Here is a 57,098-nt window from a genome sequence, read left to right on the forward strand (position 1 = left end):
TTGATGGAGACCGGATCATAGGACCAGTTGGAGATTTTGGTGGGCGCCTTCTGCCAGTCCAGACGCTCGGCCTGGCCAGACCAGAAACCGTCCGGATCGGTAATGCTTTGCTGATACATCCGGTCATAATCCGCTGCAGTGCAATGGGTGGGTTCATCGCTGCGCGGAGATGCGATTAACGCGACCAAATCCTTTTGCCCTGCATTATCAGTCATCTTCAGTATCTCCTTTGTTGGCGGCTGTCCGGAATATATTTCCCATCACATATATTCATTATATCACTTCTCGCCGCCCGATTCATTGCAAAAGCGTCCGGTCCAGATCATCAAGATGTTTTTTGACCCACTGGTCGCTGGGGAAGCCTTCGGCAATCCATACTGCCTCTATTTTCGCCAGAGTTTGTGCAACAATCGGGCCCGGTTTCAAGCCCCGTTCGATCAAGTCGCCGCCAGTGATCGGAAAAACCGGCGGTTGCCAGTCCGCAAGCTGTGCGAGACAGCCAGACAGGTCTGCGTCCTCCGCGAACAGCAGCGCGACATCGCGGGCGGTGTCGACGCTGGTGCGATAGGCGAATGCGCGGATAGCGCCGCCTGTCGGTAAAAGCCGCTCGCCAATCGCCTTTTGCATTTTTTTGGAGAGTTTTAGATTCTTGGCGATCTGGTTCGCTTTTTCTGCATCCTTGGGCAGTAGGGCCACCAATCGCCGGACAGCAACAGGCGTTACGTGCAGTTGCTGCTCACGCCCAATGAGCCTGTGGAACAATTCTCCGGAATCCTTGTCAATCTCGTCGACGACATGTTCAAATACACCAGCGTTCAACATCTGCTTCACGGCAAATCCCGGATCGTCAGTTCCGAGCAGTTTCAGCAGTTCATCGGCCACCCGCTCGCGGGATAGTGTTTCCAGTTTTGCCGCGGCTGCGGTGCAGGCATCATAGGCCTCGTCCTCAACCTGCTGCTGCCCGAAGCGCGCGAGAAAACGGAAATAGCGCATGATTCTCAGATGGTCCTCGGCAATCCGTTCCGCCGCCGAGCCAATGAAGCGGATGCGCAGCTTCTTCAGATCATCGAGCCCTCCGAAATAATCAAAAATCTCCAGCGTTTGCGGATCGGCGAACAGCGCATTGATCGTGAAATCCCTGCGTGCGGCATCCTCCTGCCAGTCATCGCTGAACGCGACCGTTGCACGGCGCCCATCGGTGGAAACATCGCGGCGAAGCGTCGTGATCTCGATTGGCCCATCGGGCAGTATGGCGGTAACCGTGCCATGCGCGATGCCAGTGGGGATGACCTTGATCGACGCTGCCGTGAGCCGTTCCATCACATCCTCGGGCAACAATGGCGTGGCGATGTCGACGTCCTTGACTTCGCGCCCCAGCAAAGTGTCGCGTACGGCCCCGCCGACATAGCGCGCCTCGCCACCAAGAGCGGTGATCAGAGCCGCCAGGCCGCGTCTTTCTGTCCAGTCTGCCGGCGGCATTTTCATGGTGTCCAGCCCAGCCTCTTTCCAAGATTGTTCAATATCCCCGCGGTAATCCCCCAGATGCGATAATCCTGCCAGTACATCTCGTAATAATGCCGTTTGCGACCGTTCCATATCCCTTCGTGGATGGTGCGGTTTTTCGGATCGAGCAGAAAATCGAGCGGTGCCTCAAACCAGCTTTCCACTTCCGAAGGGTCGGGCACAAAGGGCAGGTCGGGCGGAATAACGCTGAGCACCGGCTGAATATTATAGCCGCTGCCCGACTGGAAACTGTCGGTCAGACCGATGATGTCGACATGACCGCGTTCCAGCGCGACTTCCTCATGCGCTTCGCGCAGCGCCGCATCAATGGGGTCCTTGTCGCCTGGATCAATCTTGCCGCCGGGGAAGGCAACCTGCCCGGGATGGTTGCGCATATGCTGTGGCCGCTGGACGAAAATTACGCCCGGGTCGGAGCGATCGGTCACAGCGATCAGCACCGCGGCGTCGCGCAGCGCCTTGAGATCGTCGATATGGTCGCGCTCGTTATAGAGCAGATGGTCGAGGTCATTTTCATGGCCTTGCACCAGTGCCTTTTCGAGTCGGTCGCGCAGGGTCATGACGTGGCCTCCATCGGGAAAAAAGTCCCCTGGGACCATATCCCGACGGGATTACCTTCTTCTTCCAGCGCCATTTCCACAAGCTGATAATAGACCGGCCGGGCGAGAACCGCTTCCAGACCACGGCGTACATGCAGATAGGGTTGCGGCTTGTCGGCACCAAAGCGTAGTTGATGGTCGGCATCGGCGACCACCAGATGATCGGTATTCAGTCGAAAAGCGAGCGTGCGTTTCTTGCCGGTGCCTTCGCTTTCCACTTCCACCGCGACAAAAGGCGCGTCGTCCACGATAATGCTCAGCTTCTGGTAAGGGGTGACCAGCGCAAAGCTGCCGTCTTCTTCCCGGCGCAAAATGGTCGAAAAAGCGCGCACCATTGCCGGACGGTTGATCGGATCACCCTGATGATACCAGCTGCCATCCGCCGCGATCCGCATCTCGCTGTCGCCAGTTTCCTGCGGTTCCCATTGGTCGACGGGGGGCAGCTTCTGCGCAGCAGCCAGCTCGGCAATTTCCGCAAGGGAAAGGGAGGCAAATTCGGGTGGCGGCGTATAGGGCATGGAAATGGCCTATTGCCCGGCGTCATTTCTGTAAAGCCCTGGCCGCGCTATCTTGTCCAGGGACCGAGACGGCCAGTCGCGGGTAACGGATTGTCGGTGCCGGTTCGCACAAGTAAACGTGAGGGCTCCCATGGTCCTGGCAATGTCCATCCTCCGGTTCCTTCGGCTGTGAACCCGAAGAACCGTCCATAATATTCAGGGTCCCCGATCATCACCAGTGGCAATGGGTCATCAGGCTGGATTTCGGCCAGCAGGGCGGTCATCATCGCACGGCCGATGCCCTCGCGCTGAAAATCGGGATAGACGGCAACCGGTCCGACCATGATCATCGGGTGCATCTGGCCTTTTTCGTCGGTCAGCGCGATGGGCCAGCATTGGATCGATCCAAGCAGTTCGTGTTTTTCCTGATCCACGGCGGCGAGTGACAGGCCTTCGAGCATGTCCATGCCTTCGCGCAATTTATAGGCGGTGCGGTCGTGCCGGTCCTTGCCAAAGGCGGCGTCGAGCAAAGCCTCAACAAGTTGCGGATCGATTTCGGCTAGAGGAATGATGCTGGTCAAGTCGGTGGTCTCATATAACGGGAAAAGCGCGCGCTACTCCGGTTCGTGCTAAAAGTCGAGCCGTATAGGTTGCATTTGCATGATGACGCAGTGAGAGCTAAAAGATTGATCTGTTAAGGGAGTTTGCGCGTGACGGACCAGAATCAGGCAACCGAGCCACCCATTGCCGAAAGGCCGCCGACACCCGCGAAAGCGAAGGCGCAAAAGCTCACGTCGCTGCGCCGCGATCCCAATGGCTGGCTGATCCTGCTGCTGGGGCTGGGCGCGCCAATCGCCTATATTATTGCCGCAGGGGGTAGCGGACTCGGACTTTGGGGCTGGCAGGCGGGTCTGGCCGCTTTGCCATGGATTATATTAACCGCCCTTGCTGCGCTCGTTCTGGCGGTCGGTGTAATCATTCTTCATCGGCGCAAAGGGCGCAAGACACGTTGGCCTCTCCTTGGTCTGGGCGTGCTCGCAACGCTTGGCTTTCTGGGTTATCTGCTGCCTTATGGGGTGGCATATATAACCCTTCCAGCGATCCATGATATTACCACCGACCTTGCCGATCCGCCGCAATTTACCGCACTGACCCTGCGCCCCGACAATTGGGACAATATACCTGGCGTGGATGATGGCGATATGCGGGGCATGAATCCGCGGCAGCGCTGGGCGACCGAGCATCAGGACGCCTATCCCGACATCCGTTCGGTCCGGATTGATCAGCCGGTGGCTGTCGTGATCGAAAAAGCCAAACGTCTGGCAGAAGATCGGGGCTGGGATATCGCCAGCGTTGATCCCGCCGCCGGCAATCTCGAAGCGACCGATACAGTGTCATTATTCCGGCTTAAAAATGATGTTGTCATTCGTGCCCGGGCGGCAGAAAATGGCGCAGCCAGCATCATCGATATGCGTTCGGTCAGCCGGGTCGGGGTTCATGATCTTGGCGTTAACGCCAAGCGGGTCCGCCAGTTTCTGAGCGACTTGTCCGGAACGACAACCGCCGCTTCGCAATAATTATATCGGAACAGGTCCTAATTGGCAGGCGTCAGTTTAAGCATCCGGCCGCCTTCGCCATCTTCCAGAACATAGATGGCGCCATCCGGGCCCTGTTCTACTTCACGGATGCGATTTTCCATCAGGAAACGGTCGGCCTCCTTGGCGCTATCTCCGTCGAAGGTGACACGGATCAGTGACTGGCTGGCCAGACCGCCGATAAACGCGCTGCCCTGCCACGCGGGAAACAGACCGCCGGAATAGAAAATCAAGCCGCTGGGGGCGATTGTCGGGACCCAGGCCACTTTTGGCGCTTCGAATTCCGAATGCGTGTTATGATTGGGGATTTTCTTGCCGTCATAATGGTCGCCTTCCGACACGATCGGATAGCCATAATTGGCACCCCGCTGGACCAGATTCAGTTCATCGCCGTCGCGGGGCCCCATTTCCTGGTTCCACATGCGTCCTTTGCCATCAAAGGCGAGGCCCAATATGTTTCGATGGCCGAGTGACCAGATTTCGGGAAGCGCGCCCTCCTGATCCACAAACGGATTGTCCTTCGGAATGGTCCCGTCCGGATAAAGCCTCACAATCTTGCCGAGATTGGCCGCCATATCCTGTGCAGGGTCGAATTTCTGCCGTTCGCCCGAACCAATGAAGAGATATTGACCATCGGGGGAAAAGGCGATGCGGTGTGAAAAATGACCTCTGCCGATCACTTTCGGATTTTGTGTCCAGATGGTTTTGAGGTTTTTCAGCGATGGCTTTTGGCCAGCCAGATCAAGCTTGGCCCGGCCCACCACGGCACCGCGGGTATCTTTCTCCCCGGCTTCGACCCAACTCAGATAAACGATATTGCTGCTTGCGAAATCGGGCGCGAGCACGACGTCGCCCAAACCACCCTGACCACCATAATCCACCTCGGGCACGCCGCTGATTTCGATTTTCTGCCCCTTGGCATCAACCAGCTGCAACTTGCCGCCTTTCTCGCTGACCAGCATCCGGCCATCCGGAAGGAACGTCATTGCCCAAGGTTCATCAAAACTGGCGATTTCGGTTGTTTCAAACGGCTTGCGATCGACCGGAGAAATATCGGTTAGCGTTTGCATCTCTTCGGAACCGCCGCCCGTTGCCGGAGCTTCATCTCCGTTGGTACAAGCGACCATCAGAGCCGCAACCGCGAGCGGAAGTCCAATATTTTTTATGACATTCCCGTGTATTATCATCAATCTATTCCCATCCGCCTTTCCCGGAATATAGGGGAGCCGAGGCAATAATTCCAGGCAAATCCAAGGATTTCGACGATGAATTGTCCTGTTCACCGCTTGCTTACCATTATTGGTTAAAGCAGCTCTATGTTTGGACGAAAATCCAGAAGCGATGATCCGCGCCCGCTGTCCGCCGTTTCTCATGGTGTGGGCATGGCGGGGCTGATCGGGCTGGCGTCGTGGGTGCTGATCGCCCGGCAATATGGTATGGACGGCCCTTATTCCGCTCTCGCGGCCTGCTTGGCTTGTGCGACGCCAATGGTGATCTGGTCGCTATTGATGGACAAGGTGCATTTGCGGCCATCGACCGGGATCGACTGGCAGCGTCCGAAATCACTCAAAGAGACATTCGACGTCAGTCTGGTAAAGCTGGCTGGCCTCTGGACGACGTGGGGCATTATCGCAATCCTCTACTGTGTTGGGCGCTGGTATTGGACAGGACAATATCTGTTTTCGATGCAACTGATGGAAAATGCCGCGCCCTGGCTCTTCGTTATGTCGATTCCCTATGTCCTGTTCATGGATCGATATACTATCGAACCGCGTGACGGGGCCTGGCATTTTGGCCAGCTGCTGATCGGCAGGAGGAGGGAATTTGATCGTGAACAAATTTATCATCATCTGCGCGCCTGGGCGGTAAAAGGCTTTTTCCTCGCCTTCATGCTTTCTATTGTACCGGGCGGATTCGGTGAACTGGTCCGGCTTGATATCAGCGAAATTGTCGACAATCCGGTGGCGATCGCGCGGGGCCTGATCATCGCGATGTTCGTGGTCGATGTCCAGTTTGCAACGGTTGGATATCTGTTGACGATGAAACCCCTTGATGCCCATATTCGGACCGCAAACCCCTATCTGGCGGGTTGGGTCGCAGCGCTGATATGCTATCCGCCTTTCATATTGATGAGCGATAATGGCCCGCTCAACTATCATGTCAACATCGCCGACTGGACTTACTGGTTCGACGGTCAGACGACCATCCTCTGGATATGGGGTGGTATACTGGTTTTCCTGACCGCCATATATGCTTGGGCGACGGTTGCCTTCGGCCTGCGCTTTTCCAATCTCACCCATCGCGGGATATTGACTCACGGGCCCTATAGCTGGACCAAGCATCCCGCCTATGTCGCGAAAAATGCTTATTGGTGGCTGGCAAGCATGCCGTTTCTGGTGACTTCGGGCAGCATCACCGATTTTGTCCGCAATACGGTGCTGATGGCGGCGGTCAGCGGGGTCTATTATTGGCGCGCGAAGACCGAGGAAAAACATCTGCTGAGCGATCCCGCCTATAAGGATTATGCCCAATGGATGGACCGTAACGCGCCAATCCCGCGCGTTATAATCTGGGGCAAGCGCCGTATTGGCTGGTGGGGCCCGGATCGAGGCCCCATACCGGAAGTCCAGCCAGCCGAATAAAATTGTCGGATTCAGTCGAAGTGGCTAGTCGAGTTACATGACAGTGATTGGCTCAGACGGAAAACGCCGGTGCTTCGGGGGACAGGCAGGCAAGGAGTTTTATGGGGATTATCATGACCAGGAATGGGGTGTGCCGGTTCATGATGATCGGTTGCTGTTCGAGAATTTGATCCTCGAAGGCGCGCAAGCAGGCCTGAGTTGGGAAACCGTGCTGCGAAAGCGCGAGGGCTATCGCCGCGCCTTTCACGGATTTGATATCGAACATTGCGCTGCGATGGGCGATGATGAACTGGAAGCGCTGCGGGACGATGCTGGCATAATCCGTAACCGGTTGAAGATATTCTCGGTTCGCAAGAATGCACGCGCCTTTCTCGATATTCAGAGAGAGTTTGGCAGTTTTGACGTCTGGCTGTGGAATCATCTGGATGGCCCGCCGCCGATCCATCGGCCCCACCATTTCTCTGACATGGCGAGCACGTCTCCGATCAGTGATGCCATCTCCAAAACACTCAAGAAACGGGGCATGAGTTTTGTCGGCAGCACTATTATCTATGCCTATATGCAGGCGATCGGGATGACCGACGACCATCTTGCCGGATGCTGGAAAGCTTGATTTTTTCGACAGTTGTTCCGCGTTGCACCCGGACACCCGAGATGATCGCAGCGACAGTCTTTCAATCAGTCAGGATTTTTCAGATAAGCAATCACATCCGCGCGTTTCTGTGCGTCCGGCATACCAGCGAAAATCATCTTGGTTTTCGGAATTACGCGCTGGGGTTTCTCTAAAAACTGGAATAATTTTTCTTCCGTCCAGGTGATACCGCTATTGGCATTGGCTTCGCTATATTTGAAGCCCGCGACCGAACCGGCTTTGCGGCCGACAATACCGGCCAGCGATGGACCGGTGCGGTTCATCCCGGGATCTGTAACATGGCATGTGCGACACTGGATAAAGGCCGACTTGCCGGCTGCGGCGTCACCGGTCAGGCTGGCATAGCTGACACCGTCCAATGTCGTGACATCGGCGGCGGCTGGCGGTCCATTATCGCCTGGCTGCGGCGCGACTTCGGACTGGCCCGCTTCGGTTTTGCTGGGCACCGATTCAGTGGATTCCGAACCATTAGCCGAACAGCTTGCTGTCAAAACTGACAAAGCTGCCATCGCCGTTACTGTCTTCATGCTGACCATATTTTTTCCTGTCCTGTTGTCCTGATAGCATAATCAATAACATCATTGCCTAGTGCCAATTGATGTCCAATCAATATGCCCGTCTGTCACTTCGGTTTTTCTGGATCAAGCCTTTCATGTGCCGATCGCATCATTCATGGCCGCCGCGCTCCGATATTGCCACTTGCGACACTGGCCTCCCCTGGCGCGTAACATCATGATGGGATTTTTTGCGGTCATCCATCGGCTTCCCTTGCTTTCCACAATGCTGGAAGACGCGCTGGCAGGCGTGTCAAAAACTCGCTAACGTCGTGCAATGTCGAGCATTGCATATAGAGCGCTGACAGGGTGCAAGATGCTGCGGATTTGCGAGTGGGGATCGGCCATGCAGCTAAGAAAGAGCGACCTATGATTTTGGCAGTGAAGAAATATATTTCGCGTTTGCCGGAGAAAATCTGGTTTCGGGCGATGCTTTTCAGCGTGGCGGCGATCGCCGCAGCGGCGGCAGCGGAGTGGATTGGTCCCTTGATGCCATATGAAGCGGATCTCGAAATCGCCAGCGGCTCGGTCGGTGAAATATTGACGATATTGGCATCCAGCATGTTGGCGGTCATTGCATTTTCGGTCTCCATCATGGTGTCGGCTTATGGTTCAGCGACCAGCACTGCGACACCCCGCACCATCACTCTCATGCTCGCCGATGATCGGTCGCAAAACGCCCTGTCGACCTTTCTTGGTACATTCCTGTTCAGCATTGTCGGCATTATCGGGCTGTCGGCAGGCTATTATGATGATCGCGGCCGGATCGTCCTTTTCTTCGCCACAATCGTGGTGATTGTCCTGATCGCGGCGACGCTGATCAACTGGATTCAGCAGCTGTCGACTTTTGGTAGGATGAATGACCTGATCGACCGCGTCGAACTGGCGGCCTCAAAAGCGCTGCGCTGGCATGGCCAACACCCCTATTTAAACGGCCAGCCCCCGATCGAGATACCTTCGGAGGCGGTGCCGATCTGCTGTGACATTGCGAGTGGCCTGGTGACTTCCATTGACATGGGGCTACTGGATGAAACCGCTGAAAAGCATGGCGTCACAGTCTATCTCACCATTCATCCCGGAAAGCTGGTATATCCCGCTCGCGCCCTATTGTATCTTTCCGGTGAGGGGGCGGATCGGGTCGACGCTCAGGCCTTTCGCGATGCCATATTGGTGGAGCATGACCGCAGCTTTGATCAGGACCCCCGATTTGGACTGGTGGTGCTATCGGAAATAGCATCTCGTGCCTTGTCTCCTGCAGTCAATGACCCGGGTACAGCCATTTCGGTATTGGATAGTGGCCTGCGCTGCTTCGAGGCTTTTGCGGAAGCCAGTGCGGAGCCTGAGGAGGCGAAATATTCGAGAGTGCATGGCCCCGAGATTGAGGTGGGTGACCTGTTTACCGATTTTTTCATCAAGATCGCCCGGGATGGCGCGGGAATGGTGGAGGTGCAGCAGCGTGTTCAGCTGTGCCTGCTGGCGCTGGCACAATCATGGCCGGAGATATTTTTCACCGCTGCATCGGAAGCGTCTCGCAATGCTCTGGCCCGGGCGCTGGATGTGATTGTTCACAAGCCGGACAGAGAAGATTTGAAAGTCCGATCGCAACGGGTGGTAGACAGCTGCGAAACGTGACGACCGTTGGCGGTGTTTCTTTGCTTCTCGACCCCGCGCTATCCCTAGCTACAGCGATCGTGGCAATTGGCCGGAAAATGCGAGCCCTGACATACACAACTGGTCGGGTTCGCATTTTCCGGCGCAAACCAATGGGTCGAAGGTGAATTCGGACATCGCCCAGAGATTATGGTATTGAACCCGACACCACAAAATTGGTTGCATGATTTTTGATATTTTTGTTCGGGCCGGTCCTCGCATGGCGGAGTTTTCAGTCTGCCGAAAAAGCCGCCACGATATCTGATATGCCGGTTGGCCTATCCATTTTCTGCAGCGCCAAGATCGCGTCTTTCACGACCAGACCATATTGCGCAACTGGCCCTTCTTGAAACACGGGCTGGGCAGAGACTGCGCGGATCAGGCCAGAGGCTTTCTTGTTGTCGCGCAGGATGTCGATCCGCAACTGCCTAAGCCCTTCGCAATAGGCATCCAGAAACATCGTCATCATCAATATCCGCGCGACGCCCTGGCCGTGATAGGGGTCCAGAACGGCAATCGCGAATTCCCCTGCATCGCTACTTTCTGCTTCGCGGAAAACATGTGCTGCGGCAATGGCGGGATGATCATCGTCATCCATATTGACCACTCCCCATGCGAGATGGTTGATGCCATCGACGCTCGCCAGCCGCTCGACCACTGACGGAGGCATCGTTTTGGATCCGGAAAAAAAGCGCAGGTAGCGGCTCTGGTCGGACATTTCACTGATGCCCTTTTCGATCCGTTCACGGTCGGAATGGCGGACACGCCGAAGACATATATCCATGCCATTGTCGAGCGTAGCGTCCACCGACTGGATCTGATTCTGAAAAGCCCAGGACTCGACCATTGAATTTCTCCTCGCCCTGTTGCCATCATTATGAGCCTGGTTGGCCCCTGCTGCAACCGGTGTTGAACTGGATCAACTATCATCAATGGATGTTGGACGCCATGGGAGCCAAGGGACTGATGAATGACAGGGTTACCCATCTATCCGAAACCCGTAAAATGCGGATCGGTGACCTATCTTCTGTGGTAGGGGGAACTCTATCCACCGAGAAAGGTTGAGCAACTATGTCGACTTTATTCAAGCCCGGGGAAAATTGCTGGCGCGTGGAGCACGCAGACCGATGTGCAGTACTTATCGACGGAGAAAATTATTTTCGTGCGGTGCGGAAATCCTTGGCGCAAGCGAACCAGCGGGTCATGTTGCTGGGATGGGATTTCGATGAACGTGTTGAAATGCACGACACAACCGGGCAACCCGAAGGCCCGTTGGCGGTCGGCGCCTATTTTGACTGGTTGCTGAAGAAGAATCGCAACCTTGATATCTATGTTCTGCGCTGGGATACCGGGGCACTTAAATCTTTCTTGCGCGCAAAAAGCCTGTTCACACTCATTCGCTGGTTTTTCCACCCGAGGGTTCATTTCAAGCTCGACGGCCATCACCCCGTTGGTGCAGCGCATCATCAGAAAATTATCGTTATCGACGAGGATACGGCTTTTTGCAGCGGTATTGATGTTACCAATAACCGGTGGGACACGAGGTCACATGATGACGAACAGCGTCACCGGCATCAGCCCGACGGACATGACGCCGGGCCCTGGCATGACGCGGCAATGGTGGTGCAGGGGAATGTTGCCAGAGCTTTATCCGAATATGCCGAACAACATTGGGGGGATGCCGGCGGGAAAGAACCGAAGCCGGTAACCGCGCATGGCGATTGCTGGCCCGCGGGTCTGGACGCTGATTTTACCGATTGCCAAATTGCCATTGCCCGGACATTTCCCGAAATGGATGGTCAGCATCCGGTCCATGAAATCGAAAATCTATATCTGGACATGATCGCAGCCGCGAAACAGTTTATATATGCGGAGAGCCAGTATTTCGCGTCTGCGAGGATCGCCGCGGCCATCGCACGGCGCCTATCGGAAGTAGATGGTCCCGAGATTATTGTCATCAATCCGCAAAGTGCCGAAGGCTGGCTGGAATCCAAAGTCATGGATTCAACGCGCGCGCGCCTATATGAAGCGGTCAGAGCGCGGGATAAATATGGCCGGTTTCGTATGTATCATCCCTTTAACGGGAAGGGCACACCGATATACGTGCATGCCAAAATATTGATCGTGGATGACCAGTTTATTCGAATCGGCTCGTCCAATTTTAACAACCGATCCTTTGGCTTCGACAGTGAATGTGATGTCGCGCTCGATGCATCCGCTGCTCCCCACAAGAACTTGGCGGAAGAGATTGCCCGCATCCGGAATGACCTGCTGGCCGAGCATTTGGGGAGAGACGAGGGCGAGGTACGGAGAACAATCGCCGAGACCGGTTCGCTAATCGCTACCATAGAAACCCTGGAGCAGTCACATGGCCGGCTGCGACCATATGAAACCCCAGATATTACCGCTGTGGAAGCGTGGCTGGCTGACAATGATGTCCTTGATCCAAAAAGGGCTGACGATGTATTCGCCGGGATAATCTAAGGGATGTGACAGCTTTGTTGGGCGACGTTCAGGTCGAAGGTGGTATATCTGCCTCGTCTTTTTCCTGAATTTTCTTGATGATAATTCTGGCCGCAATGGAAATAGCACCGGCCGCAATGGTTCTGATGATGAAACGCATGTTATTTTCCTTTGATAAAGGGTTCCTGTTAATTACGGATGAGCAGCCAATAGGTTGCGATCGCCGATGAACTCGTTGATCAATTGCCGAATTTCATAGTCCAGATAGCGACAATCAGGGCGACTGCACCCGAAGCCATCATGCCGGATATGATCCGCATATTCTGGGGTTTGACGGGGGTAGCGTGATGCGAATTCAGGCGATCCTGCACCGCACAACCATTGCGCTGCGCCACCCAGAAAATGAACATTCCGATCAGCATGAACAAAGTTGCAATCGCCTTTGGCACCCAAAGCGGTTCGAGTTTGCCAAACAGGGCGTTGAAGCCCAGCCCAATGCCGACCGCCGCCAGGCCAGTGCGCATCCATCCTGCAAAGGTCCGCTCGTTGGCCATGATGGTGCGGTCTTCCGCCCATTCGGTGCGATCTTCGGCGAGCTCGGTACGCTCGCTTGCCAGCGCATTGTTGGACGATTTTTTTTCGATGATGATATCCCGATAGCTTTTCGTGGCAGTGCGCTTCTTGGTCCCGAAGCGAGCCCCATAGTCGATTTTGATGACTATCGGGGCTCGCCGCCGGCAATGGTCGAAACCGGCTCTCGGGAGCTTTGGGGCTTAGATAGCCCGCGCTGAGCCTTTTGGCCCGACAAAGAACCAGAGCAGCAATCCGATGACCGGAAGAATCAATATGATCAGGGTCCAGATGATCTTGCCGCCGGTGGTAGATCCACTTCCCCACACGCTAAGCAGCGCCCAGATGTCGAGTGCCAGTATGATCAGTCCGACTATTCCATATTCCATGACTATTTCCTTTTTCTGATATCAAAATGTTATTTTAGTAGTTCGCTCAGGAAGCCGCAGCTTCGAGGTGATCAATCAAGCGGCCGTCCGCTCGCAATTCTCCCTGATAGTTCCGCAGCAGAGTTTTTGCTGATGGTGACAGATCATCTCGCTCAAGAGCTCTGTCGAATTTCATGCGAAGATATTCCTCCCCTGTTTCAACCGCTTCGATCGCCGCTTCGTCATTGTCTTGCAGCGCGGCGCTCAGATTCATGAAAACGCGATGGGCGGAGGCGAGGATCGTGCCGTCATTTTCGGGCGCGTCACCATATGCTGTTATTTCTTTGCGAACGGCAGCGGCCATCGCCCGGCGAGCAGCGGCACGACGGGAGAAGAAGTTCTTGAAGGTATCGCGATCCGCAATCTCGGCTGCTTTTTCATAGCCATGCGTCGAATCAATGAGGGTTTCCAGAATGTCGTTCAATATGTCTGTGGAAGGGTTATTTGTCATATCATCCTCGTTTTATGTTGAATATGCTCAACCAACATCGCAGCTGCCTGTCGGTTCCCAACTATATTTTCGCCAGTCGCAGGAACTTTTGCTATGCTCCCGCGTATGCGAATATTGCTGATTGGAGAAATATGTCCCCGTATCGCCGGCTTTTAATTGTCGCCATTTTGGCAGCAGCTATTTGTGGATCTCCATTGGGTATAGCAGGGGGCAATGCTGCCCAAGCTCAAGTGCAATTGTCTGAACCGGTCGCCGAAGCAGAGCCTGCTATAGACCCGGTGGCGGTCAGCAGCGACGATGATGTCATTGCCGATCGCCTGCGCGGAATTTTTCGAGAGATTGATGGCCTCGAGAACGTCGCGGTGGCGGTCGATGCCGGTGTTGTCGGACTATCCGGGCCAATTTCTGACACGGCATCCGCCGATCGCGCGAAAGCCATTGCGCAGCGCGTGTCAGGTGTGGTCACCGTCGAAACCCAATTTGAACGCGATCTTTCGGTAGGCAATAATGTCGAACCGGTTGTCGATAAATTTGGGGTGACTTTGCAGAATTTTCTGTCTGCACTCCCGCTCATCGCGGTCGCTTTTATCGTCGCGATAATAATTGGTCTGATGGGCCATTTTATTGCCTCCCGCATGGGGTTCTGGAAGCGTGTTACACCCAATATATTTTTGGCCGAGTTGATTGCGGGGTCCGTGCGCGTCATTTTCATTGCTGTCGGGATATTCGTCGGCCTGGATATTTTGAACGCGACCGCATTGCTTGGCGCGGTGCTGGGCGGAGCCGGTGTGATCGGTCTGGCGGTAGGCTTCGCTCTGCGTGATACGGTCGACAATTACATGTCGAGCGTCATGCTGAGTATTCGCCAGCCATTTCGCGCCAATGATCATGTGCTGATCGGCGAGCGGGAAGGTCGGGTCGTACGGTTGACTTCACGCGCGACGATTTTAATGACTCTTGACGGCAACCATTTGCGGATTCCCAACGCAACCGTGTTCAAGGCTGAGATATTAAACTATACCCGCAATCCCCAGCGTCGGTTCAGTTTTGAATTGGGCGTAGATGCCGATGACGATCCCGCCGCTGCTATCGAAACCGGACTGCGGGCAATCAACGGACAGGATTTCGTTCTGGATGATCCCGAGGCAACGGCTGAAATCAAAGAAGTTGGCGATTCCAACATAGTTATTGTCTTCCACGGTTGGATCGACCAGCGCAAAAGCGATTTTAACAAGGCAAGGGGGGCGGCGATCCGCGTCACCAAAAATGCCTTGGAACAGTCCGGATTTGCCTTGCCGGAACCGATTTACCGGCTGCGTTTTGATGGTAATCCGTCGCAATTAGCCGCCAATGTCAGTCGAGCGAGCTCAGCCGGGCCGACAAGCGAGAGGCCAGCAAAACTGCCTGCAAAAATGGCTTTTGACGTGTCTCCCGAGGACCATGTGGAAAAATTGGTGGACTCAGAACGGTCAGACGATGGTTCGTCAGATTTACTGGACGATCAACAACCAGTTGAATAATGGCTTGATGAATTAACTTATGTTAGCGCAAGGCATGATATAATTGCCTAATTGATCCTTCTGAATAATCGGCTGGGCTGCGAAAACCACCGCCAAGAGAAAGTTCTGTGTGCCCCACCGATTAATTACCTCCCTCATTTATGTAAGCACTGCGCAACCCGGTTTGAGCGAGGCGGATTTTCTGGCAATCATGACGGTTTCGCAACGCAATAACCAGCGTTTGGGTATCTCGGGCCTGCTTGTGTTTAACGGGTCTAATTTCATGCAGTGCCTGGAAGGCGAGCGAGCGGTTGCAAATGATCGCCTGCATCACATTGGACTGGACGAACGTCATAGTGGTTTGACCATTGTCAGTCACCGGGAAGCGCCAGAACGGCAGTTCGCCGAGTGGGACATGGCCGGTCAATATTTACCGGTGCAGGAAGGATTGGCCCAGACCGGCCTATCAAAAATCCTTTCCGGTAATGCTGTTGCTGATACAACAAGGGCCTTGTTTCAAAGCTTTCGCTCTCTTGGTGCCCAGCTGCCGGGCCAATAACTTCCGAATAAAAGGGAGCGATTTTCATTCCGCCCCCCCTTGCTATTCATTTATCTGCGACGAGTATGTCAGGCAGCGCTATGGCCTTTGGCTGACGCTTTTCTGGCCTCCTCCAGCTCTTCCGCCTCAGCACCTTCGATCGCGCGCGCGGCCTCTTTCGCCTTGCCTTCTACATCGCCCGTTTCGACAAATGCCTGTTGGGCCTCCTGGAAACGGCGCGAACCTTCGCGGCTGCCTTCGCCTTCCATTTTCAAGTTGGATTTTTTTTCTACCGTATCGGTCATGATCCAAATCTCCTGATTTAAGTTTGTTCCTGTCAATCAAAACGAGCAGATGTGCATATTGTTCCCGGCAATTGGACATTTTTGTCAAAAATTTATATGCAACCTTTGCCAGCCTCGGGTGTTCATTCTTCGAGCAAACGAAAACGAGGCATGGTTTTGTGAACCAGAACAAAAATCAGACTGATTCATCGGAGACCGATGATGAGGCAAAGCGGTCAAGGGACATGCCGGTGAAAAGCAAGGAAGACATGCAACAGAGATTAGGCCTTGGCCTCAAGAACATGTATTTAAGCGTTCTGGACGAACCTCTTCCGGACGACATGCTGGCGCTTTTGGACCAGATGGATGCGGAAGACGATGACGATAAAGACGCGGCCTCCAAAGATCCTGCCTCCAACGACGCGGTCCCCCGTCGGCCGGAATCCAATGAGTAAGAATCAGGCTTTACAGCCCGCCCAATTCAAGCAGCAGCTGGCGGAGGCTATACCGCATTTGCGCGCCTTTGGACGGAGCCTTTGTGGCGACCGCGATATGGCGGATGATCTTGTTCAGGATACTTTGCTAAAAGCTTGGGCAGCCAGGGACCGGTTTATCGCCGGGACTTCAATGCGCGCTTGGACGTTTGTCATTTTGCGGAATACTTTTTTTTCCAGCATGCGCAGGAAAAAGTTCAGTGGTGATTATGATGAGCTGGTAGCGGAACGGATATTGTCGGCACCGGCGTCACAGCAAGATCCTCTGCATCTCGCGGATTTACAACGCGGTCTTATGGAATTGTCGGATGACCAAAGGGAAGCCATTATTCTGGTGGGTGCCGGCGGCTATTCCTATGAAGAAGCGGCCGAAATCGCCAATTGTGCGATTGGTACGATGAAGAGCCGGGTGTCGCGCGCACGCAAAACACTTGAAACTATTTTGGAAGAGGGGCGCTTCACCGCTGCATCTCACGGCCATGATAATTTGACCGAGACGGCGCTTGAAAACATTATCGGCGCGGTTGAGAAAATTGCGCCTTAGCCCCGTATTGACGGCTATCGAAAATATTAAAAGAACAGCATCATCGCCGGCCCGCTCGCGACAAGCGGCTGCGACAATGCTGTTCTCTATCGGCTCACTTCTGGCGATCCGGCGTGGCGTACACGCCGCTTGCAGCGAGCGGGGCGCCGTAATTTTCAGACATTGCGGGCAGCGGTTGAAAAGAACAGGGCCTGGCTGATCGCAGCACGAATGGCATTGGGCTGGAATGGCTTGGTAATGAGGAATGTCGGTTCTGGACGTTCTCCCGTGAGCAAGCGTTCAGGAAAAGCGGTAATGAAAATGACTGGAACGGATATTTCGTCCAATATATCCTTCACCGCGTCTATTCCCGAACTTCCATCGGCCAGTTGGATGTCGGCGAGCACGAGGCTCGGTTTTGTTTTTGCAACAGCATCCAGCGCGCCTTGATGGGTCGCCGCGGTGCCGCATACGTGATGCCCTAAACCTGCAACAATCTGCTGCAATTCCATTGAAATCAAAACTTCGTCCTCGATTATCAGCACTTCGGATTTGATTTCCCTGTCGATTTCCGAGATTGCGTCTTCCAGCAGGGCATTTATGGAATTTTCGCCTACATCCGCGATTTTTGCGACGTCACTGATAGAAAATCCTTCCAATGCCGTCAGCAGCAGCACCTGCCTGCTGATCGGTGGGATGGCGTTCAAATGATTCTGCGCGGTGTTATTGGCGTCCTCATTCAGGCTCACGTTCGCGCTTTCCCATATTCGCGAAAAAATCCGGTATAGTTGAACTCGTACATCGTTGTCGCCGGACATGCATTTCGGATCAGCGATAATCGCCTCAAGCGTCGCCTTTACAAAGGCATCACCGCTGTGCTGGCTGCCGGTTAAGGCCCGTGCATAGCGTCGTAGATAAGGCAAATGCGGCTTCAGATTTTCAGCTAGTGACATATAAATGTATCTCCATGATGGCCTCCTAACGCATTATATCGAAAAGGGTTCCACAAAATATCCTGCGTCTCGACCTGTTGAACCGAACGTGATGAATCCGCGATTTCGGTTCGGGTCGGAACTAATCAACCTGTCGGTTGTTGACTTCTTAGTAGACAAAAAATGGAGCAAATAAAATGACAGGCAATTATACTGAAGAAATGGATGCGGTTAGGTCGGACTTGCAAACGTTGAAAAACGATCTGGCAAAGCTGACCAAATCCGTCAAGGCTGACGCGCAGGCGAGTGCATCGGAACTCAGTGCCAATGCAAAAACCAAGTTTAAATCTGCGCGCGAAAATGCGGTGGATGCCGGAACAAAAGGCCGCAAAAAGGCGCAGACGACAATCAGGAAAAATCCGATTGCCAGTATTGCTGCAACGGCTGGACTGGGGCTGATTATCGGAGCCTTATCAACACGGCGCTAGGCGGCCTCACATCAAAAGCAAAAAAGGCGCCGGAATCAAGGATTCCGGCGCCTTTTTTATGGGGTTTCCGTTCCGGATCTAGGACATCAAGAAGGTCTTGTTCTTGCCAGAATCAGGTTGCTCTCCGGTAACCGTGGCCTTCGCGATTTCCCATGCCTGCACCAGCGATGATGATGCGGACGACCAATATTCGGCGATCTGCGGCCGGAAGCAGATAGCAGCGACTTTGGGATCATCCTTTTCGCATTGTAGCCAGGCTTTGGCCCACGGACCCCACAAATCGTCGATCTTTTCCAAATCGCGGCTTAGAATGGATGTGCCGCTCAGGGAAATATATGTTTCTTTTTCCGGGGAGGCGTAAGAAAGATTGCTCGTCATATCTTCCGCAATTTCGTGAATTTTTTCGGATTCCCGTTCCGCCAGAAACCATATTTCGCCACTGTCACGATATAATTTCCCAGTCATCGGACGACTGCGCAGCTCACCGGCATTTTCCGTCACCAGCATCGCAGTGCCGACGTCTTCAATCATGTCATATAATTCTTCGCGATCATCGTTATTCATGTAAATGTCTCCTTAAATGTCCATCTCTGGAGGGGTTCTGTGCTAGCAACGCGCCGATTGCGGGGTTGGTTCCGACGCCATGCAACAAGATGGCGATTGATACGTTTGTAATTTGATCTCTTGAGGGGTCGGGGAAAAAAAGGATCAGACAGGAATGCAGGCCATCATATGACCGACGATTTACCACCGACAACCGAAACTGAACGGCTGGCGACATTGAGCAGCTATGATGTCATGAATAATGCGCCTGCGGCTGCCTTTGATCGGATCACGCAATTGGTGGCGGATATTTTCGCTGCACCCATGGCATCAATCTCGTTGATCGATGAAGACCGGGAATGGTTTAAATCCGCGGTTGGCATTTCCCAAACACAGACCGACCGGAGTGTTTCGTTGTGCGCAGACATGATCGAAAATTTCGAGCCGATTGTGTTTGACGACGTTTCGAACGAGGCGCGGTTTAATCAAAACCCTCTGGTCAATAGTGAGACGCCCATTCGCTTCTACGCCGGTGCGCCGTTGATCGCGCCCAATGGACTGGTCCTGGGGGCATTGTGGACAGCGGACACGGTGCCGCGCTTCCGTATTACAAAGAATCAGATTAACCAGCTGAAGAGCATGGCCGATATCGTGATGAGCGAAATGGAATTAAGCCGCGAGATCGGCTTGCGGGAACAGGCGCAAAAAAATGCCGCGATTACCAGATCTAATCTCGATCTTACCCTGGCGCTGAGCGATATTGGCAGTTTTCGGATCGATTTGGAAACAGGGTTGATCGAATGGGGTGGCGCCTACATGAAAATTTGGGGAGAGGATGCGGGTGAGGCTGCGGCGGATGTGGAATCTGCATTTGATCGGGTCCATCCGGAAGACCGTGATACCGTGCGGGAGGCAATGAGTGCGGCCGCAGCTCCGGGTGAAAAATACGAAGCGCGTTTTCGCATCGTCCGGCCTTCCGGGGAGATTCGGTGGATCGAGGGATATGGCGATTATATCGAATCCAACGGGCGACCGACACTAACCGGTATCAACAAAGACATTACCCATTCTGTGGATCAGCAGGAACAGCTCAAACTTCACACCCGCGAGCTTCATCATCGCCTGCGTAATCTTTTCGCGACGCTGCAATCAATCATGGCGCTGACAAAAAATTCAGCAACTTCAATCGATGACTATATCGAGCGGATCAATAGTCGGCTGAGCGCACTAAACCGGGCTCAGCAAATCCTTCTCGACACCAATTTTGTGACCGGATCCTTTGCTGCGCTGGTGAGGGATCTTTGCAAGACCTATCCAAGGGTGAGCTGGTCTGGTCCCGATATTATCCTTGCCGAAAATGCGATGGTGTCCATCTCGCTGGTTCTGAACGAGCTGGCCACCAATGCGGCGAAATATGGTGCGCTAACTGCGGATAAAGGTCTGGTAACGATCAAATGGACCATCCGTAGTGAAGATGGCCAGGATACCGTTCAATTGCGTTGGTCGGAACGCGGAGGGCCAAATGCAGAAGCTGCGCCGTCCAGTGCGGGCTTCGGATCTGCGCTTATTGATCATAGCATTAGCCGCAATTTGCGCGGCGAGATCACGAGAGACTGGACGGCAGACGGTCTCATATGCACACTGGAATTTCCTGCCCCTGAAGAAAGTGCTAACTAGTGGCGCAAAAGGCGTTGTTGCGACGGATATCTTTCTATGCCGATATTGATGATATCGATCGGGATGTCATCATGCGGCTTGAGGGACGCGAACAGCATTATGAGAAAAATTCGGAAGTCGTGGACGCCGGTCAGGAACTGGATCGCGTGCTGATCGTCAAGGAAGGATGGGCGATCCGGTACAAGACACTTGAGGATGGCAGGCGTCAGGTGCTGAACGTGCTCTTGCCAGGCGATATGTTTGATCTCCAGGTCTTGGTGGCGGCAGAAGCTGACCATTCGGTAAAAACCGTCACGAGCTTGACTGCGTTGTCGGTCAAGCCATCGGTTTTTCGCCGCTTGCTGACTGAATCCGGAAAATTGACGCTCGCATTCTGGTGGATGCAGGTTCAGGAAGAGGCTTTTCTGCGAGAGCAGATCGTCCGCAACGGGCAACAGACGGCTCGGGAAAGAATTGGTCATTTTCTGTTGGAGCTGTACCGACGCGTGCAAATTACGGGCGCTCACACAGATGACGGGTTTCGTGTGCCTTTGACGCAAACTGTCATCGCCGATGCGCTTGGGTTGACCCCGATTCATACAAACCGGGTGTTGCGGCAGCTGGAACGCGATGGCCTGATAGCGCGGGATAATGGATGGATTCTCTTCAAGGACGAAGCCCGGCTTGCCGAGATTAGTCAATTTGACCCGAGCTATTTCCATCTCGATGCGTTTCGGATGCGCCTTGGTCGAGAATAATTTTTTTTGAGATGGAACCCGATGTCGAACCGGTGCGTTACATGTAACGAACCAATCAAGGGAGTTCATAATGAAAAAATTTGCAATTGTTGCGGCAATGGCCGCTGGCTTGGCGCTCTCCGCCTGCGAAGCTAATGTTACGGAAGAAGGCGAATTGCCTTCGATGGACGTGGATGTGTCCGGCGATGCGGGCAAGTTGCCTGAGATCGACGTCGAAACAGCTGACGTGGAAGTGGGCACAGAAGAAGTGACGGTCGATGTTCCCGATGTCGACGTGAAAATGCCTTCTGAAAAATAGCTGTTGCGATTTCAGCAGATTACAATGGTCAGGGCTAAATAGTCCTGGCCATTTTTTATGCGCGAATGCCTTTTCGCGGGACGGCTTCCAGCACGTGATTTAAAGTGGGGCGATATTTTTGAAAAGTGGCTGGGAAATTAGTCCGTCAGTAAACGGGGGGATACGATTCGGCGAATTTCCCAGCCGGTTTTTGAGGAATGAGCGTAATGCCGGGTCATGGCGCGACGATCATTCACACCTGACAACCATTGACATGACCATTGGTTCCCGGCGGACGGATATTTTTATGATAGCCGGGCCTGCATTCGATCAGTGGGCCGTATTTCCACATGTTGGTGGATCGGTTTATGATGCGCAGATTCCATCCTTGAATCGTCAAACGGAATGACGGGATAAACTTGCGCAGGGATAAAGTATGCAACCAATATTCGCTTCGCGCGTCTTTTCAGCAGCATGTTATCGATGGAGAGATTATGACCGACATTTTTAGCCGTCTGAAACAGGATCATGACCGCCACCGCCAAATGCTCGAACGGGTCGCCGATACAAGCGGTGATAGCAAGGAGCGGCGCGAGGCTTTCGAACAGCTGCGGATCGATGTTTCCGCTCATGCCAATGCTGAAGAGCAGTCCTTATATGCCGAAATGCTGTCTCGCCCGGACCTGCAGGACAAGGGCCGCCATTCAGTTGCCGAGCATAAGGAGGCAGACGAATATTTCGAGGATCTCGTCAGCAAGGATTTCGATAATCCTGGATGGCTTACGCGGTTCAAGACTCTGAAAGAGCGGCTCGAACATCACATGGACGAAGAAGAGAACGAGATATTCGCCGCAGCCAAAAAAGATTTGAGCAAACAACGGGCACAAGAGCTCGCCGAAATTTTCAACGAGCGAAAGCCGGTGGAAAAAACGGAAGTTGCCTGATTGTCTGAAGCATAGGGGGTATGGCATATATGATCAGCGAATGGACAGGTACGGAATGGTCGGCGGTGATGTTAATCGCACTTTCTGCTTGCGCGATGTACGCGTCGGTGATTTTTCTCACCCGGCTGGCGGGCGTCCGCAGCTTTTCCAAAATGAGTGGCTTTGACTTTGCGGTAACGGTCGCAATCGGTTCGGTGCTGGCCTCGGTCATCGTTGCCAAAGATCCGCCCATTGCCCACGGAGTTATCGCTCTCGTAAGTCTATTTGGACTTCAGATTGGAATGGCAGTACTGAGAAGCCGCTTCCCCGGCCTGCAGGCACTTTCCGACAATCGGCCCCGGCTTGTGATGATCGGCAGCGAAGTCCAGCATGACCAGTTGAAAAAGGCCAAAATGACAGAGAGCGATCTCTGGGGAAAGCTGCGCGAGGCCAATGCCTTCCAATTTTCGCAGATATTGGCGGTGATTGCCGAGACGACTGGCGATGTCTCAGTCTTGCATACCAAGGACGGTTTGCGGGATATCCAGCCGGAACTTCTGCACGGCGTAATTGCTGGCGAACGTTATAGGCAGCAGGTATAACAACCCGTTATTTGAAAGCCTCAACTTGGCCAGGCAAATGACAAGCAGGCTTCGCCGATGACTCGGGAAGAGGGAGCGTAGCGACGTTCCAAGATTGATCCATTGCCATATTGGTCAATTGCGACAATCGTGCTGCAGCGCGTGCCGTAAACAGGGTGCTGGATGAATATTCCCGAATTTTCCGGCTCCAACCGGGTTGATGCTCCCGGCGCGGAATTGTCAGTAAGGGAAAATGGGGATTTGTCGGTTAGCGCATTGAGCAGGACAGCCGGATCCTCCGACTGGCTTTGGAGCCATTTTTCCAGGGCAATATTGAGGTGTTTTGCCTTCTGCCACGGTTTGTTCAGCGGACCGTTGGACAGCCCATGAATACCCGGTTCGAGCGGTCTGCTGATACGGTCTGGCCGATTGGAATGAATCCTGGCTTCGTTGTTCGCAATGGTGATCAGGTTGAACGGATTGAAGGCTGAGAAAGGCACTGTATCGAGATTGGAACATCGGCCTTCGCCAGACAGAAAATCTTTCAAGAGGTCACCGCGAGACGCGCGATCGCTATCCGCTGTTCCATAGCCACTCAGATTTGTGACTACTGCAAAGCGACCCTGCTCGGAGACCCCCAGCCAAGTCCCTCCTGCCTGGACATCCCGTCCGGCCAACAGGTGATCGGGATTTTGCCAGCGGGCGAGGGGGGTGGCAAGCCGACCGTGCATCTCGTCACGGTTTCCGATAGCGATGAGTTTCCAGTCTGGATGCGCTTGCCAGGCGAGTGAAATAATGCACATCCAGGTCTCATAGCAAGTGGAACATTCTTGGCGACCAGTTTCTGATTCGTCGCCATTTTAATGGTGACGGCTTGCTCAATCTCTCAACTTCAAAGCCTCCCCGCCGCTGAGCTGATATATAAAGCTGCTCCGGAACGGGCGTGTCCGGCTGCTCGAGAGCATAGCTCGCCTGCGACCCTGAAGCCTGGTCTGGATCGTCATTGGTTTGTCCAACGGGAACCGATAGGCCCGTTCAATCATGGATGTGGCATTTGGATCAGGACTGTGCGGCTAGCGTATAAGTGGGTTCTGTTGCGGATCGGCCTTTGACCTGAATGTCGGCCACCTTTCTGAACGTCAGGGATGATGCCGCGTTCACGGTTGCCTGGCCGACCAGTATGTCCACGCCTTGTTCTTTGCACTGACCTTCCAGACGCGACGCCAAGTTGACGGCATCGCCGAGCACCGAATAGTCAAACCTGCGATCTGAACCCATGTTACCGACCACGCAGGTGCCGGTGTTGACGCCGATGCCCATCCGGATGACCGGTATATTGGCACCATCCGGCAGCATCGCTTGAATATCGCGATTGATCTGATCCATTTCTTCGAGCATTTCCCGTGCCGCTTCGAGCGCGTGCAAGCCATGGTCGGGATCGTCCAGCGGTGCGTTCCAGAAGGCCATCACGCAATCGCCCATATATTTGTCTATCGTACCACCATGCCGGAGGATGATGTTGGACAGCGGCGTGAGGATCGCATTGATCATTCGTGTCAGTCCCTGGGGGTCGTGGCTCATTGCTTCGGAAATCGACGTAAAACCACGAATGTCGGAGAAAAGGATAGTCAGCTCGCGGCTTTCCCCGCCCAGATTGAGCAGGCTCGGATCATCGGCAATTTTTTGCACCATTTCCGGCGCCAGATACTGGCCAAATGCATTTTGTACCTCGCGTCGCCGTCTCTGTTCCTTGGCAAAATCGCGTGTGGCGATTGCAGCAACACCCAATATCAATGCGGCTGACGGCGCCACGGGGCTAATCCAGAAGCGGCCGAATCTCAGCATGAGCCAGCCGGTGGTGACTATTCCGAGCACGGTGGCTGACAGCAGCAGGGCCTTTTTCAGCGGGGCCCTCGGGCGGGAAACGACCAGCGCAAACGCTGCGGCAAGGACAATAAGCACAAGCGAGAGCCAGGGCGGCGATTGTCCAATCGACAGCCCAGTGCGCAGATTATCGAAAATTGTTGCCTGAACCTCAATCCCCGGGGTTAGCTGGCCTGAGCGCAATGTATAGGCTGTTTCAAAAGCATCGACCCCGCCAGCGCCAACTTCGGCATTGGCCTGCAATGCAAAGCCGACCATCACAATCTGATCCTTCAGGTAGCCGGGCGGCAGATAAGTCTCGGGGTTGAGCGCCTGATAATAAGAAATTGTGGGATAGCTGCCTGCTGGACCAAAATGCTGGATTCGTCGTAACAATTGTTTTTCCGTCACCACCTCGCCGGTAATTGTCTCGAGCAACGTCGCCATGAAGCCATCCCGATAGCGCGGCATATTGCGGAGAACACCGTCGCCATCCATCGACAGGCTTGCCACGCCCATCTGGGCACCGGCCTCAACCAGTGCGGGTAAGGGTTCGGTTCGTACAAGCGTGCTGCCATAAGGGCGCTCGATCAGACTTTCATCGGTCGCCAGGATGATATCCGGACCCATCGCATTTGCGAAGGCCTGATCCTGCTCCGGATCGGTCGGTTCGGCAAAGACGATGTCAAAGGCAATCGCTTTCGTCCCGGCGTCGCGCAACTGCCGGATCAGCTCTGCATGCTGCGAGCGGGGCCATGGCCATTGCATGCCAATCGCGTCCATGCTCGGTTCATCGATAGCGATCAGTGTGATTCCGGGTTGCTCGGGCAGCGCCGGATCAATCGTCGACAAATAGTCAAAACTGCGACCATCAAGATCGCGCACGATCGCCGTCAAACTCAACAACCCAATCACCAGTGCAGCCCCGATAGCCAGCATGCCGCCGGACAGCGCGCCGTGCGCCGAAGATAGTCCGGGGATCGAGCGGCGGACCACTCAGAAACGCACCTTTGCGCCCGCAACTACCGTCAATCTTGGCGCAGCGACGCTGGTCGCCGAATCATATCGTTTGTCGAACAGGTTGAGCAGTGCAAGATTGAACGCCAGACGCCGGTCCAGCGGTTCCCATTCAAGCCGCGCATCGACCAGTGTTATATCTTCGGTCGGCATGCGCAGGTCATCACTCTGGTCGCCAATATAGCTGCCCGATAAAGTTGCTTTCAGCCGGATTGGTGTCGGCAGGCTCCACACCAGAGAGGCGCGCGCAAAATGACCCGGGACGAAGGGCAGCTGGTCACCAACTTCATAGGTGCATGCGAAGGCGAATCCCAGATCGGCCGTGGCGCAGCCGAAGCTTGGACCGATCGCCTGATTGACATTGTCGCCCGAAACAAACCCGCCCTCGATGGTGCTGTCAGTATAGGCATAAGAGGCCCGCAGCCCAATATTGCTCCCCAGCAAAAAATTGGCCTGAGCGTTGATCCGTTTGACCGACACCGGTACGCCGGTAATGTTCACCGGCAAGTCGGGAATGGCATATTTAACCGCCTCCAATTGCTGGTCCTGATATTCGATTGTGGTGAACAGACGATCGGACCATTCGGCATCCCAGCGAATGATAATATTGTCGCTGCGGCTCTGACGGAAGCTGGGAACCGAGTTGGGTTGCAGTCCGACGACCGCGGCGGGACGGAAGCTGAAATCGAACAGGCCCCGGCTCTGACGGATGAAAGCGCCGCGCAGCCACTGACCCTCTATGGGTTCGTAAGATAGGCCGAAACGCCAGTTGAGCGGGTGGCGTGTTCCGATCTCGGTGGTGCTTGCGAGTATCTCGAGCTGGCCTTGCACGACCAAGGGTTCGACCGGCTGATAACGCAAATCCAGATAGGCACGCGCTTCTTTCGTTCGCTCTGAAAAACCGTTCATCATTGCGCCGGGCGCTGTCGTCCCGGTTGTGAAATCATAGTCCATATCGGTCTCGCGCAGGCGCACATCGCTCCACTCTGCTCCAATCCGCAGGTCAAGCTTGCCGATACCTTTGGCATAACTGGCGCTGAGATAGGTGAAAGTGCCACGGTTTTGCGATAATTGGTCAGCAAAAGGCGCGGTGGTGACGGTATCGATAGAGACGACGTTTCGTTGTGATTTACCGAATCCGGCCCCGACGGTTAGTTGATCACGATAACCAAATTCGTGGCCGTACAACCCGAACAGGAAGTTCCGTTTCTCTTCGCGGTCCTGTTCCAGCGCGAAACCGTTGATCTGGTTGCCGAGAATATTGGTTTCGGACAAGCTGCTGGTGTGGTTCAACTCGCCGTTGAGCACCAGACTGTCGGATGGTGTGAGTTCCACACCGAGATAGGATGCAAGTGACCATGTCTCACCCCCGCGCCGGCGGGAGAACGGGCTGATATCGGGGCGTCGGCGCTGGTCAGATATGTCGGTGTAATCGCCACGCAGCCAGATTGCGGTGGGCAGGGGCGCATCAAAGATCGCGTCCAGGCCACCATTTATTGTTTGCTGATCGCGCAGATTCTCATCCAGCAGGGCAACGCCCAGATGGGGCTCAAAGAAATTGCCATTGTCGAACCGCAAGCGCCGTCTGGAACTGGCGACGCTCAGCGGATCGAGTGCCACCCCTTGCAGAAAGCTTGAAAGCGCATCGAAATTTTCAGCCTGCTGGCCGTTATAACTGCCGTCGGGGTTGCGGATCAGGAAAGGACCGGGTGTCTGGTTGATAGCCTGATCGAAATAGCTGGACGGAGTGAAACTATCGAACACGCGATCGGCATAATAGCGGCCCCAGCCTTCCAGATCGAGAAAGCGAAAGGCTTGGGAAACAAGACTGCCGGTTTCGCGATTTTCGGACAGGTTGACATATTCGCCGCCGCGCGCGCGATACCGTTTCAGAGCTTCGCGAGCATTGTTGATTGCGTCATCGGCCGCAAAATCATGCAAGGCAACACCGGTACGCGCCAGCGGAATGGCTGGACTATAAGGATCAAGCCGGTCCGCAGTGTCGAGCTGCTGTTCGGCCAGACCGGGTTCGCCCAATTCATGCTGAACCTGCGCCAGACCAAGGAAACCCATGCCGTAATCCGGATTATGCGCCGATGCGGCCAGCGATGCAGCCAGTGCCAGATTCAGCCGGTCCTTGCGCTCCCAATATTGTGCTAGCGCATTGCCGGCCAAGGCGTTGCTGGGATCCATTTCCAAGGCTTTGTCGATTTCGACCTTGGCGGCCGATAATTTATTCTGCGCGAGCAATATTTCGGCCCGCATGCTGACCAGTTCTGCATCATAAGGCCGTGCCACCAACGCCCTTGTCACAAGCGCGCTGGCCTCTTTCATTCCGCCAATGGCCATCCAGTTTTTGGCCTGCGACTTCTGGGCGAGAAAATTATTGGAATCGGCGGCCAGAATCGGTTGCAAAAGATCGCGCGCTGCCTTGGGGCTTCCCCGATAATCGCGTAAGAGATTGGCTTCGCCTATGACCAGAGTTGCATCCGCAGGAAAGGCTGTGCGAGCGGCGTTAATCGTCGCCACGGCCGCGTCAGCTTCACCCAGCAATGCTTCGACATCCGCTTTGGCCTGATAAAGCGGCGCAGTGCCGGGGAAAGCCTTGATTCCCTCCTCCGCAATGCGTTTCGAATCTCGCAAATCCCCAGCGTAGGCGGCGATGAGGGTGCGTGCCAGATAGCTCTCGGCGGTCCCGTCCAGTTCGGGTGCTGATGGTTCTTCACCCTGTTGTACGGCCGCGACATAGCGGCCATAAGCGCCCGCTGCTTGAGCGGATGGATCGTCAGACCGGATCAGATCGTCAAACAGTTGAGACGCGGCTTTCCATTGTCCTTCTGCCATCAACTGGCGAGCCCGGACGAAATTGTCACTTTGATTGTCGAGCAAATCCAGTCCACTGGCCAGATTGATGAAATAGAGCATCTGTTCGCGGCCCGTCGGGTTTACCAACACCGTCCTTGTCGGTGCCTGGCCGCGCAAGACATTTGCCGCTTGCCCGGCCTCAATGGTGAGCGACCCCGCCTCGTTTGACAGTTCGACAGTGCCGGAAAAGACTTGCAACTGGCTGGAATCTGCATCGGCATTTATCGCCCATTCGGTACCCCGGATCGCCGCCGTCGCTGACGGGGTCTCGATCGAAAGATTGGTTCGCTTGCGAGGGCTTCGGCCCCATGCTTTCCCTCGTTGAAGCGACAGCGTGGATGGTCCGTTCTTGCTAACCAGCTTCACGACCATCAGCGAGTTTCTGCCCAGCCGAACCTGGGTGCCGTCGGCGAAAACAATCGCAAGAGTGCCCGCAGCATTGGTGCGCAAGACATCTCCCGCTTTAAGATCCTGCTGGACCAAAGCCCTCTGCCATGTCTTGCGCGGCACCAAAGTCGCTTGCTCGCCGCCTTTGGTCGCTGTAATTTTTCCGGATAGGGGAGCGCTGCGGTTTAGCTGCTGTGCCTGAGCTGCTGCCGGATAGGCGAGGGGCATCACCGCTGAGATCCAGAAAAATAATGGATTGTTCTTCAGTTTTATCGCCACTTGTCATCCTCCAAGATTCAGCGCCCGTCCTAGGTGTTTGCCGGTCCTGCCCCCATTGTGCAATGATCGATGTCCGCAAGGGCAAGATAAGCTCCGGGTAAAATAATGCGAAACCGGGTATCCTGGCATCGCGCGTCGTCCCATGCGCGAGCAACGCCGGGCAGGACTCGCGAGGCCGGCATCTGTTTTAGGCATTTCAAGCTTCCGTGCAGCCACCAAGGCACCAAGGGCAAAAATGTTCATGTTGCACGTGCGAACAAATTGGGGCTAAGTAGAAATTATATGCCTTCTCGGAGTTTCTTGTGCGCATAGCCGTTATTGATGAAAATGCTGTTCGCGCGGCGATAATCGAGCAAGGCCTTGCGGAGGTCGGTGAGCGCGATGTATTCATCATATCCGAGCGCGAAGGTATGGTTCAGGCGATTGCCAAAATTGAACCCGATGTCATTTTGGTCGATCTGGGTAACCCTTCGCGAGATATGCTTGAAGAATATTTTGCGGTTAGCCGGGCGATAGCGAAACCCATAGCCATGTTCGTCGATCAGTCGGACGAAGATTCAATCGCCGCAGCTGTCGATGCTGGTGTCTCAGCCTATATTGTTGACGGTATGTCGCAGCGGCGGCTCAAACCCATTCTTGATCTTGCTGTCAGGCGATTCAATGCGTTTTCGCATTTGCAAAGCGAATTGCAGCAGGCACGCGATGCGCTTGCCGACCGCTCGATCATCGACAAGGCCAAGCTGATTCTGGTCGAGAAGCGCGGGATGACTGAACCCGAAGCGCATAAATTGTTGCGCAGCCACGCGATGAACAACAACAAGCGGATCGCCGAAATTGCCGAGGCAATTGTGACGGCGGACCAGCTTCTGGGAGATTTTTAATGGCCAAAGAGCTTCTCTCCGTCGGCTTTCTTCCGCTCGTGGATGCCGCGCTTCCGATACTTGCCCAGGAACTCGGGATCGCCGAAGAGCACGGGCTGGATTTGCACTTCATCAAGGACCTGAGCTGGGCAGCGGTGAATGACCGGCTGCTCTACGGCCAGAGTGATGTGGCCCACATGCTCGCACCGCTGGCCATTGCCAATACATTGGGCCGTGGGCGACCGGCCAAGGCAATGGCTGTACCTTTTGTTCTCGGCTTGAACGGCAATGCCATTACCATGTCGAATGAACTGGCAGACAAGATTTCGCCGGATGGCGCGCTTGCCACGCCAGCGGAAGCCGGCGCGCGTCTCGTCGACGTGATCGCGTCTCTCGAGAAGACCGGTCGGCGTCTGAAATTTGGCGTTGTCCACCGCTATTCGAGCCATAATTACATGCTGCGCTACTGGCTTGCCGGATGTGGAATAGCACCGGACAAGGATGTTGAAATTCTGACCATTTCTCCTCCATTTGCGGCCGATGCGCTGGAGAGCGGAGCCATTGATGCAATCTGTGTCGGTGAACCTTGGAATAGCGTGGCGGTCGAGCGTGGCTGCGGCCGGATCGTGCTGGTCACGGCCCAGATTTGGAGGCGCGGCGTCGAAAAAGTTCTCGCCATGCTGGACGAGAATCTGGAAGAAAAACGCGATGTCGTGGAGAAGCTGATACGCGCGCTCCATGAAACCGCCTCGCGCTTTGTCGATCCGGAAAACTGGGACAGGCACAGCGAAGTTCTGGCGAGACCCCACTATCTCGATGGTTCGGTCGAGCTGATCCGCCGCGCCATATCCGACCGGATATTGCTGAGCAAGGGCAGCTCCCCGATCCATATTCCCGATTTCATGTTCCAGTATCGCGAAGCCGCAAACTTCCCCTGGAAAAGTCAGGCGAGCTGGCTCTATTCGCAGATGCTGCGCTGGGATGATATGACCTATAGTCGTGAGGACCAGCTCAGGGTGGAGGCCATATTCCGGTCCAATGTCTATCGCAGCGCGCTTGATGGAACCGATGCGCCGATGCCTTCTGCAAATTCGAAAATCGAGGGCGGTATCGAGGGGCCTCTCGCGGTTGGTTCGACTCAGGGACGGCTGCTCATGGGCTCCGATCCCTTTTTCGACGGGTGTATTTTTGACCCTGACAAATTGCCGGAATATCTGGAAAATTGGCTTATTTGATCGCAGCTTATGCTGCGCTGCAAAAAATAACTTGCGCGAAATCGGGAATCATGAATATATAAATGCGCAGGGCATAGCTGCCCGCAAATATTTATCGCTGCATCGTCCAATGGCGGGCCTGACCAGCGAAACGATCTTAAAATCGAACCGGTAATGATGCCGCCCAGCCTGATCTTCATGGTCAGTGGTTGAGGCGGTTTTTTTGCGTGTTTTTCCGGTTCACTGAATGTTGAAGAGAAGGAAAAAATCTATGTACAGCACCAGCCGCCGGAACCTGCTTCTCACCATTGCTGCTAGCGCTTTACTGACCGCATGCGGTTCGGGCGGAGAAACGGCCAAAACAGACGGTGTTCAGGCCGTATCGGTTGATGGCGCAATTGAGAAGCCGGTCCTCAAACTCGGTTTTATCAAACTGACCGACATGGCCCCGCTCGCCATTGCCAAGGAAAAAGGCTTTTTCCGGGAAGAGGGTCTGAACGTCACGCTCGAACCCCAGGCGAACTGGAAGGTCCTGCTCGACGGCGTGATCGGCGGCCAGCTGGATGGTGCGCACATGCTGGCCGGACAGCCGCTTGCCGCGACCATTGGTTATGGTACGAAAGCGGATCTGATCGCGCCCCTGTCGCTTGATCTCAATGGCAATGCCATCACCCTGTCCAACAAGGTCTGGGACATGATCGAACCCGGCCTGGAGAAAAACGCCGACGGCAAACCAAAGCATCCGATCAGCGCCGCGGCCCTGAAACCGGTCATTTCCCAGTATAACCAGCAAGGCAAGACGTTTAAGATGGGGATGGTTTTTCCAGTCTCCACCCATAATTACGAACTGCGCTACTGGTTGGCGGCAGGCGGCGTGAATCCCGGCTATTATACGCCCGGAGATGTTTCGGGAACGATTTCTGCGGAGGCCAGTCTTTCGGTAACGCCGCCACCACAAATGCCGGCCACGCTGGAAGCGGGCACGATTGATGGCTATTGTGTCGGCGAGCCCTGGAACCAGGCCGCGGTACAAAAGAAAATCGGCGTGCCGGTGATCACCGATGAAGAGATATGGACGAAAAATCCGGAAAAAGTCCTCGGCTTGCGCAAGGATTTTGCCGAGAAATATCCGGCGACAACCGCCGCGATGCTACGCGCCATCATCAAGGCGCAGCAATGGCTGGATGCCGACAATGGCGGCAACCGGGCGGAAGCGGTGAAGATATTGTCCCAGCCCAATTATGTAGGGGCGGATGAAGCGGTTATCGGCGCATCGATGACCGGGAAATTCACCTTCGAGGCGGGTGACACGAGAGACGCTCCCGATTTCAACATCTTCTTCCGCGACTATGCCGGCTATCCATTTTATTCGGATGCGATCTGGTATCTCACCCAGATGCGCCGCTGGGGACAGATTGCCGGGGATCAGAGCGACCAGTGGTATTTTGACACGGCCAAGGCCGTCTATCGCCCCGACCTTTATCTGGCCGCCGCCAAGAAGTTGGTCGATGACGGCGTCATTCCAGCCGCCAGTCTGCCCGAGACTGATGGTTTCAAGGCCGCTCAATCCGGTTTTATCGATGGCATCACATATGATGGCAAGGCACCCAATGCCTATCTCGCCAAATTCAATATCGGCCTGAAAAAGGGTCAGAAAGTAACCGCCTCGGGCGTGGAATGAAGCAATCGCACCAGAAGGATTAAAAAAATGGCCACCGTTGTTGAAAATTCCGGTCTTTTGAAAGGCGACAAGCCTGCTGTTTCCGATAGCGATATCGCTGCGTCCGGTCCGGATGCCGGCGAGCGGCAGGCGCCGGTCGCAGCGCAAAATCGGAAAGCATTTCCGGCCAATCCGAAACTGATGAAAATGGTCAAATCGCTGGCGTTGCCGCTGGTTGGTATATTGGCCTTCCTCAGTCTTTGGGCATTGCTTGCGCCGCAGGTCGACACGTCGCTGGGCAGTCTGCCCGGACCGGTCGAGGTCGGCGCCCAGGGCATCGCCCTATATGACGAGTGGTCGGCAACGCAGGATGATAAAGCCGCCTTTTATGAGGCCCAGGATGCCCGTAACGAAGCGGCTGTTGCTGCCGGCAATCCGGTGCAGAATTTTGAATATAGCGGATCGCCCACATTCCTGGATCAAATCTGGACGTCCCTGAAAACTGTGGCGCTTGGCTTCTTCATGGCCACCATCGTCGCAGTTCCCATCGGACTTGTCTGCGGCCTGTCGAAAAATTTCAATGCGGCGATCAATCCACTGGTCCAGATCATGAAGCCGGTCAGTCCGCTGGCCTGGCTGCCAATCGTGACGATGGTGATTTCAGCCACCATGACCAGCCCCGATCCTGCATTGCCGAAAAGCTTCGTAATCTCGGCGATTGTCGTGATGCTCTGTTCGCTGTGGACCACGTTGATCAACACGGCGGTCGGCACGGCGTCGATTGACAAGGACCTGCTCAACGTGGGCCGGGTCCTGCGGCTGGGCTGGTTCGCCAAACTGACGCGCCTCGTCCTGCCGTCCGCGCTGCCTTATATCTTTACCGGCATGCGCCTTTCCCTCGGCGTGGGCTGGATGGTGCTGATCGCGGCGGAAATGCTCGCGCAGAATCCGGGGCTCGGGAAATTTGTCTGGGACGAGTTCCAGAACGGCTCCAGCCAGTCGCTGGCGCGGATCATGTTCGCCGTGATCGTCATCGGCCTGATCGGTTTCATGCTCGACCGGATGATGATGCTGCTCGAAAATTTCGTCAGTCGAAACCGGACCGTGTGAAAGGACAAATGATGACCAATCCTGTTCTCTCCCTGAAAAAAATCAGCAAGCATTATATTGATGGCGGTGGCACGAGAAGCGATGTTCTCAAGAACATAAATCTGGACGTTGCGGATGGCGAGTTCATTGCCATTCTGGGCTTTTCAGGAGCCGGCAAAACGACGCTCATCAATGCAATTGCCGGTCTGATAGATCCGGATAGCGGGGAAATTCTCGTCAACGGCGCGCCATGCAACGGCCCCGGGAAAGACCGTGGTCTGGTTTTCCAGAGCTATTCGCTTTTTCCATGGTTGTCGGTTGAGGCCAATGTCGCCTTGGCGGTTGATGCCGTTCACAAAGACAAAAGCAAGGAAGTGCGCAAAGCGCTGGTTCATGAGAAAATCAAGCTCGTCGGGCTGGACCATGCCATGGATCGCAAGCCTGCTCAGCTTTCCGGTGGCATGCGACAACGCGTGTCGGTCGCCAGGGCACTGGCGATGGAGCCAGAAATCCTGCTGTTGGACGAGCCACTGTCTGCGCTTGATGCCCTGACCCGTGCCAAATTGCAGGATGAAATCGAACGTATCCGCAAGCAGGAAAAACGGACGATCCTGCTGGTTACGAATGATGTCGACGAAGCTCTGTTGCTAGCTGACCGCGTGGCCGTGCTCACGCCTGCGCCGTCCGCAACCATTGGCCAGATATTCGATGTTAATGTCAATCGACCCCGGGACCGGGAAGAGATGAACGATGATCCGGCCTATAAAAGTCTGCGCAATAAAATCGTCGGCTATCTTGATATACTGAATAACGATGATCGCGGCGAGCAGCAGTCGAATGTTGATTTGCCAAAAGTGACCCCGCTGGATCTGGCTTCCATCCGGAAAGACAAAAATAAAATCGAGTTGCCGCAGGCTTATGTCGATGCTGCAAAAAGCCCGATCACAACCCGTTATCTCGAATTTTTCAAACTCAAGAAAGTCTATCCTACACCAAAAGGCCCGCTGACAGTGGTAGAGGACGTCAACCTGCTGATGGACAAAGGCGAGTTTATCACGCTGATTGGTCACAGCGGATGCGGAAAATCGACCGTTCTCACTATGGCTGCGGGGCTCAACGAGATTACCGATGGCGGCATTATTCTTGATGGACGTGAGATTGATCTGGCAGGCCCCGACAAAGCCGTCGTATTTCAGGCTCCGTCCTTAATGCCATGGTTGACCGCACGTCAAAATGTCGCGCTGGGCGTGGAGCGGGTCTATCCCCATACCAAGCGCAGCGAACGCCGGGATATCGTCGACTATTATCTTGAGCGTGTGGGGCTTGGCGATGCGATGGACAAAATGGCCGCCGACATGTCGAACGGTATGCGCCAGCGTGTCGGCATTGCCCGCGCCTTTGCGCTCAGTCCGAAACTGCTGCTGCTCGATGAACCATTCGGCATGCTCGACAGCCTGACCCGATGGGATTTGCAGGATGTGCTGATCGAGGTGTGGAACCGCACCAAGGTCACCGCCATCATGGTCACGCATGATGTTGATGAAGCGATATTGCTTGCCGACAAGGTGGTGATGATGACCAATGGTCCGCAGGCCACGATCGGCAAAATACTGGATGTCGACCTGCCCCGGCCACGCGATCGCAAGGCGCTGCTCGAACATCCGAAATTCTACCAATATCGGCAGGAAGTGCTGCATTTCCTCGCTGAATATGAACATGGAAACCCCAATAAGAGCGGACAAAAGCAAGCCGCCTGACCGGAGATGATGCCTGAACTAACGAGATAGTTATTCCAGGGGAGTACCAACATGATGAAATACCATATCCTAGCCGCAACTTTGCTTGCACCTGCTTCGATTGCTTTGCCTTCCGCCGCCTATGCGGGCGATACCGGTCCGATTATGATTGATGAAGGCGTGACGCTGGACCCGATGCTGGATGCGCGGCTGCGTTACGAGCGCGTTGATCAGGACAATATCGGCCTTTCAGCAGACGCGTTGACCATCCGCATGCGGCCCGGTCTGGAACTGGCTTTTGCTGACGGTCTGTCCTTTCTCGCCGAGGCGGAGGCGACCCTCGGGATAATTAATGACTATAACAGCACGACCAATGGCAAGGCCGGAGCATATTCGGTCGTTGCCGATCCGCAGAATATCGAACTGAACCGCCTTCAGATCAATTACAAGCCAAGCGATGGCAGCCAGATCACGATGGGTCGTCAGCGCATCAATATTGATGATCAGCGTTTTGTCGGCAGCGTCGGCTGGCGGCAGAACGAGCAGACTTTTGATGCCGTAAGGGTGCAATCGAAGCTGTTCGATGTCCTTGCCGTCGACGGCACTTATGCCATTTCCCAGCGCAGTATCTTCGGGATTGATGCAGGCAATCGCCAGTCGATGGATGGCAATTTCTATTTTGCCGGTGCCGGTATCGAAACAGGACCGGTGAGCATCAAGGGTTTTGCCTATCTGATCGACTATGATGCCAGGGAAGCGATCAACGCCAACAGCAGCCAGACTTATGGCGTACGGGCCACGGCAGCCATTCCCGTCGGACCGGATTTCAAGATTGATCTCGCGGCAAGCTATGCGACCCAGTCCGACTATGGCGGCAATGTTCTGGATTATTCGGCGGATTATATTGCGGCGTCAATCGGCACGAGCATCATGGGATTTGGTCTGACCGGCGGCTATGAAGAGCTGGGTGCAAGCGATAACCCGTCCATCGCCTTTCGCACGCCGCTGGCGACATTGCACAAATTCAACGGCTGGGCCGATAGCTTCCTGACCACACCCGCGAATGGGCTGCGTGATTACTACGTCACCGTGGGCAAGAAAATCTCCGGGATCAAAATGCTGCCCGGCCTGAATGCATCCGTCACTTATCATGAGTTTGATGCCGATCGGAGCGGACCAAATTACGGCAGCGAATGGGATGCGCAGCTGGGCTTCAAGATCGACCCGATTGGCGTGCAGATCAAATATGCCAATTATAACGCCAAGGCATTCGGGACCGATACCGAGAAGCTGTGGCTCCAGCTCGGTTACAGTTTTTAGGGAACAGTACCATGAATGCACCAGTCAACATCACGGAAAAAGCCGGTGACCAGGGCCACGGTGTCCGCGAACGCCTTGTCGTGATCGGCAATGGCATGGCGGGTTGCCGGGCAGTGGAGGAGATTCTTGCTCGCGACGGCGAGCGCTATGCGATCACCATTTTCGGCGCCGAACCGCGAGTCAATTATGACCGGATCATGTTGTCGCCGGTGCTGGCCGGAGAAAAGAGCTTCGAAGACATCATTATCAATGACCAGGCCTGGTATGAGGATAATGATATCGAGCTGGTCAGCGGTGACAAGGTGATCGCGATCAAGCGGGATGCGCAGGAAATCGTCAGCGAAAGCGGCCGGACCACGCCCTATGACAAGCTGTTGATCGCGACCGGCAGTGATCCGTTCATCATTCCCGTGCCCGGCCATGATTTGCCGGGTGTGATCACATTTCGCGATCTGGACGATGTCGACAAGATGCTCGCGGCAGCAGACAAAGGTGGCCATGCAGTCGTTATCGGCGGTGGCTTGCTCGGGCTTGAAGCCGCGCATGGTCTGACGCTGCGCGGCATGGATGTGACGGTGCTCCACCTGATGCCGACACTCATGGAGCGACAGCTCGACGAGGCAGCGGGCTTTTTGCTCAAGTCCGAGCTGGAGCGGCGCGGCCAGACGATCCTGACCGGCGCGGATACCGCCGCCATAATCGGCGATGATCATGTCAGCGGCGTGAAATTAAAAGATGGTACCGAAATTTCCGCCGACCTGGTGGTCATGGCGGTCGGCATCCGCCCCGCTGTCGCATTGGCCCAGAATGCCGATCTGGAAGTCGAGCGCGGGATTGTCGTCGACGATCATATGGTGACCAGCGACCCGGCGATCATGGCGGTGGGAGAATGTGTCCAGCATCGCGGTGCGGTCTATGGTCTCGTCGCCCCCCTTTGGGAAATGTGCCGCGCTCTGGCCGATCATGCGACGGAAAATCCGTCCGGCTATCAAGGTTCGGTCACATCCACCAAGCTCAAGGTCTCCGGCATCAATGTCTTTTCTGCCGGCGATTTCAGCGGCGGCGAGGATTGCGAGGATATCGTCATGCGCGATGCCTCTCGCGGCGTGTACAAGCGGGTGATCGTCAAGGAAAACAGGCTGATCGGCGCGGTGCTTTACGGCGACACGGCCGACGGCAGCTGGTATTTCGATCTGCTGAAAACACAGGAGGATGTCTCCGACATAAGGGAGGCGCTGATCTTTGGTCAGGCTTTTGCATCGGGAGACGCTCTCGCGGACCCTGACAGCGCCGTTGCAGCATTGTCCGATAGCGCAGAAATCTGCGGCTGCAACGGCGTATCAAAAGGACAGGTTGTTGCCTGCATCACCGGCGGTGCGGGCGATCTGGACGCGGTCCGCTCCGGGTGCAAGGCGTCGGCCAGCTGCGGCAGTTGTACGGGCTTGGTCGAAAGTCTTTTGAGTATCACCCTGGGGGACGACTATGGCGGTGAACGCACCGTCACGCCAATGTGCAAATGCACGAGCTTCACCCATGAAGACGTGCGCCGCAATATTCTGGAAAAACAGCTCAAGTCGATCCCGCAGGTGATGCAGGAGCTCCACTGGACGACGCCCGATGGCTGTGCATCCTGTCGCCCTGCGCTCAACTATTATCTGCTCTGCGCGTGGCCGGGCGAGCATGAGGAAGATCCCCAGAGCCGCTTCGTCAACGAACGCATGCATGCGAATATCCAGAAGGATGGCACCTATTCGGTTGTCCCCCGGATGTGGGGTGGTGTCACCACGCCCAAGGAATTGCGCGCAATTGCCGATGCAGCGGAAAAATATGAGGCCCGACTGGTCAAGGTGACCGGTGGCCAGCGGCTTGATCTGTTCGGCATCAAGAAAGAGGATCTGCCGGCGATCTGGGCGGACCTCAATGCCGCCGGGATGGTCTCGGGCCATGCCTATGGCAAGGCGCTGCGTACGGTCAAAACCTGCGTCGGTTCGGAATGGTGCCGCTTTGGCACCCAGGATTCCACTGGCCTTGGGATCAAGACCGAGAAGATGACCTGGGGCAGCTGGATGCCGCACAAGTTCAAGATCGCCGTATCCGGCTGCCCGCGCAATTGTGCGGAAGCGACGATCAAGGATTTTGGGATTATCTGCGTCGAGAGCGGCTATGAACTGATGGTTGGCGGCAACGGTGGGATCAAATTGCGCGGCACAGACTTGCTGTGCAAGGTCGAAACCGAAGAGGAAGCGCTCGAATATTGCGCCGCCTTCATCCAGCTGTACCGCGAGGAAGCCCGCTATCTTGACCGCACTGCACCGTGGATCGAACGGGTGGGCCTGGACTATGTGAAAGGCCGAATCGTCGACGATGCCGACGGCCGCCTCAAACTGGCGCAGCGTTTCCTGCACGCCCAGAGCATTTTGCAGAAGGATCCGTGGGAAGAACGCGCGGCTGGCAAGGAAGCGCATCTGCACAAGCATATCGCTGAAATTCGGCCCTTCGCTGTCGTGGAGGCGGGATAATGAACGACGTCAAATGGATCGATATCGGGCCGGTGGAGCAACTTCCCGCCCTCGGCGCGCGCACCTTGCCCGTGCAGGGCGGTGAAGAAATTGCGATTTTCCGGACCTCCAATGGCAGCGTCCACGCATTGGTCAACAAATGCCCGCACAAGCAAGGCCCGCTCAGCCAGGGGATTGTCCATGACACCAGCGTGACCTGTCCGCTGCATAACTGGCGGATATCCCTGCTAACCGGCGAAGCGCTCGGCGAGGACAAGGGCTGTGTGCCGGTAATCCCGGTCAAGATCGACGGTGGCCGGATTTATATCGACCGCGCTGCGACGCTTGAAAGCGTGATGTGACGGAGGTCTGCACGACATGCCCTTATTGCGGCGTTGGATGCGGAATTCGCGCGAAGGCGACTGGCGATCGCGAATTGGAGATCAGGGGAGACAAATGTCATCCGGCCAATCAGGGGCGTCTGTGCTCCAAGGGTACTCATCTGGGTGAAACCGTGGGTCTCGAAGGGCGGTTGCTATATCCCGAAATCAATGGTCAGCGGGTCGATTGGGATGATGCGCTGGCGCTGGTGGCTAATCGTTTTGTCGACACCATTGCCGAACATGGCCCTGACAGTGTTGCATTTTATGTCTCCGGTCAGCTGCTCACCGAAGATTATTATGTCGCCAACAAGCTGATGAAAGGTTTTATCGGCAGCGCCAATATCGACACCAACAGCCGCCTCTGCATGGCGAGCGCGGTGGCGGCACATAACCGTGCCTTCGGCGAAGACGTTGTTCCCTGCAGCTATGATGATCTGGAGCAGACCGACCTGATCCTGCTGGTCGGATCAAACACCGCCTGGTGCCATCCGGTAATCTGGCAGCGGATCGAGAAAGCACGGACGAAGCGGGGAACAAAGCTGGTGGTCATTGATCCCCGTCGCACGGAGACCGCGGAATGCGCGGATCTCCATATTGCCGTCGCACCCGACGGCGACATCGCACTGTTCAATGGCCTGCTGGCCGATATGCACACACGCGGACTGGTCGATTTCGACTATCTCGAGAGGCACGCAAAAGTCCCGGAAGATTTCTGGAGCAAACTGTCGGGCAGTGCCGGCGAAGCCGGTGTGGATCAGGCAGATTTTATTGCGCTCGGCGAGATGGTTGCTGCCGCCCCCAAAATGGTGACCCTGTTCAGCCAGGGCGCAAACCAGTCACTGTGCGGCACGGACAAGGGCAATGCGATCATCAACCTGCATCTGGCAACCGACCGCATCGGCAAGCCGGGCGCAGGGCCGTTCAGCATCACCGGTCAGCCCAATGCCATGGGAGGCCGCGAAGTGGGCGGGCTGGCCTCAATGCTGGCAGTCCATATGGGTTTTTCGCCAGAGGAATGTGCTACGGCTCAAGCCTTCTGGAACAGTCCGGTCATCGCCAGCAAGCCCGGCAAGAAAGCGGTCGATATGTTCCGCGCTATCCACGATGGGTCGATCAAGGCGATCTGGATCATGGCGACCAATCCGGCCGTGTCCATGCCGGATGCGGGGTTTGTGCGCGAAGCGCTTGATCGATGCGAATTTGTGGCGGTTTCGGACGTGATGGCTGACACCGACACCACAGCGTTTGCCGATGTCAAACTGCCGGCGCTGGCCTGGGGAGAAAAAGACGGCACGGTGACCAATAGCGAACGGGTGATTTCGCGCCAGAGAACGATATTTGACGCCCCCGGCGAAGCGAAAGCCGATTGGCAGATTATCCAGCAAGTGGCGCAGCGCATGGGCCATGGCGCGGCCTTTGATTTTGACGGACCGGCGGATATCTTCCGCGAATATGCCGCCCAGACGGGTTATCGCAACGAGGGCAAACGCGTTCTTGATCTGTCGCAATGGTCAGCGATCAGCGACCAGCAATATGACGACTGGGAAGCCTGGCAATGGGGCGGTGTTTCACCGTTCGCCAATGGTAATTATTCACATCCAGATCGCCGGGCAAAGCTGGTTTCGGTCGAGACACCCCCCCAGAGCGCGAATCCGGATTATCCGTTGCGGCTGAACAGCGGGCGATACCGCGACCAGTGGCATACGATGACGCGCACCGGCCTGTCGCCGCGCCTGTCACAGCATCGCCGGGAACCCTTGCTTGAAGTCAATCCCGATGATGCAGCCTTGCGGGGCATGGTTGATGGTGGTTTCGCACGGGTCCGGACGGCGCAGGGAATCAGTATTTTTCGCGTTGCGATTTCAGATGCCCAGCGGCGCGGAGATATATACGCTCCGATGCATTGGACAGACCAGATGGGCAGCGGTGGCCGGATGAATATGTTGCCCGATCAAACCACCGATCCTGTGTCGGGGCAACCCGCTTTCAAGAATAGTGCCGCCGAAGCGGAAGCGGTCTTGCCTGAATGGCGGGCTTTTTTGGTCAGTCGTGAGCGCGCAATTCTGCCCCCTTTGCTCTACTGGACCAGCTCGCGCATTGCCGGGGGGTGGCTGACCGAGCTGGCGGGCAATGGCGCGATAGATGTCGAGGCGATGCTGCCCGAAGGCGAAAGACTTGAGGCGGTCGATATGAAGCGCGGGATGCGGCGTATCGCTGTGCGCGGCGCAGACCATAAACTTGCTGCGGCGTTGTTTCTGACGCGCGCCGGCGAATTGCCGAAGCGCGACTGGATCGCGTCGCAGCTGGTATCGGAAGAATTGTCCGATGCTCCCGCGTTGCTTGCCGCCCGTCCCAGGCTTGCAGGTCCTGACAAGGGGCCGATTGTCTGTGTTTGCTTTGATGTCGGCGAGAAACAAATATGTTCGGCTATTGCCGAGCGAAATCTGCTCAGCGTGGAAGCGGTGGGGGATGACCTCAGCGCTGGAACCAATTGCGGCAGTTGCCGTCCGGCGATTGCCCGGTTGCTTGCCGCGCAACACGAGCCCGAACTGGAGGCAGCGGAATGAATGAACTGATACGCCCGGGAAGTGTCTGGCTGGTCGGAGCAGGCCCGGGAGACCCGGATTTGCTGACCCGAAAGGCCGAAAAACTAATCCGTGCCGCATCGACGGTATTTTACGATGCCCTCGTCGGCCCCGGTGTCCTTGACCTGATACCGGCAGGCGTGAAACGCGTGGCAGTTGGCAAACGATCGGGTCGGCATTCCAAAGACCAGCCCAGCATCAATCGGATGCTCGTTGATGCCGCGGAAGCTGGCGAGCGGGTTGTTCGCCTGAAGGGTGGCGACCCTTCAATTTTTGGTCGGGCGACCGAGGAAATGCAGGCATTGGTCGAACGCGACATCAATGTGCAAATCTGTCCCGGCATCACTGCCGCATCGGCCGCCGCCGCCAGTGTCTGCAGCTCGCTGACGCTGAGGGGTATGGCCCGCAAACTGACATTTGTTACTGCCCACGCAAAGGCTGGAGATCAGCTTGACCTTGATTGGCAAAGCCTCGCTGATCCCGGCGCGACGATTGCCGTCTACATGGGCAAATCATCTGCCGCGATTGTGTCGCGAAACCTGATAGCCGCTGGCATGGCAAAGGATACGCCCGTTACCATGGTTGAAAATGCGAGCCTTGCCGGTGAGCGTGTTTTCCACAGCCGGATAGATTTGTTGCCGCTGGCAGCCAAAACCGCTCTTGGTGATGGCCCGGCCATATTGTTGATCGGAAAAGCGATGCAGCGCGGCAAGCTTGACCAGTGCGTGAACCCAGCCCGTTTGGAAGCGTTGCAATAGCATCTGAATTTCTCGCCGAATCAACATTGAGGCAAGCGTCGATGGTGAACAGCCATCTTATCTGACCATTCAGAGCCTCTGTGATCCGGCTGGAATATTATATGTATCCAAGACCGCCAAAAACAGCGTCTCACCCGCTTGTCCAGGAGAGACCAGTAAATCTGTCAATATCAAGGAAATAAGTGGTGACCCCTACGGGAATCGAACCCGTGTTTCAGCCGTGAAAGGGCCGCGTCCTAACCGCTAGACGAAGGGGCCATACCAATTGCTGGTCAGCGAGCCACGGCCATTAGGGGGGTGGTTGGCTTTGGTCAACCCTCTTTTCGCCGGATTTGGGTGCTATTTTCCCGTGTTGTACAACATCGGACGCCCCGCGCGGTATTCCGGAGCACAGGTATGGCGGTGAATGTTGATAATCGCGATCTCAATCGGCCCAGGCGGCATCCTCGAGATGGATCTCGGCGGCCGGACGGCTGCCCCAGTCATCGATCTTGGCACGACCGGCAATCCATAATTTGCGCCCGCGCGGCGCGCTCAGAAGCGCCTGACCGAGATCGGTCTCGGCAGCGCGAAAGGCGATGGTCTTGATCGATGCGCCATCATCACCACCGACAATCATCCGGACATGATCGGTTCCGACAATATCACATTTGATGATTCGCACGGGCCCGGTGGCGATTCGCGGAGCGGGCCAGCCCATGCCATAGGGGCCGGCGCCGTCCATCGCTTCAACGATCAGCGGGTTGACCCCCTTGGGCGAAAGCACGGCATCGAGCAACAGCGCCTTGCCATCCTGGGCCTGGCCGACATTTTCGGCTAACCGGTCGTTGAGAAACTCCGAAAAACTATCCACCTTGTCTGCCGCGATCGTGATCCCCGCGGCCATGGCGTGACCGCCGCCGGCGATAAGCAGACCGCTGTCCTTGGCGGCGATGATGGCGGCGCCGAGATCGACGCCGGAAATCGACCGGCCCGAACCCTTGCCGGTGCCCTGTTCGTCGAGCGCGATGATGATCGCTGGCCGGTTGAGTTTCTCCTTGATTCGTCCCGCGACAATACCGATCACGCCGGGATGCCAGCCTTCGCCAGCGAGCACCGCCACCGCCTGGTTCTGCTGCGCACTGCACATGGCGTCCGCCTGTTCCAGCACGTGCGCCTCGATTGCGCGGCGTTCCTCGTTGAAATGGTCAAGTTCGGCGGCGATCATGCGTGCTTCTTCGGGGTCTTGCGTGGTCAGCAATCGCACGCCGAGATCGGATTTGCCGACTCGTCCGCCTGCGTTGATTCGCGGGCCGAGAGCGAATCCGAGGTCCGAGCAAATCGGTGCGCGCTTGAGCCGGCTGGCGTCGATCAGGGCCGACAGGCCGATATTCTGGCGACCCGCGAGAACTTTCAGGCCCTGCGCGACAAAGGCACGGTTGAGCCCGCGCAACTGGGCAACATCGGCGACCGTGCCAAGAGCGACGATATCGAGCAACTCGAGCAATTTCGGCTCGGCGCGGTTGGTGAAGAAACCTTGATTGCGCAGGGTCCTGACCAGAGCAGCGCCCAACAGAAACGCCATGCCGACCGCAGCGAGATGACCATGTTCCGCGCCGGCATCGCTCTCGTCCAGCCGGTTCGGATTGACCAGCGCAAGCGCTTTGGGAAGTTCCACGGCGCATTTGTGATGATCGACGACAATCACTTCGACACCGGCCTTGTGCGCCATGTCGAGCGCGTCAAAAGCCATTGCGCCGCAATCGACGGTAACCACCAGATTGCTGCCCTGCTCCCCGAGCCTGACCAGAGCCTCGCCGGACGGGCCATATCCCTCCATCAGCCGGTCCGGAATATAATAGCCCGCCTCCAGCCCGAGATCGCGCAGCAGGCGGATAAGCAACGCCGCACTGGTCGCGCCGTCGACATCATAATCCCCGAATATCGTGACCTTTTCCTGATTCTGGATGGCCAGGCTCAGCCGTTCTGCGGCCGCATCCATGTCCCGGAATACCGAAGGGTCGGGCATGAACCCGCGGATCGTGGGCTCTCGGTTGATCGCGAGTGTTTCGCGGCTGGCACCGCGCGCGAGCAGCAACTGGGTCACCAGATCATCCGGCTGAAACCCGGGGTCGCGCGCATCGGCGCTGGTGCTCCGCCAGCGCCACGACTGGCCGGACAGCGATTTTTCGACATTCAATACTGCATTCATGGTCCGCGCTATGCGGCAATCATGCGGCGCTGACAATCGGTCTGTTGCTTGCTAGGAAGCGGGTGATGAAAACACTTTTGATCGTCTATTACAGTTACACGGGGGGCACGGCCCAGATGGTCGAGGCTGCGGCAGCAGCCGGGCAGGGCGAGGACGGGACGGAGGTGCGGATGATGCGCGCCGAGGAATGCGAGCCCGCGCATATGCTCGCGGCCGATGGCTATATTTTTGCAATGCCTGAGAATCTGGCAGCGATAGCCGGCGTAATGAAGGCCTTTTTCGACCGCTGCTATTATCCGCTGCTCGGCGCGATTGAAGGGCGGCCGTATGCGGTGATGATCTGTGCCGGATCGGATGGGGAAAATGCAAAGGCGCAATCAGAGCGTATTGCCAAAGGCTGGCGGCTCAAGAAGGTTGTCGATTCCCTGATTGTCTGTACCCATGCGCAGACCGAGGAAGAGATACTCGCCCAAAAAACCATCGGGTCAACCGACCTGGCAAAATGCGCGGAGATCGGGGCAACTTTGTCGGCCGGACTGGCGATGCGCGTCTTCTAGATCAGCGTTTCAACCCGTTGTCTCAATAATGGAATCACCTCCGCCTCGAACCAGGGATTGGCCTTGAACCAGCGAATGTTGCGCGGGCTGGGGTGGGGCAGGGGCAACAAGTCTGGCCAGAATTCTTGCCATCGTTTCACCGTGTCCGTCAGCGTTCGGGATTTTCTTTCCCCCAGATGCCAGTCCAGAGCAAATTGTCCGAGGATCAGGGTGAGCTCAATTTTCGGCATGGCCTGCAACAGCGGTCTGCGCCAGGCCAGAGCGCATTCCGGCCGGGGAGGCAGATCGCCGCCCTTGCCGGTGCCCGGATAGCAAAAGCCCATCGGGATGATCGCGAAAAGTTCCGGGTCGTAAAATTGCTCTTCGGACACGCCCAGCCATGTCCGCAGTCGTTTGCCACTGGCATCGTCAAACGGCCGGCCTTTTTCATGGGTCCTGCTGCCCGGCGCCTGACTGGCAATCAGTATCCTGGCATGGGAAGAACCTTGCAACAGGGGTCTGGGGCCAAGAGGCAGATCGGAGCAGATGGTGCAGGCGCGGGCCTGCATGAGTATATCTGGCAGTGGATCGCCGTTATGCGCGCTCATTGTTTCCGGCGACAAATTGCCAGATGGTCGGGCTTCTCGCCTTTGGGAATCGGCGGGAGGACAAAGACATGGTCGAGGTGCGTGGCCTGGCGGCCTGCGGGCTTTCTTTCACCATTGACCACAGCAGCGAAATCCCGGCAAACGGGGGCGCTCAGCAAATAGTTGCTGTGGCCCGTCCTGCCGCGGCTGATCGCGGTGGTGTCGACGATGGTCAGGGCCGCCTTGTCGACCGTTTGCGCATATTTCGGATGCGCGGCATAGCAACGCTCAGGGAGATTCCTCGCCTTGAGGTCCGCCGCTTCAAAAGGATCGAAACAGCGCGGATAACCGAGACGGGGATAGCCGTGAATATCGTCCGACAACGAAAGCGCCCGGTCGTTTATGGACGCATAAACGGTAATTCTGCGATCGTTCCGGACGCGCCGGTCGGACAATATCTCTTCCGCAATGTCGCGTTCAAAATCCTGAGTGTCGACATCGGGCGAAACAAGAATGATGTTCGACATGACGCTCGAATCACCATTGGGGACATTCCGGTCGACATATTCGACCGAAGGCAGGACCAGCCGAGCACCGAGCGAATGGGAAACGAGGATGATTTCCTTCGTCGTTTCCAGCTGCGCCAGTCGCATCAGGAATTTGCGAAAATTGCGTTCGTCCCAATACATATTGGTTTCATCGACGGGATATTTCAGCAGCTGCCCCTGCGAAGGCCAGCTATACTGGATGGCTGGTCCGGTGAAATTCGCCAATCGTGCAATCTGGGCCGTATCTCGCGAACTTGAGAAGAAAGTTTCCCGATAACCATGGACATAGAGCAGAACCCGTCCATCCGCAGCTTTCATCTTGCCAGCAAGATTCGCCCACCATTGTTGAGAATCGGAGAGGGCCAGCGGAATGGTCCGGATAGTTTTACCCGGTTCCCGTTCAACGTCTCGTGGTCCCGCAAAGCGACCATAGCGCACTTTATCACCGCGATGATTGAGCAGGCTGATATTTTCGGTGAGGCAGTCCGGTAGTCGGCTCGTGACGAAGAAAAAAGGTTTGTCGTCTTCCTCAACCCCATCAGTCGCCTTCGGATTGCATCGGTCGGGTGCGACATAGGCGGAATGGGGTATCTTCCCATAGTCAACCGGTGTCACACATGCGGCGAGTAACCATGGCAAAGCGAGAATCGTCCACTTGGCGCTTGATCCAAAGCGCCTTGGCAGTGGAAGGGTCTCAATCCCCATATTCAGGTCTTGCGATGCTCGCTCTTGACCCAGCGCACGGTGCCGGAGGATGCCCGCATGACAACGCTTTCCGTTGTCATTTTGCCGCCACGCAATTTCTTGACGCCTTCCAGCAGTGAACCGTGAGTAACACCAGTTGCAGCAAAGATTACGTCGCCTTTGGCGAGCTCCTTGAGATCATAAATTTTGTCGAGATCTTCTATGCCCCATTTATAGGCACGCTCGCGTTCATCGTCATTGCGGAACAACAGGCGTCCCTTGAACTGGCCACCGACGCAGCGGAGCGCGGCTGCCGCAAGCACGCCTTCGGGTGCGCCGCCGCTGCCCATATACATATCGACTGTCGTGTCTTCGTCGGAAGTTGCAATCACGCCAGCGACATCGCCATCGGGAATTAGCATGATGCCGCAACCTATACCGCGTAGCTCGGCGATGATCTTGTCGTGGCGGGGGCGGTCGAGAACGCAGACAATGATGTCTGACGGCGCGACGCCTTTCTCCTTGGCGACGGCCTCGACATTTTCGGTAACCGATTTGTCGAGATCGATGATATTGGGTGAATAGCCCGGTCCGACGGCCAGCTTGTCCATATAGACATCGGGAGCGTTCAGCAGATTGCCCTTTTCGGCGATGGCGAGAACGGCCAACGCATTGGCGCCAGCCTTGGCGGTGATCGTCGTGCCTTCCAGCGGGTCAAGGGCGATATCAATGGCCGGGGAATCGCCTTCACAGCCGCGTCCGACTTTCTCGCCGATAAAAAGCATCGGGGCCTCGTCGCGTTCGCCTTCGCCAATGACTACTGTACCGCATATGTCCAATTCGTTCAGTGCCGCGCGCATGGCTTCTACGGCAGCAGCATCAGCCGCTTTTTCATCGCCGCGGCCGATCAGATTGGCCGCCGATATGGCCGCTGCTTCGGTGACGCGCACCATCTCCATGACCAGGACGCGGTCCAAAATGTCGCTTGCTTTGGGCATATTATCGATTAGTCCTTTTGTAAGGGGCAAATTTGAACTCTCGATAGGGGAGCGATATTGCAATGTCGAGACTGGTTTTTCTGATCCTTTTGTCGGCTCCATCGGCGGCAATAGGGCAGGCTGATTCGCCGCGCGACCGGACTGGCCAATTGCTCGAAAATGCCAGGCAACTGTTGGCGGTCGATGCTGATGGCTGTCTTGTCTATCGTCCTGATGACGAGATTGTCGTCTGCGGCACTCCCGCAATTGACCGCTTGCAGCGGTTGCCTTTTCCGGAACTGGCAGCACAGTCTGGTGAAAGAATCCGCGAGCCTTTGCCAAAAGCCAATCCGGAAATTGTCCAGCAAGGGCGCTGTTATGTAACAATGAACGAGCGCAGCTGCTTCAAGGGCTTGTCGTTGGTAAGCGTCAGTTTTGGCGGAAGCGGCATGGGCGGTGCCGCCGGCCGCGTCTGGCAGGCTGTCGCGCCAGATTTGCCAGACGAGGACTATGTAAAACAGGCAATGGTCAGGCCGCTGGCACCCGCGACTGGTGAATGATCAGTCCTCATCGCTTAGCAAGTGCATTACAACTGGGGCCGCCTGCACACTGGTCGAACTGGACAGGGCCTCGAGGCTCTTCGAAACATCCCGCTCACGACTGTCATGGGTGACCATGGAGATCAGTACTGATCCCTCATCGGTTTTCTCGGTTTGAATGAGACTCTCGATTGAAACATTGGCGTCACGCATGGCAGCAGTGATTTCCGCCAGCACGCCCGGCTTGTCAGCGACGATGAACCGGATATAGCTTTTGCCGGTCCTGTTGCCGTTCTCGGCGCGCTCGCATTTTTCCATTTTGCTGGCTGGCGTAGCGAAGACGGTGCCGGCATCTCCCCGGGCAATGTCGATCAGGTCGGCGACCACCGCAGAGGCCGTCGGGCCTTCGCCAGCGCCGGCTCCCTGGAACATCAGGCGCCCGGAAAAATTGCCTTCGGCGACCACGGCATTGGTGGAGCCTTCGATATGGGCTAGCGGATGACTTTCCGGCACCAGATAGGGGTTCACCCGCTGGAACAATTTTCCGCCATCGATTCGCGCCATCCCGAGCAGGCGGATACGATAGCCCAATGCTTTGGCCTGGCCGATATCCGCCGCCATGATATTGCGAATGCCACCAATTTCCACTCCGTCGAAATCGAGCGCCTTGCCAAAGGACAGCGCGGCCAGAATGGCGAGCTTGTGGGCAGCATCCACACCGTCGATATCAAAGCTGGGATCGGCTTCGGCATAGCCGATTTTCTGGGCATCTTGCAGGACATCGTCAAAGGCGTGCCCGTGTTTTTCCATCTCGGAGAGAATATAGTTACACGTGCCATTGAGGATGCCGTACACGCGCTCGATCCGGTTGGCCGAGGCACCGTCGCGGAGCCCCTTGATGACCGGGATGCCGCCAGCAACCGCGGCCTCATATCTTAGCGACAGATTTCCTGCTTCAGCCGCTTGTGCAAGTTCCATCCCGTGATGGGCTATCATCGCTTTATTGGCAGTGACGAACGACTTTCCGGACGCCAGACTTTTGCGCGCGAGCTCCAGCGCCGTTCCATCCGAGCCACCGATCATTTCCACAACACAGTCAACATTGTCATGAACGGCGAGTTCTTCAGCCTGGTCGACCCACGGATAGGCGGTCAGATCGATGCCGCGGTCCCGGTTTCGATCACGGGCGGCAATGGCGGCTACAACGATCGGCCGGCCGGCCCGCTGCGCTATCATTGCACCATTTTCTTCGATTAGCCGGATAACTCCGGTTCCGACGGTGCCCAGTCCAGCGAGCGCGATGCGAAGCGGAGCAGTCATGGTCATTAGCCTCTTTGCGATTCAGGTAAGATTGAAGGCGCCTTATTAGCGCCGCCTTGGACGAATGCTAGTGCTAGTTGAAAGGCCTTAGGGCTGAGGTGATCCTGGGCGTGATCTGGGGCAGTCGCCGAGATCGCGGAGTACCAGCTGATAATCGCTGCGCGCCTGCTGGGCGTTGGCCGGGGTATCACCCATCAGGGAAGAAGGAGGCAGTTGGCGGGGCAGAAAGCATGCCAAACGGTACCATAGCAGGCTGTTCCTGACCGGCGCCCGGGCTGCTTCATCCACAATTTCTCCCAGGGATACGGCCCAGAATTTCCGCTGGCCATCCCGTTTCAGCACCGTGATGGAAACGGGCGACCCTGTTTCGGTTTCCATGAATATCTGGGTCTCGCCTTCTCCGATAATAGTGCCGGGTACATGAAAAGCATTCCCTATACGGGCAATTGCCGGCGGCGCGTCACGCGCCAGGAGTTCGCGAACCAGCGAACGCACGCGCTGTTCGCGACTGGGAGACCATGCAATTTGGGCGTCCTTTGCTACCAGCTGTATATTATCGCCACCGCCTGGCGCACGTCGGGCGAAGATAATGAATGGCTTTTTCTTGATTTTCGGAGCCCGGCCCCTTTCGTCAAGCGGCAAATCAATAACGTAGCGAATCGTTTCGCCGACGCCACCCTGGCCGCGAATCAGGGCGTCTGTTGACGCAATAATATAAAAACGTCGCGTTCCCGTCGGAGCATTGGGAGCCCGTTCAGGGTCGACTTTGATTGCTTTGTTAACCGTAGCTTGAACGATGATCGGGGCTTCTGCGCTCAGGTCGGCGAGATCGGCATATTGCAGCGGATCGCTTTCATTCTGAATCTGAGAAAAAGCTGGAAATACCCCAATTTGGGAGAGAAATAGAGCGAAGGCGAACATCATTAACGGGCGCATGATTTCCTCTGGGGCAGGGTTTCGATAAGTCGGGTTTTAGCCCCTATTGTGGGTCGTTAACAGCTTAATCGATGCTGAACCAACAAAGCGATTGCCTGCGTGGAACTAGCGCGTTAAAACAATCTTAAGACGGCTTTCAAGCGAATGAAAAGTTGTTATGGGGATAATAAAGGGCGCGCTGGTTTTTCAAACCTCTTGTCTTTTGTGTTAGGCTTCAGTGATCGAAGTCTTCAGCCTGATGGGGAAAAAGGAGTTACATTTCTGAATGGCTTATGCTGACCAAGAGATGAGTTCGAACAAGGTCATATCGATCGTTCTTGTCGTAATCATTCACATATTACTTGGCTATGCGCTGGTCACGGGGCTAGCCTATAATGCCGTCAAGAAGGTTGCGTCGCAGCTGGATATGATTGACATTCAAGAGGAAGAACCACCGGAAGAGCCGGAGGAGCCACCGCCACCGCCACCCGAAAAGCCGATTGAGCCGCCTCCAGTGGTGACGCCGCCGCCCATCGTGGCGCCTGTGGTCGCTCCTCGGCCGGTAATACGGACGGTGCCAACCGCTCCGCCGCCACCGGCGCCGGTAGTAGCTCCGCCGCCACCGCCACCACCACCGCCTCCGCCGCAACGGGCACAGCCGGAACCACGTGGTAATCCCGGAAGCTGGGCCAATGCGAATGACTATCCTTCGCGGGCTCTGCGTGAGGAGCGGGAAGGTACAACACGTTTCCGTTTGACGGTTAATGCCAGCGGACGGGTAGACGATTGTCAGATCACAGGTTCTAGCGGCCATTCTGATCTGGATCAGGCTGCCTGTAAAAACCTGACACGACGTGCGCGTTTCAGGCCTTCTCTGGACGCCAATGGAAATCCGACGACCGGCTATTATTCCAACGCAGTTCGTTGGCAGATACCCAAATAATGAAAATTGGGAAGGGCATCTCGAGATGTCCTTCCCGCACCAGATTTATTGCAATTAGTTTATCCTGAGGGGAATGTTAAAATGTTGATTGAAATTTTGGCCGCTGCACCGGCAGCACCGCAAAATGCTTTCGGTTTCGTCGAAGCCATGGAACAGGGCGGCGTTATCGCCTGGTCTGTTCTGGCAATTCTGACGATCATGTCGGTATCGTCTTTCTATATCCTGTTTTCGAAGCTGTTCGAGCAGAACAAGATCATGAAGCAAGGGCAAGCCATGCGTTCGTCATTCTGGCGCGCTGGAAGCCTTAAGGAAGGTGCTGCGAAGCTCGAAAAAAATTCCGCCTATCGCCAGATTGTTGATGATGCGATCAAGGCAGACTCAGATCACGCCAAGCTGACCGATCCGGTTGAAGCCCACGACTGGCTGCACGGTTCGATCGAGCGTTCGCAAGATCTGATCAAGTCCAAGCTGGCAACCGGCCTGCCATGGTTGGCTACTGTTGGTGCAACATCGCCGTTTATCGGACTGTTCGGTACGGTTATCGGTATCTATCGCGCGCTGATCAAAATCGGCATCGCCGGTCAGGCATCGATCGACGCCGTTGCCGGCCCTGTTGGTGAAGCGCTTATCATGACCGCCCTTGGTCTTGGTGTGGCTGTTCCTGCCGTTCTCGCCTATAACTGGCTGCAGGGACGCAACAAGCGGATTGCTGAGCAGCTGTCTGCCTTCTCCAATGACGTTCTGGGCTACATGGCTTCGGACGGTGGCGTTAAGCCCGTTGGACCAGCGACGGCCGCTGCTGCAAAGCCTGCAGCGAAACCTGCTGCACCTGCTGCAAAGAAATAAGCCGGGGATCGGGTTGTCCGTCGCATTTTGGCGCGACAACCCGATCAACGCACGAAGAGGGGGCTTTCGCTTCCTTCAGATGGTTTAGTTTTGAGAGGATAAAATCCTATGGCGATGAATGTTGGGGGCGGTGACGGAGAGGAAACTCCTCTATCCGATATTAATACAACCCCACTCGTGGACGTAATGCTGGTTCTGCTGATCATTTTTCTGATCGCGGTGCCGGTGGTTATCCAGACCGTGGAACTCGAACTTCCGGTGCTTCCCTTTGAAGTGACCACGACCAAGCGCGAAAATGTGCTGCTGTCGGTCACCACAACGGATGCTGCAGGGCGTGACCCGGGTGATCCGGAATATTCAGGCGCCACTCCCGGCGGAAATTGCCGCGTATATTGGAACACCACCCCGGTGGATTCCAATGAGCTGGTAAGCAGAGCGGTGAAGCAGCTGGAAGACCAGATCGACGCATTTGGTGGCGTTGAGAATATGACGCCAGAAGATATGCCGGAAGTCCATATCCGCGGCGATATCAACACACCCTATAAATGCATTGGCGGCGCAATTTACACTATGCAGCGCGCCGGTTTCGCAAAAGTGGGCTTTTTGTCCACGCCGATTGTCGTCGAATAGTTTCGACCGGCAACTAGAGTTATTTAAGGAGACACACATATGGCTATGAGTGGCGGAAGCGATGATGGCGAGCCAATGATGGAGATGAACACGACGCCGCTCATCGACGTCCTGTTGGTTCTTCTCATCATGTTCATCATCACAATCCCGGTGCAAACGCACGCGGTCAAAATCGATCTGCCGGTAGCAGATGACAATCCGTCGGACCCACCTCCCGTTGATCCGGTTAAAAACCGTCTCGGGATTACGGCAACCAACCAGATTACCTGGAATGAGAGCCCGGTTACACTGAATCAGGTAAAGCAATATCTGGCGCAGACGAAATCGATGGTTCCGGAACCGGAACTGCAGTTCCAGCCAGATCCGTTGAGCGCCTATCTGACCACCGACCGCACGTTGGCGGTAATCAAGGATAGCGGCGTGACCAAATTTGGTTTTGTCGGCAATGAACAATATGGTGCTTTCAGCAAGGCAAAGCGCGCACCGAACTAGTTTTCGGCAACAAGAATTATAAAGGGGCTGCGACGATATATGGTCGCAGCCCCTTTTTTTGTATTTCGGGTCAGTGATCGAAGTCCGGCGAGATCTCCAGTAAGATTGGCAATGAAATCAGCCCGATATTTTTGACCGGCTGATCTCGGCGCTGCTGAACTGCAATTCGGCGAGCCTGGCATAGAGCCCGTTTTTGGCAATCAGGCTGTCGTGATTGCCTTGCTCGACAATCCGTCCCTCATCCATAACGATGATGCGATCGGCCGACCGTACCGTCGCCAGGCGATGGGCGATAACGATAGTGGTTCTGTCCTCCATCAGATGGTCAAGCGCGTCCTGGACCAGCTTTTCGCTTTCTGCGTCGAGCGCGGACGTCGCTTCATCGAGCAACAATATCGGAGTGTTGCGGAGCAAGGCCCGTGCAATCGAGATGCGCTGGCGTTGGCCGCCGGACAGGCGTGTACCTGCTTCACCCATGAAGCTGTCCAATCCTTCCGGCAGGGCGCGGAGGAATTTCTCGGCATTTGCGATACGGGCGGCTTCCCATATCTCTTCATCTGTTGCATCCCATTTTCCATAGCGCAAATTGTCACGAGCGGATGCGGCGAAGAGAACCGTTTCTTGCGGCACCAGTGCCATCCGCTGGCGAATCTCGGCAGGGTCGGCAGACTGCAGGGCGACGCCATCAATACGTACCGAACCGCCCTGCGGATCGTAGAAGCGCTGGGCGAGCTGAAACAGGGTCGACTTTCCAGCGCCGGATGGTCCCACGACGGCAACGGTCTCTCCAGGAGAAACCGTCAACGAAAAATTGGCAAGGGCTTTGGTTTCCGGGCGGGTAGGATAGGCAAAGGTGACATTGTCAAATGCGATTTTGCCGCGGGAAGGTTCTGGAAGGGCAATCGGATTTTTTGGCGCCGCGATTGTCGGTTTCTCGGAAAGTAGCTCGGCCAGCCGACCGGCTGCTCCTGCGCCGCGCAGAAGGTCGCCATAAACTTCGGTCAGAGCGCCAAAGGCACCGGCCACCAGTCCGCCGGTGATAACAAAGGCAGCGATCGTGCCACCGGATATCGACCCTTCGGCGACACCGATCGCACCGCGCCACATCAGCATGGTAATCCCGGTAAAAATCAGCCCGATGACGATTGCGGTCATTGCCGCTCGCAGTCTGATCCGGCGCTTGGCAGTGTCAAAAGTGGACTCGACCGCTCCACCAAATCGGTCATGCTCCCGTTTCTCTTGACCAAAGGCCTGAACGATTTTCATCGCACCCAGCGTCTCAGCCACCATCGCGCCGACATCGGCGACGCGGTCCTGACTGGAGCGGGAAACACTGGTCAGCTTGCGGCCGATAAAAACAATTGGCAAAATGATCACCGGAATTGCGATCAGCAAACCGGCGGTGAGCGCTGGAGCCAGCGTGAAGAGATAGATGATACCGCCGATTCCGATGACGATATTGCGCAAGGCGACAGATACGGTGGTTCCAACCACCTGTTCGATGATTGCGGTATCGGAGGTCATGCGGGAGGCAATTTCCGATGGTCGGTTTTTCTCAAAAAAGCCCGGTGCCAGACGCAGCAAGTTTCCTTGTACGGCAAGGCGGATGTCGGCGACTACTCGCTCCCCGAGCCAGCTGACAAAGTAGAAGCGAAACGCCGTTGCGACAGCCAGAATAGCAACAATCCCCAAAAGGCCCTGGAAATAGGGGGCTATATCGCCGTTTCCGGCCATGAAGCCTTTGTCTATGATGGTTTTAAAGCCGGCAGGAATGGCCAGGGTTGCCATTGCGGCGACGAATAGCGAGAGCAGAGCGAGGACGATTTGCTTCGGATATTTTACCGCCCGCTCAAACACCATCCGCAGATTTCCAATCTTTTTTAATGATGCGGGAGGGGCGTCTGGTTCGCTGGAATTGGTTTCATCATTCATAGTTGAGCGCCTAGCAGTCCGTCTTATGGGTCACAATCAATGGTTTGTTCCGTTTTCACCCGGAACCGGCCATCTACTAGAGATGGCGATGAAGCTGAAAATACCAAGGGCATCGTTCAGTATAACGCGAATCCGTCTGCCAGAATTTCAGCGGCATAACACTGGCCAAACGCCGAGAGATTGTTAAAACAAAACGGTATCCGGCGCATACCCGCTCGGACGATTCGTGAAATTTTCGATCAAGGATAGTGTCCGCATGAACCAGATTGCTTCAAAAGGTCAGCTGCGGATGTCTTTGTTGCGTTGGATATTATTCGCGGTGCCGG

Annotated in this window: 56 protein-coding genes and 1 tRNA gene (1 of these 57 running past the window's edge); 32 read left to right on the top strand and 25 right to left on the bottom strand. The window is 55.7% G+C overall.

The genetic code is table 11. The annotated features are described in order from the left end of the window. The 5 genes from ACN0WX_RS13440 to ACN0WX_RS13460 form a co-directional block, all read right to left on the bottom strand. The coding region (locus ACN0WX_RS13440) for an acetyl-coenzyme A synthetase N-terminal domain-containing protein (RefSeq protein WP_417622855.1) at positions 1-215 on the bottom strand (215 nt) is incomplete at its 3' end. An 82-nt stretch (positions 216-297) separates the two neighbouring features. Beyond that, positions 298-1,485, bottom strand: a complete 1,188-nt coding sequence (locus ACN0WX_RS13445; RefSeq protein ID WP_417622856.1) for a CCA tRNA nucleotidyltransferase — start codon at positions 1,483-1,485, stop codon at positions 298-300. Further along, positions 1,482-2,081, bottom strand: coding sequence for a CoA pyrophosphatase (locus ACN0WX_RS13450; protein ID WP_417622857.1), 600 nt, complete (start codon positions 2,079-2,081; stop codon positions 1,482-1,484). The genes ACN0WX_RS13445 and ACN0WX_RS13450 overlap by 4 nt, the downstream gene beginning before the upstream one ends. Beyond that, a complete protein-coding gene (locus ACN0WX_RS13455) occupies positions 2,078-2,638 on the bottom strand; it encodes a DUF1285 domain-containing protein (protein WP_417622858.1) in 561 nt (186 codons plus the stop codon). Before ACN0WX_RS13455 ends, ACN0WX_RS13450 begins: the two co-directional genes overlap by 4 nt. A 47-nt stretch (positions 2,639-2,685) precedes the next feature. Further along, positions 2,686-3,198, bottom strand: coding sequence for a GNAT family N-acetyltransferase (locus tag ACN0WX_RS13460; RefSeq protein WP_417622859.1), 513 nt, complete (start codon positions 3,196-3,198; stop codon positions 2,686-2,688). A 129-nt stretch (positions 3,199-3,327) separates the two neighbouring features. On the opposite strand from ACN0WX_RS13460, the gene ACN0WX_RS13465 reads away from it, so the two are divergent. After that, the gene (locus tag ACN0WX_RS13465) at positions 3,328-4,194 is read left to right on the top strand and encodes a DUF1499 domain-containing protein (protein ID WP_417622860.1); all 867 of its coding nucleotides are present in this window, start codon (positions 3,328-3,330) and stop codon (positions 4,192-4,194) included. A gap of 17 nt (positions 4,195-4,211) precedes the next feature. Here ACN0WX_RS13465 and ACN0WX_RS13470 read toward each other — a convergent pair whose 3' ends face one another. Further along, positions 4,212-5,399, bottom strand: coding sequence for a PQQ-dependent sugar dehydrogenase (locus ACN0WX_RS13470; protein ID WP_417622861.1), 1,188 nt, complete (start codon positions 5,397-5,399; stop codon positions 4,212-4,214). Between the two features lie 129 nt (positions 5,400-5,528). On the opposite strand from ACN0WX_RS13470, the gene ACN0WX_RS13475 reads away from it, so the two are divergent. After that, complete coding sequence (locus ACN0WX_RS13475) at positions 5,529-6,854, top strand: methyltransferase family protein (protein WP_417622862.1); 1,326 nt, start codon at positions 5,529-5,531, stop codon at positions 6,852-6,854. Between the two features lie 37 nt (positions 6,855-6,891). Further along, positions 6,892-7,467, top strand: a complete 576-nt coding sequence (locus ACN0WX_RS13480; RefSeq protein ID WP_417622863.1) for a DNA-3-methyladenine glycosylase I — start codon at positions 6,892-6,894, stop codon at positions 7,465-7,467. 65 nt (positions 7,468-7,532) lie between these two features. Here ACN0WX_RS13480 and ACN0WX_RS13485 read toward each other — a convergent pair whose 3' ends face one another. After that, positions 7,533-7,952, bottom strand: coding sequence for a c-type cytochrome (locus ACN0WX_RS13485; protein ID WP_417622864.1), 420 nt, complete (start codon positions 7,950-7,952; stop codon positions 7,533-7,535). A gap of 477 nt (positions 7,953-8,429) precedes the next feature. On the opposite strand from ACN0WX_RS13485, the gene ACN0WX_RS13490 reads away from it, so the two are divergent. After that, positions 8,430-9,692 (top strand): DUF2254 domain-containing protein, encoded by a 1,263-nt coding sequence (locus ACN0WX_RS13490; RefSeq protein ID WP_417622865.1) that lies wholly within the window; start codon positions 8,430-8,432, stop codon positions 9,690-9,692. 250 nt (positions 9,693-9,942) lie between these two features. Here ACN0WX_RS13490 and ACN0WX_RS13495 read toward each other — a convergent pair whose 3' ends face one another. Next, positions 9,943-10,557, bottom strand: coding sequence for a GNAT family N-acetyltransferase (locus ACN0WX_RS13495; protein WP_417622866.1), 615 nt, complete (start codon positions 10,555-10,557; stop codon positions 9,943-9,945). Positions 10,558-10,889: 332 nt separating this feature from the next. On the opposite strand from ACN0WX_RS13495, the gene ACN0WX_RS13500 reads away from it, so the two are divergent. Further along, positions 10,890-12,194 carry a phospholipase D-like domain-containing protein gene (locus ACN0WX_RS13500; RefSeq protein ID WP_417622867.1) on the top strand — a complete coding sequence of 435 codons (1,305 nt, stop codon included), beginning with the start codon at positions 10,890-10,892 and terminating at the stop codon, positions 12,192-12,194. Positions 12,195-12,412: 218 nt separating this feature from the next. Here the strand turns inward: ACN0WX_RS13500 and ACN0WX_RS13505 are convergent, their stop codons facing one another. The 3 genes from ACN0WX_RS13505 to ACN0WX_RS13515 form a co-directional block, all read right to left on the bottom strand. Then, the gene (locus tag ACN0WX_RS13505) at positions 12,413-12,727 is read right to left on the bottom strand and encodes a YidH family protein (RefSeq protein ID WP_417622868.1); all 315 of its coding nucleotides are present in this window, start codon (positions 12,725-12,727) and stop codon (positions 12,413-12,415) included. 219 nt (positions 12,728-12,946) lie between these two features. Beyond that, positions 12,947-13,132, bottom strand: a complete 186-nt coding sequence (locus ACN0WX_RS13510) for a PLDc N-terminal domain-containing protein (protein ID WP_417622869.1) — start codon at positions 13,130-13,132, stop codon at positions 12,947-12,949. A gap of 46 nt (positions 13,133-13,178) precedes the next feature. Then, the gene (locus ACN0WX_RS13515; protein ID WP_417622870.1) at positions 13,179-13,622 is read right to left on the bottom strand and encodes a PA2169 family four-helix-bundle protein; all 444 of its coding nucleotides are present in this window, start codon (positions 13,620-13,622) and stop codon (positions 13,179-13,181) included. 194 nt (positions 13,623-13,816) lie between these two features. Between ACN0WX_RS13515 and ACN0WX_RS13520 the strand changes: the two genes are divergently transcribed. Both ACN0WX_RS13520 and ACN0WX_RS13525 read left to right on the top strand, forming a co-directional pair. After that, a complete protein-coding gene (locus ACN0WX_RS13520) occupies positions 13,817-15,142 on the top strand; it encodes a mechanosensitive ion channel domain-containing protein (RefSeq protein WP_417622871.1) in 1,326 nt (441 codons plus the stop codon). Positions 15,143-15,251: 109 nt separating this feature from the next. After that, positions 15,252-15,680: a BLUF domain-containing protein gene (locus ACN0WX_RS13525; protein WP_417622872.1), complete on the top strand. Its 429-nt coding sequence runs from the start codon at positions 15,252-15,254 to the stop codon at positions 15,678-15,680. 68 nt (positions 15,681-15,748) lie between these two features. Here ACN0WX_RS13525 and ACN0WX_RS13530 read toward each other — a convergent pair whose 3' ends face one another. Beyond that, complete coding sequence (locus ACN0WX_RS13530; protein ID WP_417622873.1) at positions 15,749-15,964, bottom strand: hypothetical protein; 216 nt, start codon at positions 15,962-15,964, stop codon at positions 15,749-15,751. 158 nt (positions 15,965-16,122) lie between these two features. Between ACN0WX_RS13530 and ACN0WX_RS13535 the strand changes: the two genes are divergently transcribed. Further along, positions 16,123-16,398: a NepR family anti-sigma factor gene (locus tag ACN0WX_RS13535; protein WP_417622874.1), complete on the top strand. Its 276-nt coding sequence runs from the start codon at positions 16,123-16,125 to the stop codon at positions 16,396-16,398. After that, a complete protein-coding gene (locus tag ACN0WX_RS13540; RefSeq protein WP_417622875.1) occupies positions 16,391-16,981 on the top strand; it encodes a sigma-70 family RNA polymerase sigma factor in 591 nt (196 codons plus the stop codon). Before ACN0WX_RS13535 ends, ACN0WX_RS13540 begins: the two co-directional genes overlap by 8 nt. A 155-nt stretch (positions 16,982-17,136) precedes the next feature. Here the strand turns inward: ACN0WX_RS13540 and ACN0WX_RS13545 are convergent, their stop codons facing one another. Next, the gene (locus tag ACN0WX_RS13545; protein ID WP_417622876.1) at positions 17,137-17,913 is read right to left on the bottom strand and encodes a response regulator; all 777 of its coding nucleotides are present in this window, start codon (positions 17,911-17,913) and stop codon (positions 17,137-17,139) included. 176 nt (positions 17,914-18,089) lie between these two features. Here ACN0WX_RS13545 and ACN0WX_RS13550 point away from each other — a divergent pair, with 176 nt between their 5' ends. Next, positions 18,090-18,380 carry a DUF883 family protein gene (locus ACN0WX_RS13550; RefSeq protein ID WP_417622877.1) on the top strand — a complete coding sequence of 97 codons (291 nt, stop codon included), beginning with the start codon at positions 18,090-18,092 and terminating at the stop codon, positions 18,378-18,380. A gap of 78 nt (positions 18,381-18,458) precedes the next feature. On the opposite strand, the gene ACN0WX_RS13555 is transcribed toward ACN0WX_RS13550, so the two are convergent. Continuing rightward, positions 18,459-18,944: a pyridoxamine 5'-phosphate oxidase family protein gene (locus ACN0WX_RS13555; protein WP_417622878.1), complete on the bottom strand. Its 486-nt coding sequence runs from the start codon at positions 18,942-18,944 to the stop codon at positions 18,459-18,461. A gap of 168 nt (positions 18,945-19,112) precedes the next feature. Here ACN0WX_RS13555 and ACN0WX_RS13560 point away from each other — a divergent pair, with 168 nt between their 5' ends. The 5 genes from ACN0WX_RS13560 (at position 19,113) to ACN0WX_RS13580 (ending at position 23,139) form a co-directional block, all read left to right on the top strand. Beyond that, entirely contained in the window at positions 19,113-20,600 is a 1,488-nt protein-coding gene (locus tag ACN0WX_RS13560; protein WP_417622879.1) for a sensor histidine kinase, read from the top strand. A gap of 17 nt (positions 20,601-20,617) precedes the next feature. Then, complete coding sequence (locus tag ACN0WX_RS13565; RefSeq protein WP_417622880.1) at positions 20,618-21,337, top strand: Crp/Fnr family transcriptional regulator; 720 nt, start codon at positions 20,618-20,620, stop codon at positions 21,335-21,337. 70 nt (positions 21,338-21,407) lie between these two features. After that, the gene (locus ACN0WX_RS13570) at positions 21,408-21,635 is read left to right on the top strand and encodes a hypothetical protein (protein WP_417622881.1); all 228 of its coding nucleotides are present in this window, start codon (positions 21,408-21,410) and stop codon (positions 21,633-21,635) included. Between the two features lie 473 nt (positions 21,636-22,108). Next, a complete protein-coding gene (locus tag ACN0WX_RS13575) occupies positions 22,109-22,558 on the top strand; it encodes a hemerythrin domain-containing protein (protein ID WP_417622882.1) in 450 nt (149 codons plus the stop codon). Positions 22,559-22,578: 20 nt separating this feature from the next. After that, positions 22,579-23,139 carry a DUF421 domain-containing protein gene (locus ACN0WX_RS13580; RefSeq protein WP_417622883.1) on the top strand — a complete coding sequence of 187 codons (561 nt, stop codon included), beginning with the start codon at positions 22,579-22,581 and terminating at the stop codon, positions 23,137-23,139. A 20-nt stretch (positions 23,140-23,159) separates the two neighbouring features. Here the strand turns inward: ACN0WX_RS13580 and ACN0WX_RS13585 are convergent, their stop codons facing one another. The 3 genes from ACN0WX_RS13585 to ACN0WX_RS13595 form a co-directional block, all read right to left on the bottom strand. Then, positions 23,160-23,921: an NRDE family protein gene (locus ACN0WX_RS13585; RefSeq protein ID WP_417622884.1), complete on the bottom strand. Its 762-nt coding sequence runs from the start codon at positions 23,919-23,921 to the stop codon at positions 23,160-23,162. Positions 23,922-24,177: 256 nt separating this feature from the next. After that, a complete protein-coding gene (locus ACN0WX_RS13590; protein ID WP_417622885.1) occupies positions 24,178-25,977 on the bottom strand; it encodes a CHASE2 domain-containing protein in 1,800 nt (599 codons plus the stop codon). Then, a complete protein-coding gene (locus tag ACN0WX_RS13595) occupies positions 25,978-29,529 on the bottom strand; it encodes a FecR domain-containing protein (RefSeq protein ID WP_417622886.1) in 3,552 nt (1,183 codons plus the stop codon). It abuts the gene before it with no gap. A 302-nt stretch (positions 29,530-29,831) separates the two neighbouring features. On the opposite strand from ACN0WX_RS13595, the gene ACN0WX_RS13600 reads away from it, so the two are divergent. From ACN0WX_RS13600 to cobA, 10 genes are all read left to right on the top strand, one after another. Continuing rightward, on the top strand, positions 29,832-30,410 hold the full coding sequence (locus ACN0WX_RS13600) for an ANTAR domain-containing response regulator (RefSeq protein ID WP_417622887.1): 579 nt from the start codon (positions 29,832-29,834) through the stop codon (positions 30,408-30,410). After that, the gene (locus ACN0WX_RS13605) at positions 30,410-31,624 is read left to right on the top strand and encodes an ABC transporter substrate-binding protein (protein ID WP_417622888.1); all 1,215 of its coding nucleotides are present in this window, start codon (positions 30,410-30,412) and stop codon (positions 31,622-31,624) included. The genes ACN0WX_RS13600 and ACN0WX_RS13605 overlap by 1 nt, the downstream gene beginning before the upstream one ends. Positions 31,625-31,874: 250 nt before the next feature. Continuing rightward, positions 31,875-33,284 carry a CmpA/NrtA family ABC transporter substrate-binding protein gene (locus ACN0WX_RS13610; RefSeq protein WP_417622889.1) on the top strand — a complete coding sequence of 470 codons (1,410 nt, stop codon included), beginning with the start codon at positions 31,875-31,877 and terminating at the stop codon, positions 33,282-33,284. Positions 33,285-33,311: 27 nt separating this feature from the next. Further along, positions 33,312-34,373, top strand: coding sequence for an ABC transporter permease (locus tag ACN0WX_RS13615; RefSeq protein ID WP_417622890.1), 1,062 nt, complete (start codon positions 33,312-33,314; stop codon positions 34,371-34,373). An 11-nt stretch (positions 34,374-34,384) separates the two neighbouring features. Continuing rightward, a complete protein-coding gene (locus ACN0WX_RS13620; RefSeq protein ID WP_417622891.1) occupies positions 34,385-36,109 on the top strand; it encodes an ABC transporter ATP-binding protein in 1,725 nt (574 codons plus the stop codon). Positions 36,110-36,160: 51 nt separating this feature from the next. After that, on the top strand, positions 36,161-37,408 hold the full coding sequence (locus ACN0WX_RS13625) for an alginate export family protein (RefSeq protein WP_417622892.1): 1,248 nt from the start codon (positions 36,161-36,163) through the stop codon (positions 37,406-37,408). A gap of 11 nt (positions 37,409-37,419) precedes the next feature. Then, positions 37,420-39,927: a nitrite reductase large subunit NirB gene (nirB, locus tag ACN0WX_RS13630; protein ID WP_417622893.1), complete on the top strand. Its 2,508-nt coding sequence runs from the start codon at positions 37,420-37,422 to the stop codon at positions 39,925-39,927. Continuing rightward, positions 39,927-40,268, top strand: coding sequence for a nitrite reductase small subunit NirD (gene nirD / locus ACN0WX_RS13635; protein ID WP_417622894.1), 342 nt, complete (start codon positions 39,927-39,929; stop codon positions 40,266-40,268). The genes nirB and nirD overlap by 1 nt, the downstream gene beginning before the upstream one ends. Next, the gene (locus ACN0WX_RS13640; protein ID WP_417622895.1) at positions 40,265-42,856 is read left to right on the top strand and encodes a molybdopterin-dependent oxidoreductase; all 2,592 of its coding nucleotides are present in this window, start codon (positions 40,265-40,267) and stop codon (positions 42,854-42,856) included. Before nirD ends, ACN0WX_RS13640 begins: the two co-directional genes overlap by 4 nt. Then, complete coding sequence (cobA, locus tag ACN0WX_RS13645) at positions 42,853-43,632, top strand: uroporphyrinogen-III C-methyltransferase (RefSeq protein ID WP_417622896.1); 780 nt, start codon at positions 42,853-42,855, stop codon at positions 43,630-43,632. Before ACN0WX_RS13640 ends, cobA begins: the two co-directional genes overlap by 4 nt. 183 nt (positions 43,633-43,815) lie before the next feature. On the opposite strand, the gene ACN0WX_RS13650 is transcribed toward cobA, so the two are convergent. Both ACN0WX_RS13650 and recJ read right to left on the bottom strand, forming a co-directional pair. After that, positions 43,816-43,890 (bottom strand) — tRNA-Glu (locus ACN0WX_RS13650). A 166-nt stretch (positions 43,891-44,056) separates the two neighbouring features. Beyond that, positions 44,057-45,823, bottom strand: a complete 1,767-nt coding sequence (gene recJ, locus ACN0WX_RS13655; RefSeq protein ID WP_417622897.1) for a single-stranded-DNA-specific exonuclease RecJ — start codon at positions 45,821-45,823, stop codon at positions 44,057-44,059. A gap of 65 nt (positions 45,824-45,888) precedes the next feature. On the opposite strand from recJ, the gene ACN0WX_RS13660 reads away from it, so the two are divergent. Continuing rightward, positions 45,889-46,380: a flavodoxin family protein gene (locus tag ACN0WX_RS13660; RefSeq protein ID WP_417622898.1), complete on the top strand. Its 492-nt coding sequence runs from the start codon at positions 45,889-45,891 to the stop codon at positions 46,378-46,380. Here ACN0WX_RS13660 and ACN0WX_RS13665 read toward each other — a convergent pair. Genes ACN0WX_RS13665 through glpX form a run of 3 tightly spaced genes read right to left on the bottom strand, consistent with a single transcriptional unit; the run spans position 46,377 to position 49,176 of the window. Then, positions 46,377-46,967 carry a uracil-DNA glycosylase family protein gene (locus ACN0WX_RS13665; RefSeq protein WP_417622899.1) on the bottom strand — a complete coding sequence of 197 codons (591 nt, stop codon included), beginning with the start codon at positions 46,965-46,967 and terminating at the stop codon, positions 46,377-46,379. The two genes, ACN0WX_RS13660 and ACN0WX_RS13665, sit on opposite strands and share 4 nt — an antisense overlap. Continuing rightward, positions 46,964-48,199, bottom strand: a complete 1,236-nt coding sequence (locus ACN0WX_RS13670; protein WP_417622900.1) for an alpha/beta hydrolase — start codon at positions 48,197-48,199, stop codon at positions 46,964-46,966. Before ACN0WX_RS13670 ends, ACN0WX_RS13665 begins: the two co-directional genes overlap by 4 nt. A 2-nt stretch (positions 48,200-48,201) precedes the next feature. Then, positions 48,202-49,176 (bottom strand): class II fructose-bisphosphatase, encoded by a 975-nt coding sequence (glpX, locus tag ACN0WX_RS13675; RefSeq protein WP_417622901.1) that lies wholly within the window; start codon positions 49,174-49,176, stop codon positions 48,202-48,204. A gap of 62 nt (positions 49,177-49,238) precedes the next feature. Here glpX and ACN0WX_RS13680 point away from each other — a divergent pair, with 62 nt between their 5' ends. Continuing rightward, positions 49,239-49,715, top strand: a complete 477-nt coding sequence (locus tag ACN0WX_RS13680; RefSeq protein WP_417622902.1) for a hypothetical protein — start codon at positions 49,239-49,241, stop codon at positions 49,713-49,715. Here ACN0WX_RS13680 and ACN0WX_RS13685 read toward each other — a convergent pair whose 3' ends face one another. Both ACN0WX_RS13685 and ACN0WX_RS13690 read right to left on the bottom strand, forming a co-directional pair. Then, complete coding sequence (locus ACN0WX_RS13685) at positions 49,716-51,014, bottom strand: homoserine dehydrogenase (RefSeq protein ID WP_417622903.1); 1,299 nt, start codon at positions 51,012-51,014, stop codon at positions 49,716-49,718. Positions 51,015-51,101: 87 nt separating this feature from the next. Beyond that, positions 51,102-51,950, bottom strand: a complete 849-nt coding sequence (locus tag ACN0WX_RS13690) for a hypothetical protein (RefSeq protein WP_417622904.1) — start codon at positions 51,948-51,950, stop codon at positions 51,102-51,104. A 265-nt stretch (positions 51,951-52,215) separates the two neighbouring features. On the opposite strand from ACN0WX_RS13690, the gene ACN0WX_RS13695 reads away from it, so the two are divergent. From ACN0WX_RS13695 to ACN0WX_RS13710, 4 genes are all read left to right on the top strand, one after another. Next, complete coding sequence (locus ACN0WX_RS13695; protein WP_417622905.1) at positions 52,216-52,872, top strand: energy transducer TonB; 657 nt, start codon at positions 52,216-52,218, stop codon at positions 52,870-52,872. Between the two features lie 81 nt (positions 52,873-52,953). Next, complete coding sequence (locus ACN0WX_RS13700) at positions 52,954-53,718, top strand: MotA/TolQ/ExbB proton channel family protein (RefSeq protein ID WP_417622906.1); 765 nt, start codon at positions 52,954-52,956, stop codon at positions 53,716-53,718. 108 nt (positions 53,719-53,826) lie between these two features. Then, entirely contained in the window at positions 53,827-54,348 is a 522-nt protein-coding gene (locus ACN0WX_RS13705) for an ExbD/TolR family protein (protein WP_417622907.1), read from the top strand. A 39-nt stretch (positions 54,349-54,387) separates the two neighbouring features. Beyond that, the gene (locus ACN0WX_RS13710; protein WP_417622908.1) at positions 54,388-54,840 is read left to right on the top strand and encodes an ExbD/TolR family protein; all 453 of its coding nucleotides are present in this window, start codon (positions 54,388-54,390) and stop codon (positions 54,838-54,840) included. A gap of 117 nt (positions 54,841-54,957) precedes the next feature. Here the strand turns inward: ACN0WX_RS13710 and ACN0WX_RS13715 are convergent, their stop codons facing one another. After that, positions 54,958-56,772: an ABC transporter transmembrane domain-containing protein gene (locus ACN0WX_RS13715; RefSeq protein ID WP_417622909.1), complete on the bottom strand. Its 1,815-nt coding sequence runs from the start codon at positions 56,770-56,772 to the stop codon at positions 54,958-54,960. A gap of 256 nt (positions 56,773-57,028) precedes the next feature. Here ACN0WX_RS13715 and ACN0WX_RS13720 point away from each other — a divergent pair, with 256 nt between their 5' ends. Then, a protein-coding gene (locus tag ACN0WX_RS13720; RefSeq protein WP_417622975.1) for a TspO/MBR family protein crosses the window boundary here: on the top strand, positions 57,029-57,098 show its start. It continues 479 nt past the right edge of the window; 70 of the gene's 549 nt are visible here — the first part of the coding sequence; the start codon lies at positions 57,029-57,031; its stop codon lies off the right edge, out of view.

Source organism: Parasphingorhabdus sp. (genome assembly GCF_048269915.1).
Lineage (GTDB): Bacteria > Pseudomonadota > Alphaproteobacteria > Sphingomonadales > Sphingomonadaceae > Parasphingorhabdus.

Coding starts and splice junctions, on each gene's coding strand:
- ACN0WX_RS13515 (WP_417622870.1), bottom strand. CDS start 13,622: ATGACAAATAACCCTTCCACAGACATATTGAACGACATTCTGGAAACC.
- ACN0WX_RS13710 (WP_417622908.1), top strand. CDS start 54,388: ATGGCTATGAGTGGCGGAAGCGATGATGGCGAGCCAATGATGGAGATG.
- ACN0WX_RS13540 (WP_417622875.1), top strand. CDS start 16,391: ATGAGTAAGAATCAGGCTTTACAGCCCGCCCAATTCAAGCAGCAGCTG.
- ACN0WX_RS13510 (WP_417622869.1), bottom strand. CDS start 13,132: ATGGAATATGGAATAGTCGGACTGATCATACTGGCACTCGACATCTGG.
- ACN0WX_RS13705 (WP_417622907.1), top strand. CDS start 53,827: ATGGCGATGAATGTTGGGGGCGGTGACGGAGAGGAAACTCCTCTATCC.
- ACN0WX_RS13610 (WP_417622889.1), top strand. CDS start 31,875: ATGTACAGCACCAGCCGCCGGAACCTGCTTCTCACCATTGCTGCTAGC.
- nirB (WP_417622893.1), top strand. CDS start 37,420: ATGAATGCACCAGTCAACATCACGGAAAAAGCCGGTGACCAGGGCCAC.
- glpX (WP_417622901.1), bottom strand. CDS start 49,176: ATGCCCAAAGCAAGCGACATTTTGGACCGCGTCCTGGTCATGGAGATG.
- ACN0WX_RS13700 (WP_417622906.1), top strand. CDS start 52,954: ATGTTGATTGAAATTTTGGCCGCTGCACCGGCAGCACCGCAAAATGCT.
- ACN0WX_RS13455 (WP_417622858.1), bottom strand. CDS start 2,638: ATGCCCTATACGCCGCCACCCGAATTTGCCTCCCTTTCCCTTGCGGAA.
- ACN0WX_RS13690 (WP_417622904.1), bottom strand. CDS start 51,950: ATGCGCCCGTTAATGATGTTCGCCTTCGCTCTATTTCTCTCCCAAATT.
- ACN0WX_RS13715 (WP_417622909.1), bottom strand. CDS start 56,772: ATGAATGATGAAACCAATTCCAGCGAACCAGACGCCCCTCCCGCATCA.
- ACN0WX_RS13695 (WP_417622905.1), top strand. CDS start 52,216: ATGGCTTATGCTGACCAAGAGATGAGTTCGAACAAGGTCATATCGATC.
- ACN0WX_RS13445 (WP_417622856.1), bottom strand. CDS start 1,485: ATGAAAATGCCGCCGGCAGACTGGACAGAAAGACGCGGCCTGGCGGCT.
- ACN0WX_RS13470 (WP_417622861.1), bottom strand. CDS start 5,399: ATGATAATACACGGGAATGTCATAAAAAATATTGGACTTCCGCTCGCG.
- ACN0WX_RS13560 (WP_417622879.1), top strand. CDS start 19,113: ATGACCGACGATTTACCACCGACAACCGAAACTGAACGGCTGGCGACA.
- ACN0WX_RS13605 (WP_417622888.1), top strand. CDS start 30,410: ATGGCCAAAGAGCTTCTCTCCGTCGGCTTTCTTCCGCTCGTGGATGCC.
- ACN0WX_RS13670 (WP_417622900.1), bottom strand. CDS start 48,199: ATGGGGATTGAGACCCTTCCACTGCCAAGGCGCTTTGGATCAAGCGCC.
- cobA (WP_417622896.1), top strand. CDS start 42,853: ATGAATGAACTGATACGCCCGGGAAGTGTCTGGCTGGTCGGAGCAGGC.
- ACN0WX_RS13620 (WP_417622891.1), top strand. CDS start 34,385: ATGACCAATCCTGTTCTCTCCCTGAAAAAAATCAGCAAGCATTATATT.
- ACN0WX_RS13585 (WP_417622884.1), bottom strand. CDS start 23,921: ATGTGCATTATTTCACTCGCCTGGCAAGCGCATCCAGACTGGAAACTC.
- ACN0WX_RS13495 (WP_417622866.1), bottom strand. CDS start 10,557: ATGGTCGAGTCCTGGGCTTTTCAGAATCAGATCCAGTCGGTGGACGCT.
- ACN0WX_RS13530 (WP_417622873.1), bottom strand. CDS start 15,964: ATGACCGATACGGTAGAAAAAAAATCCAACTTGAAAATGGAAGGCGAA.
- ACN0WX_RS13475 (WP_417622862.1), top strand. CDS start 5,529: ATGTTTGGACGAAAATCCAGAAGCGATGATCCGCGCCCGCTGTCCGCC.
- ACN0WX_RS13580 (WP_417622883.1), top strand. CDS start 22,579: ATGGCATATATGATCAGCGAATGGACAGGTACGGAATGGTCGGCGGTG.
- ACN0WX_RS13685 (WP_417622903.1), bottom strand. CDS start 51,014: ATGACTGCTCCGCTTCGCATCGCGCTCGCTGGACTGGGCACCGTCGGA.
- ACN0WX_RS13680 (WP_417622902.1), top strand. CDS start 49,239: ATGTCGAGACTGGTTTTTCTGATCCTTTTGTCGGCTCCATCGGCGGCA.
- ACN0WX_RS13615 (WP_417622890.1), top strand. CDS start 33,312: ATGGCCACCGTTGTTGAAAATTCCGGTCTTTTGAAAGGCGACAAGCCT.
- nirD (WP_417622894.1), top strand. CDS start 39,927: ATGAACGACGTCAAATGGATCGATATCGGGCCGGTGGAGCAACTTCCC.
- ACN0WX_RS13490 (WP_417622865.1), top strand. CDS start 8,430: ATGATTTTGGCAGTGAAGAAATATATTTCGCGTTTGCCGGAGAAAATC.
- ACN0WX_RS13505 (WP_417622868.1), bottom strand. CDS start 12,727: ATGGCCAACGAGCGGACCTTTGCAGGATGGATGCGCACTGGCCTGGCG.
- ACN0WX_RS13480 (WP_417622863.1), top strand. CDS start 6,892: ATGACAGTGATTGGCTCAGACGGAAAACGCCGGTGCTTCGGGGGACAG.
- ACN0WX_RS13450 (WP_417622857.1), bottom strand. CDS start 2,081: ATGACCCTGCGCGACCGACTCGAAAAGGCACTGGTGCAAGGCCATGAA.
- recJ (WP_417622897.1), bottom strand. CDS start 45,823: ATGAATGCAGTATTGAATGTCGAAAAATCGCTGTCCGGCCAGTCGTGG.
- ACN0WX_RS13575 (WP_417622882.1), top strand. CDS start 22,109: ATGACCGACATTTTTAGCCGTCTGAAACAGGATCATGACCGCCACCGC.
- ACN0WX_RS13550 (WP_417622877.1), top strand. CDS start 18,090: ATGACAGGCAATTATACTGAAGAAATGGATGCGGTTAGGTCGGACTTG.
- ACN0WX_RS13665 (WP_417622899.1), bottom strand. CDS start 46,967: ATGAGCGCGCATAACGGCGATCCACTGCCAGATATACTCATGCAGGCC.
- ACN0WX_RS13660 (WP_417622898.1), top strand. CDS start 45,889: ATGAAAACACTTTTGATCGTCTATTACAGTTACACGGGGGGCACGGCC.
- ACN0WX_RS13570 (WP_417622881.1), top strand. CDS start 21,408: ATGAAAAAATTTGCAATTGTTGCGGCAATGGCCGCTGGCTTGGCGCTC.
- ACN0WX_RS13555 (WP_417622878.1), bottom strand. CDS start 18,944: ATGAATAACGATGATCGCGAAGAATTATATGACATGATTGAAGACGTC.
- ACN0WX_RS13545 (WP_417622876.1), bottom strand. CDS start 17,913: ATGTCACTAGCTGAAAATCTGAAGCCGCATTTGCCTTATCTACGACGC.
- ACN0WX_RS13625 (WP_417622892.1), top strand. CDS start 36,161: ATGATGAAATACCATATCCTAGCCGCAACTTTGCTTGCACCTGCTTCG.